This window comes from Nocardioides currus (assembly GCF_003057875.1).
Taxonomy (GTDB): Bacteria; Actinomycetota; Actinomycetes; order Propionibacteriales; family Nocardioidaceae; genus Nocardioides; species Nocardioides currus.
On sequence record NZ_PYXZ01000001.1, the window covers coordinates 735,308 to 791,561 of the forward strand.

Below are 56,254 nucleotides of genomic sequence, written 5' to 3' on the forward strand. Positions count from 1 at the left end.
CGTGGGCGCCCCACTCCTGGAGAGCTCGGCGGCGGCTCGGTCGGCGGCCTCCCCGTCCACGTCGAGGATGGCGATCGCCATGCCCTGCCGGTGGGCGAGGTCGACCACCGCCCGTCCGATCCCGGACGCCCCTCCCGTCACGACGAGCACCTTGTCGGACAGGTCGAAGTCGATCACCGCGCATCCTCCCCGCTCAGCATTCCCCTCTGCAGGAGATCCCAGAAGCTCTCGGCGATCGTGCGGGAGTCGAGCGACCCGGACGGGTCGTACCACTGGTAGGTCCAGTTGGCCATCCCGAAGATGGCCATCGTGGTGATGGTCGGGTTGAGGTCGCGGAACTCGCCGGACGCGATCCCGTCCCGCACCATCCGGCCGACGAACTCGAAGTAGGCGGAGCGCTTGTGGTCGATCTCGGCGCGCCGCGACACCGGGAGCTCGCGGTAGTGCTCGAAGAACACCCGCACGTGGCCGTGGTGGGTGTCCATCAGCGACAAGATGTCGGCGACGTGCTCCTGGATCGCCTCCCCGGGTCGCAGCCCGGCGGCCTGGTGGGCCTCGTGCTGCGCGATGAGCAGGTCGATGAACTCCTCGTGGATCGACGACAGGATCTCGTCCTTGCTCCGGAAGTAGTGGTACAACGTCGGCTTGGCCATCTCCATCGCCCGCGCGATCGAGTCCATGCTCGTGCTGCCGTAGCCGACCTCGTCGAAGAGGGCGGCGGCCTTGGAGATGATCTCCTGCCGCCGCAGGTCTGCCGGCGTGACCTCGACGGCCGTCATCGGCCCACCACCGGCACGACCGGTTGCACGTGAGTACGGATGGCTCCTCCTCCAGATCCCAGACCACAATCTCCGACCGTCCAGTCGGTTGGCCATACCGTAAGGCTCGTGTCAACCGGGGTCAACGACTCTCCGCAACTCCTTGACCTCGTCGAGTGACGCGCATTACAGTCCGGCGGCATCCCAACCGCCCGGTCGGTAGATGATTCATCTCGGGCCGACGCACCTTGGGCGATCCCTCAGTCGAAAGGCACGGACATGACCACGCACTCGACCCGGCGACACCGCGCTCGCCTCGTCACCATGACCTCACTGGTCGCGACGGCCGCACTCGCCCTGGCCGCCTGTGGCGGCGACTCAGGCGGCTCCGGAGGGTCGGACGACATCGTCGTCGGCGCGATGGTCGCCATGACGGGCCCCAACTCCAGCGAGGGCCAGACCAACATCAACGGCCAGCTGGCTCGATTCAACCAGGTCAACGAGGAGGGCGGAATCGACGGCCACGAGATCGTCCTCGAGATCGGCGACGACCAGCTCGATCCCGCGAAGGCCCCGGGCGTTGCACGCCAGCTGGTCGAGAGCGACGAGGTCCTCGCGATCCTCGGCGCCGGGTCGGCCGACTCCTACGCGGTCCTGCCTTACCTGGCGCAGAAGAAGGTGCTGGCCATCCCCGGCGGCGGTGCGACCTCCCTCATCACCGAGTCCCCGACGTCGTACCGCCAGGTGATCCCGGGCTACGACCTGCTGGCAGCAGCGTCGGTCAGGTACGCGGTCGAGGAGCTCGGCGCCGAGCGCGTCGCGATCGCCTACACCCCCGACGCCGTGGGCGAACCGACCCGTGACGGGGCCGAGGCGATGCTCGCGCAGTACGACCTGGAGCCGGTGGCCGAAGTCGAGTTCAGCGCCACGGCGACCAACGCCAGCTCGCAGGCCGCCAAGCTGAAGGCCGCCGACGCGGACTTCGTCGTCCTCATCCACACCCCTGCCGTCTCGACCGTGATGATCAAGGCCGCCGAGCAGATCGGGTTCAAGCCGACGTGGCTGTCGGCCTTCCCGCTGGCGCAGACGGCCGTGCCCGAGATCATGGGCAACGTCCTCGACGGACGCATCTTCTTCTCGACGCACAAGCCGATGCCCGACAGCGAGGACGCCGCGGACTTCAAGAAGTACTGCGACCAGATCGACGGGTGCGACTACACCAACGGCACCACGATGACCGGCTACCTGGCGGCGGACGCGTTCGTCGAGGCGGTCACCGCGGCGGTCGAGGCCAACGACGGCGAGGTCCCGAGCCCCGAGCAGGTCCTGGCCGCGACCGACGGCCTGAGCATCGACACCCCCGTGAACAAGGGGATCACGTGGACCTCGGACCAGTTCACGGGCGCGACCCAGGCCCAGATGATGGGGCTCAAGAACGGCGTGTACTCCTCCGTCGAGGACTTCCAGCCCCTGCCCGACCTGGGCTGAGGCGCGTCGGCGCCCGTTCCGGCCACCAGGACTCCGGAGCGGGCGCCGGCCATTGACGCGCACTACTTCGGCACTTACGCTCGCAATTCCCGACCGACTAGACGGTCGATCATAGACCCACCACCCTCGATCACTGGAGGCCCTCGTGACCTACTCCGGACCCGCACTTCGCTTCGGCGCCTTCCTCGGGCCGTACCACAAGCTGCCGCTCAACCCGACGCTCGCCATCGAGCGCGACCTCCAGCTCGTGGAGCACCTCGACCAGCTCGGCTTCCACGAGGCCTGGATCGGGGAGCACCACTCCGGCGGTGTCGAGACGGTGGCTTCGCCCGAGCTGTTCATCGCCGCTGCCGCCGAGCGCACCAAGCACATCAGGCTCGGCACCGGCGTCGCGTCCCTGCCGTACCACCAGCCGTTCATGCTCGCCGATCGCCTCGTGCAGCTCGACCACATGACCCGCGGGCGGATGATGTTCGGCGCCGGGCCCGGCCAGCTGCTCAAGGACGCCCGGATGATGGGGATCGACCCTGCGACCCAGCGGGACCGCATGGAGGAGGCCCTCAAGGTCATGCTCCGGCTCTTCGCCGGCGAGACCGTGACCCATCGCGCCGACTGGTTCACCCTCGAGGAGGCCGTGCTCCAGATGAGGCCCTACTCCGACTTCGAGGTCGCCGTCACCGGGGCCGTGTCCCCGTCCGGCCCGAAGCTCGCCGGTCGCCTGGGCACCAGCCTGTTGTCGCTGGCCGCGACGGACCCGGCGGGCATCGAGCGGCTCGCCGGACACTGGGACATCGTCGAGAGCGAGGCCGCCGCGCACGGTCACACGGTCGACCGCTCCACCTGGCGCCTCATGGGGCCGATGTTCATCGCGGAGACCGAGGAGCAGGCCATCAAGGACGTCGAGCACGGCATGCGGTGGCTGCTGGACTACCTCGCCCACATCACGCCGACGGCGCTCGGCTCCTACACCGACGTCCGCGAGCTGGTGAAGGTCGTCAACGACTCCGGCCGCGGAGTCGTCGGCACTCCCGAGATGGCGATCGAGCAGCTCCTGCGCCTCCACGAGAAGTCGGGTGGCTTCGGCACCTACCTCTTCCAGGCGTCGGACTACGCGAACTGGCCGGCCACCAAGCGCAGCTACGAGCTGTTCGCCGAGCAGGTCATCCCGTACTTCACCGGCCAGCTCGACCCGATGATGACCAGCTACCAGCAGGTGATCGACAGCGGCACGGAGGGCGCCGAGACGACCGCGCGCTCGCAGGCCGCCTCGGCCGAGAAGTACCAGGCGGAGAAGCAGCAGGCCGAGAAGGCCCACTCCGGCGTCTGACGAACCGGCGGGGCCCGTGGGAGGACGGGCCCCGCCGGTTCCACCTCGGCCCCCTCGTCCACATCTCCAGGAGGATTCATGAGTGACCTCGCAGGCCGCGTCGCGGTCGTGACCGGCGCCGGTGGCGGCATCGGGTCGGCAACGGCCCACGTCCTGGCCGCGGCGGGCGCCTCCGTGATGGTGGCCGACATCGCCGCCGACGCAGGCACGGCCACGGTCGACTCGATCAACGCCGCCGGCGGGTCGGCATCGTTCGCCCCCTTCGACGCGACGGACGCGGAGTCGGTGTCGCAGCTGATGGACCACGCCGTGTCGACCTACGGCCGGCTCGACCTCGTGCACAACAACGCGGCTGCCACGCACCTCTACGACGTCGATCGCGACCTCGAAGACCTCGAGCCCGGGGCGTGGGACGAGATCATGACGATCAACGCGCGCGGCGTGATGCTCGGCTGCCGCTTCGCGATCCCCCACCTCGTCCGGTCCGGCGGCGGAGCCATCGTCAACATGTCCTCGACGCGGGCGGCACTCGGCGCCGCGGACCTCGCCGCCTACGGCGCCTCGAAGGCCGCGGTCGACTCGCTCACCCGCTACGTCGCCACACAGTTCGGCTCCGCCGGGGTCCGGTGCAACGCCATCCAGCCCGGCTACATCGAGACCGCCCAGTCCCGCGCGCTGCACGGGGGCGGCGACGGACCCTCACCGCTGATGCGCCACATCCCGTCGGCGCGCCCCGGTCGGCCCGAGGACATCGCCCACCTCGTCCGGTTCCTCGCCTCCGACGACGGCGCCTACATCAACGGTCAGTCGATCAGGGTCGACGGCGGCATGCTGTCGCACCAGCCGTTCACCACCTTCGAGCAGCCATGACCAGCCCGTCGACGGGGTTCCTCGCGCGACCGGACGGGCCCCGCATCGCCTTCGACGACGTCGGGTCCGGTGCTCCTGCGATCCTGCTGAGCCACGGCCTCTTCATGAACAGGTCCATGTTCGAGCCGCAGGTCACCCACTTCCGCGACCGGCACCGTTGCATCGCGTGGGACGAGCGGTCGCACGGCGACACCGAGTGGACCGGGCCGTACTCCCTGTGGGACTCCGCTCGCGACCAGCTCGCCCTCATGGACCACCTCGACATCGACCGAGCCGTCCTCGTCGGCATGAGCCAGGGCGGACTGCTGTCACTGCGGACCGCCCTGCTGGCGCCGGAGCGCGTCCTCGGTCTCGTGATGCTCTCGAGCCAGGCCGGCACCATCAACCCGGAGTCCGGCGCCGCCTTCACGACGATGGCGGACACCTGGCAGGGCGGGCCGTCCCAGGACACCCTGGCGGCGATCGGCGGGAAGATCCTGGGCCCCGGCGTCGACGAGGACGTCTGGTTCGCCCATTGGCGAGGCATGCCCGCCCAGCACGTGCGGGACGCGGTCTCCGCCCTCACCAGCCGCGACGACCTCACCGACCGCCTCGGCGAGATCGCCTGTCCAACGCTCGTCGTCCACGGCAGCGCGGACGCCTCCACCGGGCTCGACCGCGCGCGGGCCGTGCACGACGGCGTTCCCGACAGCCGGGGGATGGTCGTCGTACCCGACGCTCCCCACGCGGCCAACCTCACCGACCCGCAGGCCGTGAACTCGGCCATCGACTCGTTCCTGGCACAGCTGTGACGACGGAGGGCCCATGAAGATCGAGATCGACCTCGGACGGCGGAGCGTGGAGGTGCTCGACCCCGAGGACTTCACGGACCTCCGCGCGCAGGCCACGGCCGCCGCCCCGGTCCCGGCGGAGGTCGACCTGGTCCTGAGAGCAGCGGGAGCAGGCAGGGCGGACGACACGCACGCGCACCTGTCACTCGCGTGGCTCGAGGGGGCGGCCGACGTCCACAGCCGCGGGACCGGCGACTCCTTCGCCCGCATGATCGCCTTCGCGACCGAGCACGGCTGGGTCGACCCGGCTGCGTCGACCGTTCGCGCACATCTCGTCTGGTCGCCCCCGGTGGGCTGACCCCACGCACCTGACGAACCCGACCCGGGCCGACCACGACCACAGACCACGACCACAGAGGCTGCCAGTGAACACCGACGTCCCCTTCGACTCCGCCACCTACCGACAAGTGCTCGGCCACTTCCCCACGGGCGTGGCGGCGATCACCGCCATCACGACCGACGGCACCCCGACCGGCATGGCGGTGGGGTCCTTCACCTCCGTCTCGCTGGACCCTCCCCTGGTGGCGTTCCTGCCCGACAAGTCGTCGACGACGTTCCCCCTGATCCGGGAGAGCGGACGCTTCTGCGTCAACTTCCTCACGCACGAGCAGGAATGGATGTGCCGCACCTTCGCTACCAAGGGGGCCGACAAGTTCGCCGGGGTCACCTGGCGCCCGGCGAGCACCACCGGCTCGCCGGTCATCGATGACGCGCTCGGCTGGATCGACTGCGAGATCGGCGACATCCACGACGCCGGCGACCACTACATCGTCATCGGCGAGGTCAAGGACCTCGGTGTCTCCGGTCGGTCGATGCCGCTCGTCTTCTTCCAAGGGGGATTCGGGCACTTCTCGTCCCTGACCCTCTCGTCCGCCTTCGACACGCAGCTCCTGCGCGAGCTCAAGTTCGCCGAGGTCGCGCGCCCGTACGTCGAGGGGCTGGTCGAGGACCTCGACGTCGAATGCCTCGCGATGGTGCGGCAGGGCGAGGAGATGCTGACCCTCGCCAGCTGGGGCGGGAGCCGCGAACGACAGGTGCCGAGCCGCGTCGGGCAGCGCCAGCCGCTGCTGCCTCCGATGGGGGCCCTCCTCGTGGCGTGGAACGGACGTGAGACCATCGACTCCTGGCTGGACCTGGCGCGCGACGACGAGGAGGAGAAGGCCGTCCTGCGCTCCATCCTCGACCGGGTCCGGGACCGCGGCTGGTCCCTCGGTCTCGACTCGCCCGCCCAGCGGAGCTTCGCCGAGGCCGTGGCCAGGGTCGCGCCCGAGGGGCCGACCCCCGACCAGCGCCGCGAGATGGTGCGGATCGCCCAGACCATCATGACGATCGACTCCGAGCCCGAACGACTCCGACCGGGACACCTCAACAACGTCCGCAGCATCAGCGCTCCCGTGTTCGGGCCCAATGGCGGCGTCGAGATGATGCTCACGCTCTTCGGCTTCCGCGACATGACGACCGAGGAGATACACCAGCAGCGTGACCGCCTGCTCGCGACCGCCGACCAGGTGATCGCCGCGATCGGCGGCCGTCGGCCCGCCCCGGTGGCAGTCCGATGAGCCGGGGCGACGCCGACTGGCTTGGCCTCGACGGCACCACGGTCGTGATCACCGGCGCCGCCGGCGGCATCGGGGTGCGCCTGGCCGAGAGCTTCGTCGCGGTCGGAGCCTCGGTCGCGCTGCTGGACCGGGCGCAGGACGACGTGGACGCGCTCGCCGATCGACTCCGGTCGGGCGGGGCTCACGCCGTGGGCGTGGCGTGCGACGTCTCCGACGAGGCGTCGGTGGCCGCGTCCGCGGCCGAGGTGCTCGAGCGCATCGGACCCGCAGGCGTGCTGGTCAACAACGCTGCCGTGCTGCAGAGCGGACTGGCCACCACCATCCCCCTCGACGAGTGGAACTGGTTGCTCGGGATCAACCTCACCGGATACATGCTCTGCGCGCGGGAGTTCACCCAGCAGATGAAGTCGCTGGGTGGTGGGGCGCTGGTGCACACCGCATCGATCGGTGGACACATGCCGCAGGGATACGCCGGCGCCTACAGCGTCGCCAAGGCCGGCGTCCGGATGCTGTCGCAGGTGCTGGCGATCGAGCTGGGCGAGTTCGGGATCCGCAGCAACGTCGTCAGCCCGGCGATGCTCGTCACCCCCCTCAGCGAGGCGTTCTACCAGGACCCTGCGATGCGGGCAGCACGCGAGTCGATGGCGCCGATCGGCAGGATCGGCACCCCCCAGGACATCGCCGATGCCGCCGTCTGGCTGGCCAGCAGCCGCGCCGGCTACGTGAGCGGCGAGGAGATCCTGGTGGACGGGGCGCTGAGCAAGAACCAGCTCGCGACGTTGCCGCGGCCGGGATTCGACAAGGGCGACGCATTGGAGCGCGGCAGATGACGACCACGCTCGACCGCTTCCGGCTCGACGGGAGGACGGCGGTCGTCACGGGCGCAAGCTCCGGCCTCGGTGCAGGCTTCGCCAGGGCTTTGGCCCAGTCAGGCGCCAACATCGTGATCGGTGCGCGCCGCTGCGACCAGCTCCGAGTGACCGCCCGGGCGGTGGAGGAGGCGGGGGGCACGGTCCTGTGGCAGCACCTGGACGTGGCAGACCCGGGCTCGTGCGGCTCGCTGGCGTCTGCCGCGATGGACCGCTTCGGCTCGGTCGACGTGCTGGTCAACAACGCCGGCGTCGGCAGCGCCGTCCCAGCCCTGCGTGAGACTGCTGAGCAGTTCACGGCGGTCATGGACGTCAACCTCATGGGCAGCTACTGGATGGCACAGGCCTGCGCGCGTGTCATGAGGCCGGGCTCGAGCATCGTCAACATCGCCAGCGTGCTCGGGATCATCCCGTCCTACGCACCACAGGCGGCCTATGCCTCCAGCAAGGCCGGGGTCATCGGGCTGACGCGCGACCTCGCCCAGCAGTGGAGCCAGCGGAGGGGGATCCGCGTCAACGCGCTCGCGCCCGGCTACTTCGAGAGCGAGCTGACGGCGTCGGTCCCCCGCGACGACCTCCACCGCTTCATCGAGCGGCGAGGGATCATCCACCGCCTCGGCGAGCAGCACGAGCTCGACGCGGCCCTGCTGTTCCTGGCCAGCGACGCATCGTCCTACATCACCGGCATCACGCTGCCGGTCGATGGAGGAATGTCCACCCACTGACCCACGGAGAACCCATGCCCCACCTGTTCAGCGACCTCGCCATCCGGGGTACGAGGTTCAAGAACCGCATCGTCACCTCGCCGATGTGGCAGTACCGCGGAGCCGACGGCCACGTGACGGACTGGCACGTGATGCACCTCGGCAGGTTCGCCGAGGGGGGCGCCGGACTCGTCTTCCAGGAGGCGACCACGGTCGACGGTCTCGCGCGCGGCACCGAGGGCGACCTGGGGATCTGGGACGACGCGCACGTCCCCGGCCTGCGTCGCGTCGTCGACGTCATCCACGAGTCCGGGGCCCTGGCCGGGATCCAGCTGGGACACCCCGGTAGGAAGGCGCGCTCACCCCGCCCCTGGGAGCCGCCGTCGGCCCTGGGACCGGCGGACGACGATCCCGAGTGGCAGCTCCTGGCGCCCAGCGCGTCCCCCGACCACGACGACCGGCTCCCCTGGCGTGTCATGACGCTCGCCGACATCGAACGGGTCCGCCGCTGCTGGCGCGACGCCGTCGAGCGAGCCGACGCCGCGGGCTACGACGTGCTGGAGATCCATGGGGCGCACGGATACCTGCTGCACACATTTCTCTCCCCCGCCTCGAACACTCGCACCGACGACTACGGCGGCTCCTTCGACGCCCGGACCCGGCTCCTTCGCGAGGTGGTCGGCGATGCTCGAGCCGCGTGGCCCGACCACAAGCCGCTGTTCGTCCGCCTGTCCTGTGTCGACGGAGCGGGCTGGACGATCGACGACACGCTCAGGCTCGCGCGCGTCCTGGCCGACCTCGGTGTGGACGTCATCGACTGCTCCACCGGTGGCATCACGGGCTCCTCGCTCGACACGGGAGCACCGCCGTCCTACGGCTACCAGGTGCCGTACGCCGCAGCGATCCGTGAGGCCACGTCGATGCGCACCATGGCGGTCGGGCTGATCGTGCACCCGCGGCAGGCCGACCACATCGTCGGCTCCGGGCAAGCCGATCTCGTCGCGCTGGGCCGGGAGATGCTCTTAAACCCCAACTGGCCGATGGACGCAGCGCAGAAGCTCGGCGCGGACACCGGCTTCTCCTTCCACGGTCCTCACCTCTCGTACTGGCTGGCCCGCCGTCGGAGGTCGGTGGACGACCTGTTGCCGTCCACGTTCGGCGACCTCGACGACTGGCGCTGACGTGCGGCTCGACGCCCGTCGGATGCATCGGCACAGACGGTTGACACCGTGTGACGCGCGCCATACGGTTTCTCCCACCCGACCAGACGGTCGGGTCATCCCCACCACATCTCCCAGCACTGGAGAGTCATGGACCTGTTCCTGACCTGCATCGTCACCGGAGTGACGTTCGGCCTGATCTACGCCCTCGCCGGCGTCGGCCTCGTGACGATCTTCCGGACGTCCGGATACGTGAGCTTCGCCCAGGGCGACATCGCCGCGGTCGCGCTCTACATCGGCATCGCCGCCTACACCGCCGATGTCCCCTACCCGCTCATGGCACTGATCGTCGTCGGGGCAGCCGGTCTCATCGGCGGTCTCATCGGCGGCCTCATCGTGATCCCCCTCGAGCGACACGGGCTGCTGACGGCCGCGCTCGCGACCATCGGCGTCGGCCTGACGATCCAGGGCATCGAGAACGTCACCATCAACCCCGAACCGCGCGCCTTCCCCTCCGCGGGCAGCCGAGCGGCGTTCGACGTCGGGCCGGTGACCCTGAGCGTCGCGGACGTGACCGCCGCCGTGGTGTGCATCGGCCTCTTCATCGCGCTCGCCCTCTTCTTCCGGCTCTCGCGCACCGGTACGGCGATGCGTGCGGCCAACGACAACGCCGAGGCCGCGCGCCACATCGGGTTGAGCGCCTACCGGCTCAAGGGCCTGAGCTGGGTCCTGGGCGGCGCCCTTGCCGGCGTCTGTGGCTTGTTCGTCGCCCCCGCCTACTCCCTGAGCCCGACCAGCGTGAACGCCCTGCTCGTGTTCGGCTTCGCCACGGTCGTGCTCGGCGGCTTCGACAGCGTCCTCGGCGCACTGCTGTCCGGGCTCATCATCGGCATCTCGACCAACCTGATCGCCGCCTACGTCGCTCCGGGCGCCGTCAACTTCGGCATGTACGTCCTGCTTCTCGGCATGCTCCTCGTCCGCCCCTACGGCCTGCTCGGCCAGCGACCGCTCGAAAGGGTCTGACCATGGCGACCATCGTCTCCGAGCCCGACCACGCTCCCGCTCCCGACCGCGCCGTGCGCCTGCGCACGTCCGTCTTCACCGGGCGCGGTGCCCTCCTGCTCCCCCGCCACGTCACGCTGGTCGCCTTCGCGGTCGCGGTCCTGGTCATCGGGCTCACCGGGTCGGCGTCGACGCGCTACGGACTGATCCTGGCGACCGTCTACGCGATCGCGATCGTCGGGAACAACGCCATCGCCTCGACGCTCAACGAGATCAACCTGAGCACGACGGCCTTCCTCGCGCTCGGGTCGTACATCACGGCCAACGCCCTCGAGCGCGACCAGAACATCGTCGTGTCCCTGGTCCTCGCCGTGGTCGGGTGCGCGGTCGTCGGCTTCCTCGTGGCCATCCCCACCAGTCGACTGGGAGGCATCCAGACCGCACTCGTCACCTTCGCCCTCGCCTACTCGGTGCTCGACCTCGCCTCCTACCTCAAGGACATCACCGGCGGGGACAACGGCAAGTTCGTCTTCGTCGACACGACCATCGGCGACTCGGTCATCAGCGGATCCGAACCGGCCATGCTGATCGTCGCCGTGGCGTCGATGGTCCTGGTCGGGCTTGTCCACCTCAGGACACTGAACAGCCGCGCCGGTCGTATCGCCATCAGCGTGGGCGAGTCCGAGCAGGCCGCCGCGGTGTTCGGGATCCGCACCCGGCTGGTCAAGGTCCTGGTGTGGACCTACGCGTCGGCGATCTTCGGCTTCGCGGGCTTCCTGCTCGCGCTGACGGTCGGCTTCGTCGCCTCCTCGCAGTGGACGATCATGATCGCGATCCTCGTCTTCGTCGGCGGGCTGATCGGCGGGACACGGAGCGTCACGGGCGCGTGGATCGGCGGCATCGTCGTCGCCGGCATGCCGCTGTGGCTCCAGAACTTCATCCCGGCGAGCTCGACCACGATCGCGTTCGGCCTCGTCCTCCTCGTGGCCCTCCTCGCCGGAGGCAAGGGCCTGTCCGAGCTCGGGGAGCGACTCGCCATCAACGTGTACCTCCGACGGGAAGGCACCAAGTGAACGCACACGTGGAGACCGAGCCGGTCACGGCCCCACCACGCACCGACAGCTCCGGCGGCCTGGTGGCACAGGGCGTAACGATGCGCTTCGGCGGCAACACGGCTCTCGACGAGGTCGGCCTGACGTTGCCTCGCGGCGAGTGGACCGGACTGATCGGTCCCAACGGGTCCGGCAAGACGACCATGCTGAACGTGCTCAGCGGCATCTACGTGCCGCAGGCCGGGCGAACGACCCTCGACGGTGTGGGCATCGGCTCACTGAGACCCGGTCCGCGGAGCCGGCTGGGAGTCGTCCGGACGTTCCAGCACCCGCAGCTCGCGGAGAGCCTCACCATGTGGGAGAACGTCCTCCTCGGGGTCGACCTGCGTCGCAGTCGCGACCGGCGGGGCCGGGTCGCATCGGCCGAGGACCCCGTGGCGGTGGCGCGAAAGGTCGTGGACATCTTCGGGTTCACCGCGTACGCCGACCACGTCCCGTCCCAGGCGCCCTACGGCGTCCGGAAGATCGCCGAGATCGCCCGGGCCGTGGTCGCCTCGCCCAAGGTGCTGCTGCTCGACGAGCCCGCCGCAGGACTGAGCAGGGAGGAGCGTCGCGAGCTCATCGCCGCGCTGGCCGTCATCCGTGATGCGCGCCCCGACATGGCCGTGTGCCTGGTGGAGCACGACATCCGGCTCGTGGCCTCCGTGTGCCCCACCATCCAGGTCCTCAACTTCGGCAAGGTGCTCGCCTCGGGCACCTCGAGCGAGGTGCTCAAGGACCAGTCCGTCATCGAGGCCTACCTGGGGAAGTCCGCCGCCCGGCTCAACGAAGGGACCACAACGTGACCACGTTGTCCGTGATCGACCTCCAGGGCGGCTACCGCGAGTCGGTCCCGGTGTTCTCGGAGGTGGGCTTCGAGCTCGACCGCGGTGCGATCGGCGTGATCGGTCGCAACGGGGCCGGCAAGACCTGCCTCGCCCAGACCCTGTCCGGCGCCCTGACCACCACGAACGGTTCCATCCTGCTCGGCGGACGCGCCGTCGAGCACCTGTCGCCCCGGGCCCGCGTGAGCGCGGGGATCTCGCTCGTGCCGGAGGGCCGGCTCATCTTCGGCCAGCTGACCGTCCGCGAGAACCTCGAGGTGGCGGTCCACGCGGCCGGGCGAGGGGAGAAGCGGATCGCCGCGATGGAGGAGCAGTTCCCCATCCTGGGTCACAAGCGCTCGATGCGCGGCGCATCGCTCAGCGGCGGTGAGCAGCAGCTGCTCGCCATCGCGCGTGCCCTCGTGCAGGAGCCGACGGTCGTCATCCTCGACGAGCCCTCGCTGGGTCTGTCCCCGATCGCGGTGGACAACCTCACCGTCGCCCTGCGCCAGGTCCTCGACGAGGGCGAGGTCGCGATGGTCCTCATGGAGCAGAACGGCGAGCTCCTGACCGGCCTGTGCCACTCGGTCCTGCTGATGGACCAGGGGGCGATCACCGGGACCCTCGACATGGGCGATCCTGCCGACCAGGACAAGCTGTTCGAGAGCTACCTCGGGGTGTGAGGGCAGGAGTCGCCACCGCAGGCGCACGACGGGGTCCGCGGGTCGTCGTCGGGCCCGGCGCCCTGGGCCGCCTCGGAGACGAGCTCGAGCGCGTCGGCACGCACCGGCCCTTGGTCGTCTGCGGCCGGTCGACCGCGCGCGACACCGCCCTGATGGACGCCCTCGGGGCTGCCTTGCGCGGACGGGCCGTCGAGCTGGTGGATCACGTCCGACCCGACGTGCCCCTGGAGTCCGTGGAGCGGGTTGCGGACGCCGTCGTCAGCTCCGGTGCCGATGCGTTGGTGGCTGTCGGCGGAGGCGGAGCCATCACGACCGCTCGGGCCGCGAACATCGTGGCGCACGAGCGGTCCGGGCTCCTCGACCTGTCGACGCACATCGACGACGAGGGTCGTGTCACCAGCCCGCGCCTCACCGGGCGTCGGCTCCCCCAGGTCGTCGTCGCGACGACGCCCACGACGGCGGCGCCGAAGGCCGGCGCAGCGGTGACGGTGGACGGCCGTCGTCACGCGTTGTACGACCCGCGCACCCGGGCCGCCAGCGTGGTCGTCGACAGCACCGTCACCACGGGTGTGCCTCGTGACACAAGAACGGCCGCCGTGCTGAACGCCTACGTGATGGCTGTCGAAGGATGGATGTCCCCCCTGCACCACCCGCTGGTCGACGTCACGTTGAGAGGCGCCGTCGCCGAGCTGGCCGAGGCGCTCGCAGCGGCGCTGCGCGGCGAGCCGGGCACCGACGATCGACCGGTGATCGCCGCGGTCGCCGTGGGGGAGGCGACCGACGTGACCGGCGGTGGGATGACCGCGGCGCTCTCCCACACCATCGGTCCCCTCGTCGACGTACCCAACGGGATCCTCGACGCCTTGCTGCTGCCCCACGTCGTCGCGGCCTCCGGTCCCGCCCAACGCGACCGGCTCGACGACCTGAGCAGCACGCTGGGGGCGGACGTGCTCGACGTCGTGCGTCACGCCCTCACGACGGGGTCGAGGTCGACACGCCTGCGCGACGTCGGCCTGCCGGCCGACTCCGTCGCGGAGGTGGCCCGACGCGCCCTGGACGACGTCTCGGCCTGGACGGACCGCCATCCCGATCCCGGGGCCCACGCGCATCGCATCCTCGCCGCTGCGTGGTGAACGGCCGCACCCGACGGCGGCGTTAGGGTGGCGCGAGGCACGCGGACACCGTGCGTGGCGAGTCGGAGGAGACAGCAAGTGAATGAGCCCGCACGGCGCGGTCCCAAGTCCGCGGCGCCGCAGAAGCGCGCGGAGATCGTGGCGATCACGGCGAAGATGCTCAACGAGGAGCAAGGCGACCACGTCGTCAACATGAATGACATCGCGCAGGCCGCTGGCATCGCGAAGCCGACGCTCTACCACTACTTCAAGAGCAAGGAGGAGATCATCTTCTCCATCCACATGACGCTCTTCGAGCTCATGCGGGACCAGCTGGAGGAGCGCCTCGCGACGGAGTCGCAGCCGGAGGACCAGCTGCGCGGCGTATTCCGCGACATCTTCGCCCAGCTCCACAGCCACCCCGGCCACACGCGGGTCTTCCGGGAGTACTTCCGCCGACTCAGCCCCGAACGACAGAAGATCGTGCGTGAGCAGGAGGGCGAGTACGAGCGGTCCGTGCGCAAGATCCTCACGGACGGCGTGGAGCAAGGGGTGTTCAAGGACCTCGACCCGACGCTGGCGTCACTGGCACTGTTCGGCATGGCGTACTGGGCCTACGAGTGGTACAACCCGGACGGCCGGATCCCGGCGCAGGACCTCGCGGACCAGTTCTACACCTACTTCGTCTCCGGCATCGGCGCCCGCTAGGTGTAGTTCCCCGTGACGTTGTGAATGCGGTCGGCTGGGACGAGGCCTTCGATGCCGGTGTGGGGTCGGTGGTGATTGTAGAAGTGGAGCCAGTCGGCGTAGGTCGCGGCGCGTGCGGCGTCTGAGAGGTAGATCGCGGCGTAGGCCCACTCGGCGGCGAGGGTGCGGTTGAAGCGTTCGACCTTGCCGTTGGTCTGGGGGCGGTAGGGCCGGGTGCGGCGGTGCTTCACCTCCTCGCCGAGCGCGGCAGCGAAGGCGTGGGAGCGGTAGCAGGCGCCGTTGTCGGTCATCACGGCCTGCACGCTGATCCCGGCGTCGGCGAAGAACGCCTTGGCGCGCAGCCAGAACCCGGCGGCGGTCTCCTTGCGCTCGTCGGGCAGTTGTTCGGAGTAGGCCAGCCGGGAGTGGTCGTCGACGGCGTGGTGGAGGTACACGTAGCCGCGTGATGCGGGTGCCCCGGCACGGGCCGCACGGTCCGAGACCGACCCGGAGCGACGATCCTGGGCTGATCCGCGGCCGAAGGCCCGCCACCCGCCGCCGTCGGGGATCTTGCCGAGCTTCTTGATGTCGACGTGGACCAGGTCGCCAGGCTTGTCAGCTTCGTAGCGCACCGGTTTGGGCCGTCGGACGGGCAGACCGGTGGCCTGGTCGAGGTGGGCCAACAGCGGCATCGCGTAGCGGGCCAGCACCCGTCCGACCGTGGAACGCGGGACACCGAGGTGGAACGCGATGCGGTGCGGCCCCCAACGCCGGGTGTGGCGCAGCTTCACGATCCGGTGCTCAAGACTCAGGCTGCAGCGCCGCGGCGAGGTCTTGGGACGTGAGGGCCGGTCGGTCATCGGCTCACCTCGGCGGTAGCGGTTGGCCCACTTCGACACCGTGGCCGGCGAGACCTGGAACCGTTCAGCTGCACGCTGCACCGTCCAGTGCTGCTCGACGACCGCCACGGCCAGGCGGCGACGCCCTTCAGGTGTCAGCGGGGCATTAGCGTGGGTCATGAGGACCTCCAGTAGGCGGGTTGGTGTGGTAACCCCCTCCGTACTGGAGGTCCTCGCTATCCGTCTACCGTCCGGCGTTCACAACCTCTGTGGGAACTACAGCTAGGCGGACCTCCGCACGCGCCGCCCTCAGAGCATCTCGGAGCGACGCAGCTTCCCCGTCACGGTCCGGGGCAGGCGGTCGGCACGCACGGTCCACATCCGCGGGACCTTGAAGCCCGCGAGCTCGTGCTCGGCGTGGCGGCGCAGCGCCTCCCGGTCCAGCGTGGCCGGGTGGTCGCAGACGACGAATGCGTGCCCGACCTCGCCGAGCCGGCGATCGGGGACACCGATGACAGCCACCTCGATCACGCCCGGGAACGCCGCGATCACTCGCTCGACCTCGGCGGGATAGACGTTGAGCCCCCCGCTCACGATCATCTCCTTCGAGCGGCCCGAGACGTGGACGATGCCGGCGTCGTCGAGGTAGCCCCGGTCCCCCGTGTGCAGCCAGCCGTCGACGACGGCGGAGGTGCCGTCGAGGTAGGCGATCGACGTGGCGGGAGATCGGATCACGATCTCGCCGTGCTCCCCGACGGCCGCGTCTCCCCCGCCCGGTCGTGCGACCCGGATGTTCGCCGCCACTGTGCTCCACCCTGCGGCGCCGCCGCGGTCCACGACGTCGTCAGCGGGCAGGTGCAGCGCGACGCTCGGGAACTCCGAGACGCCGTAGCCGTGCCGGACGTCGACCGCCGGCAGCAGTCGCTGGAGCTCGCCGATCTCGGCGGGCGTGACCGGCTCTCCCCCGGAGAGGACGAGCCGGAGCGAGGTGAGGTCGTGGCGTTCGTGGACGCGTGACTCGAGGATCATCCGCAGCACCGACGGGGCGAACATGCCGGTCGTGACGTGGTGGCGTTCGACCAGGTCGGCGAGGTCGTCGGCGTCGAAGCCTCCCGTCGGCTTCAGCACGACCGTCCCTCGCCGCCAGATCGTGCCCAGGGTCAGGCAGTGCAGCCCGGCCGCCCAGCTGAGCGACGGAACGACCACGTGGGTGTCAGCTGAGGTGATCTCGAAGTCGACGACCTGGGCGAGGGTGTTGACCAGGACCGTGGCGTGCGTGTGCACGGCGCCCTTGGGGAACCCGGTCGTCCCCGAGGTGTACTGGAGCAGCGCCGTCTCCGAGCTCTCGACGACGGCTGCAGGAGCGTCGGCCTCGTCGACGACGAGGTCGTCGTACGCCACCGTCGTCCCGCCGCCGACCACGCCCTCCGGGTCACCGACGACGACGAGGAACTCCGGGCCCGCGCTCGTCGCCACCCCCGCGAGCAGGGACGTCTCGGTCACGAGCCAACGCGCGGCGGAGTCCGCGACGATGTGGGCGACCTCCCCTGGGCGGAGCAGGTAGTTGACCGGGACCAGGACGCCACCCATGTGAGCGGCGGCGAAGATCATCTCGAGGTACTCGACACGGTTCTTGAGGTAGAGGGCGATCACGTCGCCACGACGGAAGCCGCGTCGGTGCAGGCCGGTCGCCAGCCGCAGGACGCGGTCGGTCAGCTCGGCGTACGTCAGCCGCCGCTCCCCGGCTATCAGCGCCATGCGCGCTGGGTCGCGAGCACCGGCCGAGGGCGGGCGGAGCAGGATGTCGGCCAGGCCAAACAGGCTCACGGGGCACCGCCCGCAGTCGCCACGGGCCGTCGGACGAGGTCGGACGAGGTCGGACGATCCACCTCGGGCGTCTTCGCGGAGCGGCGCCCCGCGCGAACGTACCGGCTCATGCGGCCATTATCGGCCCCGCACCAACCGAGCGGTCGACCGCTTGCCCATTGGCGCACCCGGTGCTCAGAACGTCAGGACGTACCTGCCGCGCAATCCGCCCGTCTCGAGACGCCGGTGGGCCTCCGCCGCCTCATCGGACGGCAGGACGCCGGCGACACGCGGCGTCAGCACACCACGTTCCACCGCGTCGCGGACACGGTCCAGCCGGCCCGGCACGTGATACTCCTCGCGCACGGCCGACGCGTCGAAGGTGATGCCGCGCGTGGGCAGGCCGCGCCACCTCCGTACGGCTAGGTAGACCCCGCCGTCGCGCACCGCCCCGAGCGCCAGCTCGTGCAGGAGAGCAGCGTCGACGACGGCGTCCACACCAGCGGGCACCGCCTGCCTGACGGCATCCGCGACGTCATCTCCACGCCCGACGACGAGGTCTGCCCCGAGTCCCCGCACCAAGTCGACGTCGTGGGGCGACGCATCCGCCACGACCCACATCCGACGATCCTTCGCGAGCTGGATGACGTAGCCGCCCAGCTGCCCCGCGGCCCCGGTGATCGCGAGTGATCTCACGCCGCGGCGTTCGAGCTTCTCCACGATCTGCAGCGCGGTGAGGCCGTTCATCGGGAGCGTGGCTGCCGCGTGAAGGTCCAGTCCGCGCGGGACCGCGGCCACGGCGTCCGCCGGCGCGACAAGGCTCTCGACGTACGAACCGCCGTGCGAGGTCAACGGGTGCGCGAAGGCCATGACGCGGTCCCCGATGACCCACTGGCCCACGTGCTCGCCGACCTGGTCGACCACGCCCGCGGCATCCATGCCGGGGACGTGGGGCGCGGTGGCACCGTCGGTCGGGATCGCGCCCGCGCGCAACAGCGTGTCGACCGGGTTGACGGACGCCGCGCGCACCCTGATGCGCACCTCGCCGGGTCCGGCGTCGGGCGTGGGCAGCTCGTGTACACCGAGCTCCTCGGGCCCGCCGGGCCGCGTGATTCCGACAACTTTCACAAGACCCAGCCTCTCGCGTCTGACATCATTCGACCGTACGGTCGGTCGACAATCTTGAGGAGCGAGATGACGGAGTGTGCCGATGCCGAGGTCGAGGAGAACCGGCGGACCGGTCGGACCCCTCATCAGCTGACCTTCGCGATCCTGGCGGCGGGGGTCGCCTCGTTCTCCCTGAACCAGTCGCTGACCGTCCCCGTCCTGCCCCTCATCGCGGTCGAGCTCGACACCTCGCAGTCCGCCGCCACCTGGGTGATCACCGCCTACCTGCTGTCGTCGTCGGTCTTCACCCCGGTGCTGGGGCGCCTCGGTGACGCCGTGGGCAAGGACCGGGTCCTCGTGCTGGCCCTGGCCTGCCTCGCGACCGGATCCCTGGTCGCCGCCGTCGCGCCGAGCATCGAGGTCATGATCGGCGGTCGCGTGCTGACGGGGGTCGGCGGCGGCGTCCTGCCCCTGGCGTTCGGCATCATCCGCGACGAGTTTGCGCCCGAGCGCGTCGCCGCCGCAGCGGGCTTCGTCTCCTCGCTGCTGGGTGTCGGGTTCGGTGTCGGGCTCGTGCTGGCCGGCCCGATCGTCCACACCCTCGGCTTCCGCGGCCTGTTCTGGACCCCCTTCGCCGTCACCGCGGTCGCCACGATGGCGGCAGCCGCACTCGTCCCACCCTCTCCGGTGCGCGTCCCGGGACGAATCCCCCTCGCGCCGGCGATCTTGCTGGGCTCCTGGCTCCTGGCGTTGCTCGTCGCGATGAGTCGAGCCCCTCGGTGGGGATGGACGTCCCCGGCCGTGGTGGTCCTGCTACTGCTGGCGGGTGTGCTGGCGGCGTGCTGGATCGCTCTGGAGCTTCGCCAACCGGTGCCCCTCATCGACATGCAGATGATGCGACTCCGGGGCGTGTGGACCACCAACCTCGTGGCGCTCCTCGTGGGGTTCAGCATGTACGCCTTCTATGGGTTCCTGCCGCAGCTCATGCAGACCCCGGCCTCCACCGGCTACGGGCTCGGTGCCACCACGTCCGAGTCAGGCTTCCTGATCCTGCCCAACGCGGTCGCTACTTTCGTGTGCGGGATCGTCGCGGCGCCCCTGGCTGCACGTATCGGGGCGAAGACGGTCGTGGTCGCAGGTGGCCTGCTCGGCGCCACAGGCATGTCCACCCTGCTAGCGCTCCACGACCTACCGTGGCACTTCGTCGTGGTGAACAGCGTCGCCGGCCTGGGCATCGGGTTGGTGTTCGCCAGTCTGGCCCCGCTGATCCTGTCGACGGTCCCCGCGGAACAGTCCGGGGTCGCCAACGGCATGAACGCCAACATCCGCACGATCGGCGGCGCCATCGGTGCCGCCGTCATGTCGACGGTGGTGACAGCACAGCTCGCCGCCGACGGGCTCCCGCAGGAGACCAGCTACATGCGCGGGTTCGCGATCCTGTCGGTGGTCATGTTCGCCGCAGCCCTGGCCGGGACGACGATCCCTGCGCATCGGCGTCGTGCCGCGTGACCACGTCCTGAGATTGACTCCGGCCCCGGCCCGCATGGCTGCGGACCGGGGCCGGTGTCGTGGTGGAGCCGCCTGTCAGAATCGAACTGACGACCTAGTCATTACGAGTGACTCGCTCTACCGACTGAGCTAAGGCGGCGCGCTGCCCGGCGCGATCGAGACCAGCCGGGCAACTGCGCAAGGATAACGCGCCGGCGGCCGGCCCGAGAAATCGCGTCAGCAGCCGTCGCGGAGCAGGCCGGGTCGACGTCCTTTCGTGATCTCCATGAGGACGATCTCGGCGTCGCCCGAGGGGCGGCCGTCGGCGGCGTCGGCGTCCAGCCCGAAGCCGAGCCAGCGACGCTGGACGCGCAGGAAGTAGCCCCACTGGCCGTAGTCGTTGGTGCGCGGCCCGAGCAGGCGATCGCCGTACGCCGCCCTCAGGTCGTCGAGCGTGCTGCCGACCCGGATCCCCTTCGCGGTCCGGACGCGGTCGTCGAAGGCCCCGATCATCGCCACCTGTCCGGCGGTCTCGTCGTAGCCGGGGTAGACGTCGATCGAGCGGCGCCACGCCTTGACCGGCCAGATCTCCCGCGTCCCGCAGGACGTCTTCACGTCGAGCGCGAAGTAGCCGGACTCGGCGGCCGACTCCAGGGTGTCGCCGATGCGCACGGTGTCGAAGCGGCCGGGCGCGATGACGGCGACGACGTCCTCGGGCGACCCCTCCCGGGCCGAGGTCGGTGCGGGCAGCGCGGCCACCAGCGTGGCGGCGAGGGCAGCGGTCAGCGCGAGCACGAGCTTCTTCATGATGGTCCCCCGGTGATCAGCAGTCGGTCGGGTTGTCGGGCACGTCGCCGTCGAGGAGGTAGGACTCGATGGCGGTGTCGATGCACTCGTTGCCCGAGTTGTAGGCGGTGTGGCCGTCGCCGTCGCGGCGCAGCAGCACGCCGGAGTCGAGCTGGGCGGCCAGCGCCTCGGCCCACTTCATCGGTGTGGCGGGGTCGCGGGTGGTGCCGACGACCAGGATCGGAGCGGCGCCCTTGCCGTCGATCTCGATCGGCTTCTCGGTCGTCGTGGACAGCGAGCCACGGCACGAGGTGAGGGACCACGCGAAGATCGAGCCGAAGGTGGGCGACGCCTCCTCGAAGGCGGGCAGCTCGGACGCCACCTGGTCGAAGTCGATCGAGGACGGGTCGTCGAGGCAGTTGATGGCGAAGATCGCCTCGGAGCTGTTGTCGACGTATCCCTGCGGGCCGCGCGAGGAGTAGGTGTCGGCGAGGTCCATCAACGCCGAGCCGCTGCCGTCCAGCGCCGAGCGGAGCGCGGCGCTGAGCAGGAACCAGTAGTCGCGGTTGTAGAGCGGGGTGACGATGCCGTAGAAGGCGTTGCCGACCTGGAGCTCGCGGTCGCCGGCCGGCAGCGGGGAGCCGTCGACCTCGCCGAGCAGGTCGCTGATGGTGGCCATGCCCTCGTCGACGGAGTCGCCGAGGAAGCAGTTGTCGGTGGTGTCGAGGCAGTTCTGGACGTAGGAGCGCAGCGCCGTCTCGAAGCCGGCCGCCTGCTCGAGGCCGAGCTGGCGGTTGTCGAGCGAGACGTCCACGGCGCCGTCGAGGACGAGGCGGCCGACGCGCCTCGGGAACAGCTCGGCGTACGTCGCCCCGAGCTTGGTGCCGTAGGAGGCACCGAGGTAGGTCAGCGTCTTCTGCCCCAGCGCGGCGCGCAGCACGTCCATGTCACGGGCGGCCTCGATGGTGGAGACGTGGTCGACCAGGTCGCCGCTGAGCTCGGCGCACCCGCGGCCGAAGCCGGTGGTCATCTCGGCGTACTCCTGCTCCTCCTCGGGCGTGTCCGGGTTGGGGTCGGAGGAGAGGTAGACGTCGAGCTGGTCGTCGCTGAGGCAGTCGACGGGCGCGGACTCACCGGTGCCGCGCGGGTCGAAGCCGACGATGTCGAACGCCCGGAGCAGCGGCTCGCGGAACACGCGGCTGGCGGCCGCGGCGTAGTCGGTGCCGGGGGCGCCCGGGCCGCCGGGGTTGACCACCAGCGCGCCCTGGCTCTCGTCGCGCGCGGGCACCTTGAGCAGCGCCAGCTCGATCGTCTCGCCGTCCGGCTCGGCGTAGTCCAGGGGCACCTCGAGCTGCGCGCACTCGGCGTCGTCGTTGCACGACTCCCAGTCGAGCGACTGGGCGTAGAACGATTCGAGGCCCGGCTCGGGCGCGGCCGTGGTGTCGGCGTCGGGCTCCGGGCGCGGCGACGACGACGACGACGACGACGAGCGTGACGGCTCGCTGCTCGACGTGTCGTCGTCGTTGTCGTCGAACGCCGTGACGACGGCCCAGAACGTCGAGGCCAGCAACGCCACGACCACCAGCACGACCAGGACCTTCTTCATCGGCCCGCTCCCCCCGGCAGCCGCAGCGCCAGCATCATCGACTCGAGCGCCAGGAGTGGCGGCACGTTGAACTCCAGCATCTGCTCGCGGGCGGCGAAGATCGCGTCGATCATCCGCAGCAGCTCCTCCGGGGTCGTACGCCGCGCGACCTCCGCGACCTCGGCCCGCATCTCCTCGTTGACGAGCGCGCCGGGCGCGCCGACGGAGAAGGCGATGGCGTCGCGGTAGACCGAGGTCAGGTCCATCAGGCAGCGGTCGGCGACGTCGAGGACGCGGCGCTTGGCCCGCGTCTTCTGGTCCTTCTCCAACGCACCGAGCGCCGGGGCGTACTCCCGAGGGCGACGACCGCGCTCGACCACGCCGTACGCCGCGTCGAGGTCCTGCTTCTCACGCGCGTCGAGGTCGGAGGTGATCGCCTCGGCCTCCTCCTTCGCGATCTCGCTGACGTTGGTGGCGGCCTGCATGCACGAGCCGACGGAGGTCAGGCGGGCCGGGAGCTGCACGACCTGGCGGCGCCGCAGCCTGGTCTGCTCGTCACGGGCCAGCGCCCGTGCGCGCCCGATGTGGCCCTGACTGGCGCGCGCCGCAGCGGCCGCGAGCTCGGGACCGACCTCGAGGGTGCGGACGAGGAAGGCCGCGACGTCGTCGGCCGGCGGGGTCGTCAGCGTGACCAGCCGGCAGCGCGAGCGGATCGTGGGCAGCACGTCCTCCACGGTCGGCGCACACAGCAGCCAGACGGTGCGGGCGGTGGGCTCCTCGATCGCCTTGAGCAGCGCGTTGCACGCCTGCTCGGTGAGGCGGTCGGAGTCCTCGACGATCATGATCTGCCACCGGTCGCCGGCCGGCGCGAGACCGGCCCGGCGCACGAGGTCGCGGACCTCGTCGACACCGATGGAGAGCTTCTCGGTGCGCACGACCCGGACGTCGGCGTGGCTGCCCGACATCACGGTGTGGCAGGACTTGCAGTGCCCGCAGCCGGTGCCGGTCTCGCACTGGAGGGCGGCCGCGAAGGCGATCGCGGCGTTGGAACGGCCCGACCCGGGAGGGCCGGTGAACAGCCAGGCGTGCGTCATGCCGTCACCGCCGGCCGCCCGCATGAGGCCGGCGATCACCGGCCGCTGGCCGACGAGGTCGTCCCACACGCTCACGGCAGCAGCCCCTCGACCCGGGTGCGGATGGCCGCCGCGATCTCGTCCCGGTCGGCGCGGGCGTCGAGCACGAGGTAGTGCTCGGGGTCGGCGGCCGCCAGGTCGAGGAAGCCCTGCCGCACCCGCTGGTGGAACTCCAGCGACTCCCCCTCGATCCGGTCGCGCTCGGCGAAGCGGTCGAGCCCGGCGGACGGCTCGAGGTCGAGCAGGACGGTCAGGTTGGGGCGGAGGTCGGCGGTCGCCCAGCGGTTGACCTGCTCCACCTCGGCGACCACCAGGTCGCGGCCGGCGCCCTGGTAGGCCAGCGCGGAGTCGACGTAGCGGTCGGTGATCACGACCTCCCCGCGCGCCAGCGCCGGCAGGACGACGGTGTCGACGTGCTCGGCCTTGTCGGCGGCGTACAGCAACGCCTCGGTGCGGTGCGAGAGCTCACCCGTCGAGGGGCTGAGGACGATCTGGCGCAGGGCCTGGCCGACCTCGGTGTCGCCGGGCTCGAAGGTGAGGACGACCGTGCGGCCGGCCGACTCGAGGGTGTCCTTGAGCAGCCGCGACTGGGTCGACTTGCCCGCCCCCTCGCCGCCCTCGAAGCAGACGAACAGTCCGCTGGCGGCGTACACCCTCCCCTCGCTCACGCGCACACCCTACGGGCGGGCGGGGACACTAGACTCGCTCCCCGGGCCGAGGGGGGACCATGAGCATCACGGACGACCAGCTGGCTGACGCCACGACCGCCGTCGCGCGGTCGCGCCGCATCGTGCGCCTCGCCGCCGCGACCCTCGCCCTCGGGTGGCTCGCCATGGTGGTGTGCCTGCTGGTCCTCGCCGCGCGGGAGTCGTCGTACGACCGACTCGAAGCGGGCATCCGGTCCGGCGACATCACCCAGGTGCACGCCCACGGCACCGACTACACCGGCGACCTCACCGGTTGGGAGACGGCGTCGGTCACGTGGCGCGACGACCTGGTCCTGCGTACGGCGACCATCACCCACGCCTCGGACGAGCAGGCGGCCCGGGACGCCCGCCGCAACGACGCACCACTCCCCGTGGTCGTCGGCTCCCTCGCCGACCACCTCGCCACGCTCGACCCCGACCTCGCCGTCACCGCAGCGGGGCCGAGGTATCCCTCGTCGACCATCCTCGGCTGGCAGGCGTCGGGCTGGTTCGTCCCGGCCTACGCCGTCCTGCTCATCGGCACCCTCGGCCTGATCGCCGGGCCGCGTCCGTGGCGCGCGACCCGCTGGGCGTGGGCGTGGCTGGTGCTGCTCGCGCCGGTCGTCGGCATCCCGGCCTACTTCCTCCTCGGCGGCCCGCTCGGCCTGTTCCGACCCCGCGAGCCCCACCGCGTCACGCTGACCGGCGGGTGGGCGTTCCTGCTCGCGCTCCTCCTGGGCGGCTCGAGCGCGGCCTGATCAGGCGTCGCGGTTCTCCGACTTCCAGACGCGGAAGCCCTCCTCGGTGTTGCCCCGGCGCCAGTAGCCAGAGATGGAGACCTGGTCGCGATCCAGTCCGCGCTCCTTCAGCAGATGGGGCCGCACGCCCTTCATGACCTCCTCGGCCTCCCCGTGCACGAACGCGTGCACCCGACCCTCGGGCCACGACAGGGCGCGTACGGCGGACACGAGCTGCGCGGGCGATCCGTCACGGTGCAGGAATCTCACCTCGACGCCGGCCGGCGCCTCCAGCGACGGCTCGTCGGCCGGTCCGTCGACGAGCACGATCGCGCTGCCGACAGCGTCCGCGGGGAGGTCGGCCAGGGCTGCGGCGATCGCGGGCACGGCGGCCTCGTCGCCGACCAGCAGGTGCCAGTCGGCGCCGGCGTCGGGACGGTAGGCGCCGCCGGGGCCGTTGACGGACAGGGTGTCGCCCGGCTGCGCCCGCGACGCCCATGGACCCGCCACGCCCTCGTCGCCGTGGACCACGAAGTCGATGGCCAACGTCCTGGCCTCGAGGTCGGGGAAGAGCGCGGTGTAGGTGCGCACCGCACCGGCGTCGGGGAACTGGAGCTTGACGTAGCGGTCGGTGAAGACGCTGTCGGTGAAGGCGGAGAGGTCGTCGCTGCTGAACCACACGCGCGTCAGGGTCGGGGTGATCGACTCGGTGCGGGTGACGGTGAGATCGGTGGGCACACGTAGACCGTACGACCCGGGTCAGCCCGCGGCGTCGATGCGGTCCACGACGTGCTCGGCGATGGCCAGGCTGGAGGTCGCGGCCGGCGAGGGGGCGTTGCGGACGGTGGTGATGCCGTCCTCGTGGCCGATGCGGAAGTCCTCGACCAGCGATCCGTCGCGGTCGACGGCCTGTGCGCGGACGCCCGCACCTAGGCGCACCACGTCGTCGGGGCCGATCGCCGGGACGTAGCGGCTGGCGGTGCGCATGTAGGCGGTGACCGAGAGGCTGCCGCGCATCTCGGTGACGCCGGTGCGCCAGTGCTGGCGCGCCATCCGCCAGGTGCCGGGCCACGTCGCCATGCTCCTGACGTCGGACCAGCGGGCGTCGGTGCGCCGATAGCCCTCGCGCGCGAGACCCAGCACGGCGTTGGGGCCGACCTCGAGCCCGCCGCCGACGCGGCGGGTGAAGTGCACGCCCAGGAACGGGTAGCGCGGGTCGGGGACGGGATAGATCATCCCGCGCACCAGGTCGTCCTTGGGCGCGCGGACGCTCATGTACTCCCCACGGAAGGGCACGATCCGCGGCCCGTCGACGCCGTCGGCCATCCGGGAGACCCGGTCGGCATGCAGGCCGGCGCAGACGACGAGCTGCTGGAACCGCATCGGGCCGCGGCTGGTCGTCACGTCGATGCCGCCCACGCCGCGGCGGATGTCGGTCACCTCGGTCGAGGTCAGCACCTCGCCTCCGGCGGCCTCGATGTCCAGGCCGTACGCCGCCGCGACGGCGACGTAGTCGGTGATCGCGGTCGCCGGGGAGTGCAGCGCGACCAGCCCGGCGGCGGCCGGCTCGACGTCGGTCAGGTCGGAACCCTCGACCCGCCGCAGCCCGGGCACCCCGTTGGCCGCGGCCGTCGTCGCGAGCGCCTCGAAGCGACCGAGCTCGGAGGCGTCCACCGCGACGACGAGCTTGCCGCACTCGTCGTACGGCAACGCCTTCTCGGCGCAGAACTCTTTCAGGAGCAGGCGGCCGCGGGTGCACAGCTCGGCCTTGAGGCTGCCGGGCTTGTAGTAGATCCCGGCGTGCACGACCCCGGAGTTGTGGCCGGTCTGGTGGGCGCCGAGCCGGTCCTCCTTCTCGAGCACCACGACCTTGGTGCCGGGTCGCCGGCGGACGATCTCGCGCGCCACCGCCAGCCCGACGATGCCCCCGCCGACCACACCGACGGTGTCAGCGGAGGCACCCACCTCAGGCCTTCTTCGCAGCCGTCTTCGTGGCGGCCTTCTTCGCGGCCGGCGCCTTCTTGGTGGTGGCCTTCTTGGCGGTGGCCTTCTTGGCGGTCGTCTTCTTGGTCGGCGCCTTCTTCGTCGCCTTCTTGGCGCCCTTCTTGGCCGTCTTCTTCGCCGGGCCCTTGTCGCGCCGCTCCTGGAGCAGCTCGGCCGCACGCTCGATGGTGATCGACTCGACCGTGTCGTCCTTGCGCAGGGTGGCGTTGTACTCGCCGTCGGTGACGTACTCGCCGAAGCGTCCCGCCTTGACGACGACCGGCTGCCCGGAGACCGGGTCGGGACCGAGCTCCTTGAGCGGGGCCGTGGCGGCGCCGCGACCGCGCTGCTTGGGCTGGGCGTAGATCGCCAGCGCCTGGTCGAGGGTGATGTCGAAGATCTGGTCCTCGTGCGTGAGCGAGCGGGAGTCGGTGCCGCGCTTGAGGTAGGGGCCGTAGCGGCCGTTCTGGGCGGTGATCTCCTCGCCGTCCTCGCCGGCGCCGACGACGCGGGGCAGGGAGAGCAGCTTGACGGCCTCCTCGAGCGAGACCGTGTCGAGCGACATCGACTTGAACAGCGAGCCGGTGCGCGGCTTGGCCGACTTGGGAGCGTCCTCCGGCAGCACCTCGGTGACGTAGGGACCGAAGCGGCCGTTCTTGGCGACGACCTCGAGCCCGGTGTCGGGGTGGATGCCGAGCACCGCCTCCTCGCCGGCGGGGTTGGCGAGCAGCTCCTTGGCCTTCGCCACGGTCAGCTCGTCGGGCGGCAGGTCGTCGGGGACGTTGGCGCGCACGGGAGCGGCGTCGCCGTCACCGTCGGTCGGGCCCTCGACGTACGGGCCGTAGCGGCCGACGCGCAGGTCGATGCCCTCGCCGATCGGGAACGTCGCGAGCTCCTTGGCGTCGATGTCGCCGAGCTCGTTGACCAGCGTGTGCAGGCCCTCGATCTCGCCGCCGCCGAAGTAGAACTCCGCCAGCTCGCTCTTGCGGTCGCGGCGACCGCCGGCGATGTCGTCGAGCACGTCCTCCATGCGGGCGGTGAACTCGTAGGAGATCTGCCGCGGGAAGTGCTCCTCGAGCAGCCGCACGACCGAGAAGGCCAGCCACGCCGGGACCAGCGCCGAGCCCTTCTTGTAGACGTAGCCGCGGTTGACGATGGTGCCCATGATCGAGGCGTACGTCGAGGGGCGGCCGATCTCGCGCTCCTCGAGCTCCTTGATCAGCGTGGGCTCGGTGTAGCGCGCCGGCGGCTTGGTCTCGTGCCCGGCGGCCTGGATCGAGGCGGCCGACACCGGCTCGCCCTCGGTCAGGTCGGGCAGGCGGGTCTCCTGGTCGTCGCGCGCACCGGAGTCGTCGGTGCCCTCGACGTAGGCCTTGAGGAAGCCGTGGAAGGTGATGACGCGACCACTCGCGGAGAAGACGGCGTCCTCGCCGGTCGAGGCGGCGCCGCCGATGCGGATCGAGACCGACTGCCCGGTCGCGTCCTTCATCTGGGAGGCGACGGTGCGCATCCAGATCAGCTCGTAGAGCCGGAACTGGTCACCGGTCAGGCCGGTCTGCGCCGGGGTGCGGAACGAGTCCCCGGCCGGGCGGATCGCCTCGTGCGCCTCCTGCGCGTTCTTCACCTTGGAGGTGTAGGTGCGGGGGGCGTCGGGGAGGTACTCCGCGCCGTAGAGCTCGCGCACCTGGTCGCGGGCGGCACCGATCGCCGTACCGGACAAGGTGGTGGAGTCGGTGCGCATGTAGGTGATGTAGCCGCCCTCGTAGAGGCGCTGGGCCACCGACATCGTCACGCTGGAGCTCATGCCGAGCTTGCGGCCGGCCTCCTGCTGCAGCGTCGTGGTGCGGAAGGGGGCGTACGGCGAGCGGCGGTAGGGCTTCGACTCGACCGACCGGACGTCGTACGTCGTGTCCTGCAGCGCCCCGGCGAGGGCCTCGGCCCGCGCGCGGTCGAGGTGGACGATGCCGTCCTTCTTGATCACGCCGTCCTGGCCGAAGTCGCTGCCGCGGGCCACCCGGGCGCCGTCGATGGAGTGCAGCTTGGCGGGGAACATCCGCTGCTCGTGCGAGCTGCCGGCGTCGAAGGTGCCCTCGAGGTCCCAGTAGGACGCGACCTTGAACTTCATCCGCTCGCGCTCGCGGTCGACCACGAGCCGGGTCGCGACGGACTGCACACGACCGGCGGAGAGGCCGGACATGACCTTGCGCCACAGGACGGGCGAGACCTCGTAGCCGTAGAGGCGGTCGAGGATGCGCCGCGTCTCCTGGGCCTCGACGAGGTCCATGTCGAGCTCGCGGGGGGCGTCGGCGGCGGCGAGGATCGCGGACTTGGTGATCTCGTGGAAGACCATCCGCTTGACCGGGATGTTCTTGGGGGCGAGCTCGTCGAGGAGGTGCCAGGCGATGGCCTCCCCCTCGCGGTCCTCGTCGGTGGCGAGGTAGAGCTCGTCGGCGTCCTTGAGCAGCTTCTTCAGCTTGGCGATGTGGCTCTTCTTGTCGCGCGGCACGACGTAGTGGGGCTCGAAGCCGTTGTCGACGTCGACGGCGAGCCGGCCCCAGGGCTTGTCCTTGATCTTGGCCGGGGTGTCGGCGGCGTTGTTGGGCAGGTCGCGGATGTGACCGATGGACGACTCGACGACATACCCGCTGCCGAGGTAGCCGCCGATCATCTGCGCCTTCTTGGGCGACTCGACGATGACGAGCTTGTGTGCCACGTGTTGGTTCTCCTGCTTCCTGATCGCGGTGATGCGCGGCAACCGTAGCGCTCCCCCGTGACATTTGGCCGGGAGGAGGCCGCCGGCGGTCCTGCAACCCGCGGTTCGCGGGCGCTCGGGGCGGTCTCACCCGAGTGCGGCCATGACCCCGTTGGTCATGGCCGCGCCGGCTGGACGAGGCGAGTGTTGGTCTCGCCCAGCCGCATCCCGAAGGAGCAGACCATGACGATCCGTGCCTACGCCATCGCCCACCTCCGCGACGTCGACCTCGGCGAGGCGATCATCGACTACCTGTCCCGCATCGACGCCACCCTCGCCCCGTTCGGCGGGCGGTTCCTGGTCCACGGCGGAGACGTCGCCGGCGTGGAGGGTGACTGGGGCGGAGACGTCATCATCATCGAGTTCCCCGACCGGGAGTCGGCCCGGGGGTGGTACGACTCACCGGCCTACCAGGCGATCCTGCCGTTGCGCACGGAGCACTCGGACGGCGTTGCGGCGATCGTCTCCGGAGTGCCCACCGGCTACCGGGCCGTCGACGGCCTCGCCGCCCTGCTCGCCACCTCGACCTGACCGGCGCCCTGACGACGGCCGGCTCAGGTCGTGAGGAAGCCCTCGTCGACCAGCTCGCGCACGACCGGGAGGTACGTCGCGCGCAGCTGGTCGGCAGGGGTGTCCGTGAGCCGGGCGAGGGCGTCGAGGATCTGCCCGACGGACAGGTCACCGTCGCTCGCGCCGACCAGGGCTGCCTCGACGGTGTCGACCTGGCGGGCCCGCCGGAAGCCGCGCTGCTGTCGGAGCACGATCGTGGACGGGTCCTCGGCACCGGGCGCCCCCTGCGTCTCCTGCATGACGTCGGGTCGGGCGGTGAGGTGCGAGTCCACGTCGACGGGGGTGCGGGTCGCGGAGAAGTGGTCGGCGATCGCGGGGCCGATGGGCTGCTCGACGTCGTAGCGCCACTCCTCGAGCCGGTGCCGACCCGAGCCGCCGGCCCGGAGGTTGATCCAGCCGAACCCGACACCCTCGATGCCCTGCTCGTCGAACCACGACGCCCACGTGTCGTAGCGCTGCGGGTAGGCCACGGTGCCGTGCACGCCCTCGTCCTTGAGCCACATCTCGACGTACTCGCTGGGGTCGATCACCTCCCGCTGGACCACCAGCGCATCGCAGTCGTCGGTGAGCCAGGAGCCGAGCCGGTCGTCCCAGTCGGTCCCCCGCAGGATCGACCAGTTGGCCAGGACCTGGCACAGCCCACCGTCGACGAGGTGCGCCGGTGCCGCCCGGACGATGTCCTCCACGACGCGGTCGCCGGGCAGCCCCGAGTCGCGGTAGACCAGCCGCTCGCCGGTCGCGGGGCTGATGACGAACGGGGGGTTGGTCGCGATCAGGTCGAAGCGCTCCCCCGCCACGGGCTCGAAGAACGAGCCGTCGCGCACGTCCACCTCGACGCCGTTGAGGGCGGCGTTGAAGCGGGTCATCCACAGGGCGCGCCGGTTGACGTCGGTGGCCACGACGTCCGCGGCGTGCGTCGCGAGGTGCAGGGCCTGGACGCCGCAGCCGGTCCCGAGGTCGAGGGCCCTGCCGACCTCCTCGCGCACGGTCAGCTGGGCCAGGCTGGTCGATGCGCTGGAGATCCCCAGCACGTGGTCGGCGCCGACCTTGGTGGGTGCCCCGTCGAGGCCGGGGGTCAGGTCGGAGACGACCCACAGGTCCACGTCGTCACCGGAGTAGGGCCGGCAGTCCATGCGGGCCGCGACCTCGCCGACGCTCTGCTCGAGCAGCCCGGCGTTGCAGAGACGGTCGACCAGGCCGGGCAGGGCCCGCTCCGCGTCGGTCTGCGTGGCGGGGGTCTGGAGCAGGAACAGCCCGGTCAGCGTGCTGAGGGCGGAGCCGTCCGCCGTGCGGCGTACGCCCGGGATGGTCTCGTTGCGGCCCAGCGCGCGATGGGCGGTCTCGCCCAGCAGCCCGGCGACGGCGTCGTAGGTGAAGTCGGCGGCGACCAGGGCCGCGCGCAGGTCGACGGCGAGAGTCGTGCTGGGGTCGGTCATGGCGCCAGTCTTCCAGCGGGTGGCCTACCCTCGTCGCGCAGGCGTCCCGATCCCACGGGGGTTCGGTCCGGACGTTGACCTGCTTCCACGAAGGATCTCGATGAAGCTCATCTCCCGCCTCGTCGCCCTCGCCGTGACGGCCACCGCCGTCGTCGCGAGCGCCTCGCCCGCCCTCGCCGTCGGCGAGTCCACGGTCTCGACCACCACGGCCTACGTCGGCGACAACTGCATCGACCAGCCGGTCAACTACTCCGTCGCCCTGCCCGCCGACGTGAAGAACTGGGCCCTCAAGATCAAGGCGATCTACCCCGACGGCGTGACCGAGGGCGTCGGCCAGATCGTCGGCACCTTCGAGGGATCGCCGCTCACCGGCACGACCACCGTCCAGATCTGCGGCCGGGTCGAGCCCAAGGGCACCTGGACCCTCGTCCCGACCATCACCAGCTGGACCGACGCGGCGGGCAAGAGCTACTACGACATCCCCGGCACCCCGTCCACCTTCCAGGTCGTCGGCCAGGCCAAGTCCTCGGCCTCGCTCAAGGCGAAGACCAAGGGGAAGAAGGTCACGGCCACGAGCAAGCTGGTCGTCACGACCGACGGCACCTCCGCCCCGATCGCCGGCCAGCCGGTCGCCTTCCAGAAGAAGGCCGGCAAGAAGTGGAAGACCATCAAGTCGGTCACCACGTCGAGCAGCGGCACGGCGAAGGTGAAGTTCAAGGTGAAGCGGAAGACCACCATCCGTGCCTACTTCGCGGGCGCCGGCGAGATCCTCGTCGGCGGCTCCGGCCCGGCCATCCCGGCGGCGACGTCGAAGACGGTCAAGGTCGGCTGACCCAGCAGGACTCGGACGAGGGGCGGTGCCGGTCGGCACCGCCCCTCGTCGCGTCCGGCCTCAGTCCCGCTCGTGGTAGCCGGTGACCGGCTCGCCCGCACGGACCTCCTCGAGCTGGCCGCGGTAGAGACCGTGCCGGAGCTCGAGCTCGTAGCCGTCGTACTGCGGCATCCCCATCGCCCGGGCCACGGCGAGCTCGGCCTCCACGTCGTAGGGCACGCGGACGTAGGCGACCGACCAGGGCGCCGGGTCGGGTGAGTCGAGCTCGCCCTCGAGGATGCAGTAGAGCGGGGTCGGGTCGCCCATGCAGTTGCCGACGCTGCCGGTGTTGAACGACGTGCGGCCCTCGAGCTGGCACTCGTAGAACGGGTCGTGGGTGTCGCCGTAGCCGACGAGGTCGGGGACGGGGCCGTCACCGGTCGCGGCCGTGTTGGTGAACAGCGCCTCGAACTCCGCCTGCGTGCGGACGTAGCGCACCCGCCGGTGGACCGTCTCCTCGCTGGCGTGGAAGAGCCGGACCCGGCGCCCGCTGAGCCAGAAGTCGTGGTTGAAGGGCAGCCCTCGCAACCACGCACCCTGCCCCGGACCGAGCTGGTCGAGCCACCACGCGAGCGCCTCGGAGTGGAACTCGCGGTCGGGGTCGGGCAGGAAATCGTCCCAGTTGCCGAGCAGGTTGACCTCGCAGCGCTCGCGGCACAGGTCGACCACCTCGCGTCCGCGCGGACCCTTGCCGACGTAGTCGCCGAGGTTGAAGATCCGGGTGATCCCGCGCCGGTCGATGTCGGCGAGCACCGCCTCGAGGGCCGTCAGGTTGCCGTGCACGTCCGAGACGAGGGCGATCCGCTCCATGCCGTCACCCTGTCACGGGGGCGCGTCGCCGTACGCCGCGGTGCGGGCGGGAACGACGACGGCCCGCCGGATCACCGGCGGGCCGTCGTTCGTGACTGGTGCTGCGTGGGTCAGGTGGTGCTGTTTCGAGCAGTGCTGCGTCAGGCGGTGGTCGTCGCGGTCGTGGCGGGCTCGTCGCCCATCGTGACCTCACGCTGCTTGGAGACGTAGATCGCGGCGACGATGACCGCGACCGCGACCAGCGCGATGATGATGCGCAGGACGTCGTTCTGGTCCTCCCCGACGCTCAGCGACACGACGGCGCTCGCGATGAGGAGCGAGACCAGGTTCATCACCTTGATCAGCGGGTTGATGGCCGGGCCGGCGGTGTCCTTGAACGGGTCGCCGACCGTGTCGCCGATGACCGTGGCCTCGTGGGCCAGCGAGCCCTTGCCGCCGTGGTTGCCGTCCTCGACCAGCTTCTTGGCGTTGTCCCACGCGCCACCGGCGTTGGCCAGGAAGACGGCCATCAGGGTGCCGGTGCCGATGGCGCCGGCCAGGAAGCCCGCCAGGGTGGTCACGCCGAGGCCGAAGCCGACGGCGACCGGGGCCAGGACGGCCAGGATGCCCGGCGTCACGAGCTCGCGCAGCGAGTCCTTGGTGACGATGTCGACGACCTTGCCGTACTCCGGGCGACCCGTGCCCTCCATGATCCCGGGGATGTCGCGGAACTGGCGACGGACCTCGTAGACCACGGCACCGGCAGCGCGCGCGACGGCGTTGATCGCGAGCCCGGAGAACAGGAACACGACGCAGGCGCCGAGCAGCACGCCCACCAGCACGGCCGGGTCGAAGACGTCGAACTGGAGGAACTCGTCCTCGGTCGGGTTGGCGTCCACGAGGGCCTCGAAGACCGAGGTCGCGTAGGACCCGAACAGCGCCGTCGCGGCCAGCACCGCCGTGGCGATGGCGATGCCCTTCGTGATGGCCTTGGTGGTGTTGCCGACCGCGTCGAGCTCGGTGAGGATCTGCGCGCCCTGCTCGCTGACGTCGCCCGACATCTCCGCGATGCCCTGGGCGTTGTCGGAGACGGGTCCGAAGGTGTCCATCGCCACGATGACGCCGACCGTGGTCAGCAGGCCGCAGCCGGCCAGCGCGACGGCGAACAGCGAGACCGTGAGGGCGGCACCACCGAGCAGGTAGGCGCCGAACACGGCGGCACCGATGACCAGCGTCGTGTAGACGGCCGACTCGAAGCCCACCGAGAGCCCGGCGAGGACCACGGTCGCCGCGCCGGTGAGCGAGGACTTGCCGACGTCCTTGACGGGCCGGTACTCCGTGCCGGTGTAGTAACCCGTGAGCGCGAGGATGCCCGCGGACATGACGATGCCGATGACCACCGCGGACGCCGCGATGAACCGGGGGTCGCCATCGGCGTTGACCAGCGCGTCGGTGATGTTGGTGAACTCGGAGAAGCTGCTCGGCAGGTAGACGTAGGCCAGCACCACGCTCGCCACGGCCGCGATGGCCGAGGAGAGGTAGAAGGACCGGTTGATCGTCCGCAGGCCGTTCTCGCCGACCTTGGGCTTGGTCAGGTAGACGCCGGCGACGGCGGTGAGCGCACCGATGGCCGGGATCAGCAGCGGGAAGACCAGGCCCTTGTCGCCGAAGGCCTGCGAGCCGAGGATCAGCGCGGCGACGAGCGTCACCGCGTAGGACTCGAAGAGGTCGGCCGCCATGCCGGCGCAGTCACCGACGTTGTCGCCCACGTTGTCCGCGATGGTGGCAGCGTTGCGGGGGTCGTCCTCCGGGATGTTCTGCTCGACCTTGCCCACCAGGTCGGCGCCGACGTCGGCCGCCTTGGTGAAGATGCCGCCGCCGACGCGCATGAACATGGCGAGCAGGGCGGCACCGAAGCCGAAGCCCTCGAGGACGTCGGGAGCGGAGTCCTGGAAGAAGAGCACGACGAGGCTGGCGCCGAGCAGGCCGAGCCCGACGGTCAGCATGCCGACCATCGCGCCGGTGCGCAGGCCGATCGTCATCGCCGGCTCGCGGCCGACGCTCTCGGCGGCGGCCGCGACGCGGAGGTTGGCGCGCACGGCCAGGTTCATGCCGAGGTAGCCGACGGCGGAGGAGAAGCCGGCACCGACGATGAAGAACACCGAGCGGAAGATCCGCACCGTGGCGTCGTCGGCCGGCAGCACCAGCAACGCGAAGAACGCGATCACCGCAAAGATGCCGAGCGTGCGGAACTGCCGTGTCAGGTAGGCGTTGGCGCCCTCCTGGACGGCTAGGGCGATGGTCTTCATGTTGTCGGTGCCTTCGCCGGCGGCCAACACCTGCTTGCGGAACACCACCGCCATCGCGAGCGCGCCGAGCGCGATCGCGAGGACGATGATGACCAGAAGAGTGTTGGTGCCCGTGAGCTCTGGCTCCACGACAGCGGGAACGATCCCGGTCATGTGCGTCCTCCTGGGAGTGGTGCGTCAAGTACGAACGCGCGGGAGTCTACGCACCTGTGACCCGGCTCACGCGGAGGGCTGTGGCAGGGATCACATCGCGTCCCGCCCGTCGGGGTGGGCCCGCCGCTGCCGGGGTCCGGGCGCGGTCGTACGCCGCGACGCCGGGCGGCGCCGAGGGCGGGTGATCGAGGCGGGCCGGCCCGAGGTCAGCTGGCGACCGACGGGTCGAGGGAGTCGTGGATCACGAACACCTTCGCCAGGCCGGTGATGCGGAAGATCTTGAGGAGGCGCTCCTGCGAGCAGACCAGCTCGAGCGAGCCGTCGTGGGCGCGGACCTTCTTCAGGCCGCCGACCAGGACACCCAGACCGGTCGAGTCGAGGAACTCCACGGCCTCGAGGTCGATCACGATGTTGTAGGACCCCGCACCGACGAGCTCGGTGATCTGGTCGCGCAGCTTGGGCGCGGTGTAGACGTCGATCTCGCCGCCCACCGCGACGATGGCACGGCCATCCTCCTCGCGGGTCGCAAGGGTCAGATCCACGACTGCTCCAGGTTGGGAAGATCTCCATCCGAAGCAGGACGCCCCGAATGCTGCCGGGTGTCATCAAACCATGAGACCCCACCTCCACGCAGGAAGACCCGTGACCGAGGTGGACGAGGACCGCCGCCGGAGGCGATGTCGGTCCCGTTTGCGACACTGCGCAGCGTGGACACCGGCGATCGACCTGCGCACCGGCAGGTCGACCAGGTGGTCGCCCGGCTGACCGCCGTGCCGGGTCGCGAGGGCCGCCTCCGACACCTCGAGGTGGTGCCGCCGAGGCCCGCCGTGACGGCGCCCTGGCCCGACTGGGTGGCGTCCGACGTCCGCGCCGCCTTCGAGCGCGCTGGCGTCGCGACGCCGTGGCAGCACCAGGCGGTGGCGGCCGAGGCGGCCCACCACGGACAGCACGTCGTGCTCGCCACCGGCACCGCCTCCGGCAAGTCGCTGGCCTACCAGCTGCCCGCCCTGAGCGCGATCCGCGTGGGGCGGGGGTCGCGCAACGAGCGGGGCGCGGGCGTGCTCTACCTCGCGCCGACCAAGGCCCTCGCCAACGACCAGCTCAGCAACATCGCCGCCCTCGGCCTCGACGTGCGCGCGGCCACCCACGACGGCGACAGCACGCGCGAGCAGCGGGACTGGACCCGCGACTTCGGGGAGTACGTCCTGACCAACCCCGACATGCTGCACCGCTCCCTGCTCCCCCGGCACGCCCAGTGGTCGTCCTTCTTCGGCTCGCTGCGCTACGTCGTCGTCGACGAGTGCCACCACTACCGCGGGGTCTTCGGGGCCCACGTCGCCCACGTCCTGCGCCGGCTCCGCCGGATCTGCGCGATGTACGGCGCCACGCCGACCTTCGTCCTCGCCTCGGCCACGGTCGCCGAGCCCGAGGTCGCGGCCGGCCGGTTGACCGGGCTCGACGTGCTGGCCGTGACGGCCGACCACTCCCCGCGAGGTCAGGTCTCGCTGCTGCTGTGGGAGCCGCCGTTCACCTCCTATGCGGGGGAGAACGGCGCCCCCGTGCGTCGTGCCGCCTCGTCGGAGGCGGCCGACCTGCTCGCCGACCTCGTGGCCGAGGACATCCGCACGCTCGCCTTCGTCCGTTCCCGTCGCGGCGCCGAGCAGGTGGCCGCGACGGCGGCCGAGCTCCTCGCCGAGGTCGACCCGTCGCTGCCGGGGCGTGTCGCGGCGTACCGCGGGGGCTACCTGCCCGAGGAACGTCGCGAGCTCGAGGCGGCGCTGCGTCGCGGCGAGCTGACAGGTCTGGCGGCAACCAACGCGCTCGAGCTCGGCATCGACATCAGCGGCCTGGACGCGGTGCTGGTCGCCGGGTTCCCCGGCACCCGGGCCGCGCTGTGGCAGCAGGTCGGCAGGGCCGGGCGCGGCGCCCAGGACGCGCTGGGCGTGCTGGTGGCCGGCGCCGACCCGCTGGACACCTACCTCGTCAACCACCCCGACTCGTTGCTGGGACGGCCGGTCGAGGCCACGGTCTTCGACCCCACCAACCCCTACGTCCTCGGTCCGCACCTCTGCGCGGCGGCACAGGAGCGTCCCCTCACCGAGGACGACCTGCCGCTGTTCGGCGACGGCGCGCGCCAGGTGGTCGACCAGCTCACCGAGGCGGGCCTGCTCCGCAAGCGCCCGCGCGGGTGGTTCTGGACCGACCGGCGGCGGGCGAGCGACCTCGCGGACATCCGGTCGAGCGGCGGCGCGCAGGTGCAGCTGATCGAGGCCGACACGGGCCGGGTCATCGGCACCGTCGACGCATCGAGCTCGCACGGGACCGCCCACGCCGGCGCCGTCTACGTCCACCGCGGTGACTCCTGGCTGGTCGAGTCGCTCGACCTCGACGAGCACGTGGCTGTCATGCACCGTGCCGACCTCCCCTACTCGACGTCCGCGCGCGAGATCACCGACATCTCGATCGTGGCGGAGCGCGAGCACCGGGTCTGGCAGGACTGTCGACTCGCCCTCGGGGAGGTGGATGTCTCCCACCAGGTCGTCTCGTTCCTGAAGCGCCGCCAGCCGAGCGGCGAGGTGATCGGGGAGGAGCTGCTCGACCTGCCCGAGCGCTCGCTGCGCACGACGGCCGTGTGGTGGACGGTCCCGGCCCACGTGCTGGCGGAGAGCGGGCTGGCGGCCGCCGACCTGCCGGGATCGGCGCACGCGGCCGAGCACTGCTCCATCGGGCTCCTTCCTCTCTTCGCGACCTGCGACCGGTGGGACATCGGCGGCGTCTCCACGGCCCTGCACGCCGACACCGGGGAGCTGACGGTGTTCGTGTACGACGGCCACCCGGGAGGCGCCGGCTTCGCCGAGCGCGGGTTCCGGGCGGCGTACGCCTGGCTCACCGCGACCCGGGAGGCGATCGCGACCTGCGAGTGCCTGTCGGGCTGCCCGTCGTGCATCCAGTCGCCGAAGTGCGGCAACCAGAACAACCCGCTCGACAAGCCCGGCGCGATCGCGCTGCTCGACCTGCTCCTCGCAGGCGCACGCGCCGAGTAGCCTGCGACCATGGTCATCCTCGGACTCCTCCTCATCATCCTCGGCGCGATCGCCGTCCTGTCGGCGGTGTTCGTCAGCGAGCCGGGCACCGGGGGCGAGCTCCTCGGCTTCGACGTCACGACGATCCAGAGCTTCCTGATCGGGGTCGCGGCCGGCGCCGCGATCCTGTGGGGGTTCTCGATCCTCAAGTGGGGCACCAAGCGCGGGATCGCCCAGCGCAAGGAGCGCAAGGAGCTCAACAAGCTCAGCGAGCGGCTCGACCGGGCGGAGTCGGAGCGTCGCGCCGAAACCCCGGACGAGAACCTCTGAGCCGACTCACCCGGCCGCGGGTCCTGCGCGCGCCTGGGCCGTGACGTCGTAGCGACGTCCGAGCAGCGTCGGGCCCGGAGCGGTCACGCCGACGGTCACGATCGCCCCGGCGGGCTCGCAGCTCGTGAGCATCGACCCGTTGGCCGTCGCGATGCCGTCCGCCGCCGCGCAGGCATCGGCGCCGGTGACGGCCGCTGTCGCCCCGGCCAGGGCGGCGAGGTCGGCGGCCGCCTGAGCACTGCGCTGGGTGGCCACGATCGCGGCCACGCCGGCCAGCCCCAGACCGACGAACATCAGCACGCCGGTGACAGCGAGCACGACCAGCGTCGCGGCGCCCCTCTCGTCGGCGCGAGTCACGACTCCTCCAGGAGCGCCACGGCACGTGAACGGACCGTGACGCCGGGCAGGAAGTCGAAGAGCCCGCCCGGACCCTCGATCCGAGCAGACGCCGTGACCGCGACCTGTCGGCCCTCGAGGACCACCTCGATGCCCGCGCCCTCGGGCGCGATCTGCGCGCCGACCGCTGTCGCCTCGGACTCCGAGTCGCCACGGGCGACAGCCCGGGCCGACTCACGTGCCGCGTCGACCACCCTGATCTGCGCGGAGGCGGCGGCCAGCAACCAGGCCAGACCGACGGTCACGGCCAGCACCAGCGGCAGCCCGAGCGCGAGCTCGGCGGTCACGGCTCCCCGCTCACCGTTCCCGCCCCGCGGCCGCCGCCGGTGCGTGATCACTTGATCCCCAGCAGGCCCAGCACGTGGTCGAACAGCGTCTTGAGCAGCTGGTCTCCAAAGCCGCCACTGAGCAGCTTGTAGAGCAGTCCCGCGAAGCCGGCGCCGGCCGCCGTACCGACGGCGTACTCCGCGGTCGTGATCCCCCGTTCCTCGGCGACCCGCCCCCGCACGCTGCCGCGCTCCAGCTCGATGTCCGCCATGTCGTTCCCCTTCGTCGTGGCCCACCCGGTGCGGGCCGTCGGCTCGACTCTGCGACGACCCACCCCCACCGCGCCGCCCCCCGCCCGGCGGCCTGTGGACGACGCATCCCTGGCCGGCCCTGTGCGCCGATTGCGACCCGGACACGCCGCGGCCCACGCGTGCCCGAGCGTCGGCGCCCGCTCGCCGGCGGTGCGCCAGCGACCTTCGAGCCGACGGGAATGTGGCTCACCCACCGCCACCGGGCGAGTCGCCGAGAACCCCGGAGGAAGAGGTGCGCCAGCCACCTTCGAGCCGCCCGGAATGTGGCTCACCCACCGCCACCGGGCGAGTCGCCGAGAACCCCGGAGGAAGAGGTGCGCCAGCCACCTTCGAGCCGCCCGGAATGTGGCTCATCCACCGCCGCCCGGCGAGCCGCGAAGAAGCCCGGAAAGAGCGGTGCGCCAGCCACCTTCGAGCCGCCCGGAATGTGGCTCACCCACCGCAACCCGACGAGTCGCGAGGAAGCCCGGAGGGAGAGGTGCGCCAGCCACCTTCGAGCCGCCCGGAATGTGGCTCACCCACCACAACCCGACGAGTCGCGAGCGGGGTAGACCGGCCGTCTTCCCCTCACGGAGTCAGGCTGGTCAGCAGGCCGGCCACGGTCGGGACGATCCCGATGAGCAGGAACGCGGGGAGCAGGCACAGGCCGAGGGGTACGGCGGCCTTCACCCCGACGGCGCGGGCTCGGTCCTCGACCTCGGCCAGCGCGGCCCGTTCGAGGTCGTCGGCGAGCCGCTCGACGGCGTCGGCCACCGAGCTGCCGCTGGACTCGGCACGGGCGAGCGTGCGACCCAGGCTGGCGAGCGCCTCGTCGTCGGCGAGCGTGCTCCACACCAGGAGCGGGTCGACGCCCATCCGCAGCCGGGCCAGGGCCGAGCCGAGCCGCTCGGCCGTGGGGCCCGGACAGGCGGCAGCCACGGCGGCGAGCGCAGCGGCTGGCGCGGCACCCGACCGCAGGGCGCTGGAGAGCAGGTCGACCACGTGTGGGAGCTCGCGTGCGACGTCCTCGCGCTCGCGACGACGCGCGGTCGGCTCCGAGCGTGCCAGGGCGACCCACGCGCCAACGACGGCGACGGGCGCGGCGACCAGGCCCGGTGGCCCGCCCACGACCAACCCGGTGCCGACGCCGGCCAGCAGGCACAGCACCGGGCGCCACCGACCGACCGCGGCCGTGCCGACCACACCCTCGGGCTCGGCCACGCGCGGGCGCGGTCGCGGCGGGAGGAGAAGGAGCACGGCCGCTCCGGCCGCACACGCGGCCAGCAGCATCATCGGGGGTCGGCCCGGTCGGCGATGGCCTCGATCCACCACAGCCCGGCGATCCCGAAGCCCAGCCCCGCGACGAGGCACGCCCACCCGACCGGCGTCTCGAGCAGGAACCTCCACGGGTCCCCGCCGGCACCGGATCCCATGCCCAGCGCGACGACGGGGAGGGCGGCCACGAGTCGCGCCGTCGCGCGTGCCGACGCGAGCTCCGAGGTGACGACCCGCTGCGTCTGGCGCTGGGCCCGGATGCGGGCGCTGACCCTGGCGATGGCGTGGGCGAGCCCGGTGCCCGAGTGGTGGGCCACCTGCCAGGCGGCCGCGACGACCCGCAGGTCCCCGGCCCCGGGCGTCGTGGCCGCGCGGCGCAGTGCCGCCGGCACGTCCGTGCCCATCGCCCAGGCGTCGTGCACCGGCACCAGCCCCGACCAGCGTCGCGCTGCCTCGGCGAGCGCGAACCCGGGAGGCCGCCCGGCCGCGAGCTCGGCCGCCATCACATCGCAGGCGTCGAGCACCCCGAGCGCGGTCGCCGCGCGCGTCCGGCGATCGCGCCGGCGCAGCCAGATGGCCCGGCCACCCGCACCGGCCAGCGCGACGGCACACGCCACGACCACCAGACGGGCCGGCAGCCCTCCGCCGACGACGCCCCACCCGAGGCCCGCCGCGACGGTCAGCAGGACTGGACGCCACCTCCACCGCGCCGCGACCACGCGACCGCTCGGCACGAGCAGCCAGACGGCCAAGCCCGCGAGGGCGGCGGCCACCACGGCCATCAGCCGATCCGTGCGGACAGCCGGGCCGCCGCCGGGCCTCGCGTCGTCCGTCCGTCGGGCGCGAAGGAGACGGCGGCCTCGATCGAGACCGCGCCCGATCCGTCGCGCACGGGGACGCCGACCTGGGTCACGCGGCGGCGTCCGTCGGGGTCGCGCGCGAGGTGGACCACCGCGTCGAGGGCCGACGCCAGCTGGCTGTGCGCCGCGTCGCGCGGCAGCCCGGCGGCGGCCGCGAGTGCCTCGACCCGCGCGGGCACGTCGGCTGCCGAGTTGGCGTGGAGGGTGCCGCAGCCACCCGCGTGCCCGGTGTTCAGCGCAGCCAGCATGACCACGACCTCGGCCCCGCGGACCTCCCCCACGACCAGGCGGTCGGGTCTCATCCGCAGCGCCTGCCGCACCAGGGTGGCGAGCGTGATCTCGCCCGCGCCCTCGATGTTGGGCGGTCGCGCCTCGAGGCCGAGGACGTGCGGGTGGTCGGGGCGCAGCTCACTGGCGTCCTCGACCAGCACCATCCGCTCGGCGGGATCGACGAGCCCGAGGAGTGCGGACAGCAGCGTCGTCTTGCCCGACCCGGTCCCGCCGCTGACCAGGAAGGCCAGCCGCTGCTCGACGATCGCGCGCAGCACCCCGGCGCACTCCGGGCTCACCGAACCCGCGCCGACCAGGTCGTCCACGGAGAACGCTGTGGTGGCCGGGACGCGCAACGAGATGGTCGTGCCGGGCCGGGCGACCGGGGCCAGCACCGCATGGAAACGGGTGCCGTCGGGCAGCCGCACGTCGGCGTAGGGCGTGGCGTCGTCGAGCCGACGCCCACCCGTCGCAGCCAGGCGCTGCGCCAGCCTCCGCACCGCGGCATCGTCGCGGAAACGGACGCCGGTCAGTCGCAGCCCGTCACCGTCGTCGACCCAGACCTCCTCGGCCCCGTTGACCAGCACGTCGGTCACCCCGGGCTGGCGCAGGAGCGGCTCGAGCGGACCGGACCCGAGGACGTCGCGGCGCAGCGCGTCGTGGACGGCCAGCACCGTCGCGTCCCCGACCGGCCGTCCAGCGGCCCGCATCGCCTCCGCCACCCGGTGCGGGGACAGGTCGCCGGGCGAGGCGGCGAGTCGCTCGCGGACGTCGTCGACCAGCCCGACTTCCAGCCCGATCTCCACGCCGACCTCCACTCCGGCCCCGGATGCCGCCATCACGCCGCCTCGGCGAGGAAGGAGGCCACCGCCCGACCCAGCGGCGTACGGCGATGGCGGACCGGACCGAGGCCCAGGTCGACTGCCTCGGCGAGCCCACGCTGCTCGGGCACCTCGAACGCGACCGCCACCCCGGTCGCCGCCTCGAGGTCGCGCCGCGACACGGCGCCGCGCCGGGTCGCCAGCCGGATACGCGACGTGTCGCCCATCGGCTGCACCAGCCGCAGGGTCGACGCGACCCCGTTCACGGTCGCGGGCGTCACCGCCAGCACCAGGTCGCACCGCGCCATCAGCTCGACGGCCACCGCGCCGGACTGCCGGGCCACGTCGAGCACGACGAGCGCGTGACCACGCTGCGCGGCCGCCAGCACGTCGCGCACCGTCGACAGGGTCGGAGCGGTCGCCGGTCCCGCGGACCACGTCAGCACGCCGACCCCGTCACGTCGGGGCACCGCCTCCCGCAACGACCGCGACCCGAGCCGGCCGGTCGAGGTCGCGAGGTCGTCCCACCGCACGCCCGGCTCTTCGTCGAGCCCGAGCAGCCGGTCGAGGCCGGGCCCGACGGGGTCGGTGTCGACCACGAGGGCGGGCGCGGTCCAGCCGCCCACCTGCCCCAGCGCGCAGGCGAGGGTGGACGCCCCGGCACCGCCCGCGCCGCCCAGCACCCCGACCACGAGCCCTCGACCCGGCGCCTCCTCGACGTCGCCCAGCAGCGACCCGAGGTGCGACTCCCCGTCGGGCAGGTCGACGACGGCGTCCGCCCGGAGGTCGAGGGCGTGCCGGAACACCTCGGCGGGCGGGGCGTGCGAGACCACGACCACGCCCGGCCGGGGCGGCGGCGCCACCGCCGCCACCTCCGCGAGCAGGTCGTCGCCGACCAGGACGAGCGGGGCCGCCGACCACGCCGTCAGGGCCGCGACCGGGTCGCCGCGCGTGTCGAGCCGGACCCCGGCCCCGGCGGCGAGGCGGGCGAGGTCCTCGAGGAGGGCGGGGTCGCGGGTGAGGACGAGCGGCTGCATGGGGCGACCCTGACCGACGGGAGGGACAGCCCGCCCGACGACGTCGCCACTCCTGTGGACAGGCGACCACACGCGCGACCTGTGGACGGATTGCGACCCGGGACTCGCTGCCGATGCGGCGTACAGAGGAGGCGCTCGCGCCTACGATGACGGCATGTCAGCACCGGAGGCGCGCCGTACCGCCGCCTTCTTCGACCTCGACAAGACGATCATCGCCACGTCGAGCACGCTGGCGTTCAGCAAGCCCTTCCAGGCCGGCGGGCTGATCAACCGGCGCGCGATGCTGCGCAGCACCTACGCCCAGTTCGTGTTCCTCGTCGGTGGCGCCGACCACGACCAGATGGAGAAGCTGCGCCGCTTCATGTCCGCGATGTGCGCCGGATGGGACGTCGCGACGGTCCGCGAGATCGTCGCCGACACCCTGCACAACGTCGTCGACCCACTGGTCTACGACGAGGCCGTCAGCCTGATCGAGGAGCACCACCTCGCCGGCCGGGACGTCGTGATCGTCTCGACGAGCGGGTCCGAGGTCGTCGAGCCGATCGGCCAGATGCTCGGCGCCGACCTCGTGGTCGCCACGCGGCTCGAGATCGTCGACGGGAAGTACTCCGGCGAGATCGAGTACTACGCCTACGCCGAGGAGAAGGCGCGCGCGATCCGGGAGCTTGCGGAGAGCGCCGGCTACGACCTCGAGCACAGCTACGGCTACAGCGACTCGATCACCGACGTGACCATGCTCGAGACCGTCGGGCACCCGCACGCGGTCAACCCCGACAAGGACCTCCGCAAGGTCGCCGTCGATCGGGGCTGGCCGGTGCTGGTGTTCACGAAACCGGTCGGCCTGCGCAGCCGTGTGCCCTTCCCGCCGGCCCGGCAGACACTCGCCGCGCTGGCCGTCGGAGGCGCGATCGCTGCGGGCGGTGTCCTGTGGGCGAACTCTCGCAAGCGGCGCTTCGAGGGATAGCCGAACACTCAGCAACCCGTCGAGATGTCAAGGCTTGTGACTGGCCACCAACCGGCGTACACATGAGGGCACAACTCAAGAGTTTGCACGTGATTCGGGTACCCACGCGGCGATCTACCCTTCGAAGAGGGCGCGAGTCATCGGGATTCTCCCGGGACAGCAGTTAGATGTTGCACGCCTGATAGCCGAGGTTCACGTGTCAGCGACGGCACCCGATCCCCGTGGTCGGGTGCCGTTCGCGCTGCACCAGGACGTCACTCGGCCGTACGCCGCAGCGGGGACGCCTCAGCACCGGCGACGTACGCCTCGGCGGCGTAGAGCACCCACCCGTGCACGCCGCGCGGGCCGCCGTCGGCGTAGCCGCGCAGGTTGGACTCGTACTCGGCCCGCAGCGCGAGGTGGCCGGCCTCGGGCACGACCAGCGACTTCGCGTCGACGCCGCGGGAGACGAGCACCAGCCGCTCGAGCGCCCGCGCGACGATCCCGTTGTGGGAGGCGAAGGGCGCGGCGGTCGCGACGTCCGCGTGCACGACCCCGGCGACCAGCAGAGCCGGAGCCGAGGTGGCCGCCAGCAGCAGCTCGGAGACCCCACGCAGCCGGTCGGCCGAGGCCGCGTCGCGCGGTCGGCCGAGCGAGTCGTCGGGCACCGAGCCGGCCGCCACGACCGCGTGCAGCCGGGCGATCGCCTGCAGGGGCGCGGTCTTCAGCAACGGCGCGAGCGCCAGCTGGGAGGCCGAGAGCCGCAACGCGTCCTGCGCGATCGCGTCGCCGTCGCCGGCCCGGACCTCGGCCAGCGTGGACGACGAACCCTCGAGCACCGCGCTCGCATGGGCCCCGCGCAGGAGCGACTCGGCGGTCATCTCGGGCGACGTGCGCCGCAGTCCCCGGTCGCGCAGCATCACGTCGATGCCGTCGCGCGCAGCGGCGTACGCCGACGGGACGCCCTCGAGGTCGACGAGCCAGGCAACGGGGTCGGTCACAGTGGAGGACGCTAGTAGCCTCGAGCGGGTGAGTGACGAGCAGCCCGGCCAGACGCCCCTCGGGGACTCCTTCGGCGCCGTGGCGGAGGCCTACGACCGCGGTCGTCCGTCCTACCCGGCCGAGGCGATCGCCTGGCTTCTCGACGGTGACGCCAAGATCGTGCTCGAGCTCGGCGCGGGCACCGGCAAGCTGACGCGCGGGATGGTCGACCAGGGCCACGCGGTCTTCGCGACCGAGAAGGACCCCGCGATGCTGGCGGTCCTGCAGGAGCGGGTGCCCGAGGTCAGCGCCAAGGTCGCCGGCGCCGAGGAGATCCCCGCCAACGACCGCAGCGTCGACGTCGTGATCGCGGCGCAGGCGTTCCACTGGTTCGACCACGAGCGCGCGCTGCCGGAGATCGCGCGGGTGCTGAAGCCGGGCGGGCACCTCGCGGTGGTGTGGAACTTCTTCGACATGCGCATCCCGTGGGTGCGCAAGCTGGTCGAGGTGATGGGCGAGCGCAGCGCCACCTCGAGCTCGCAGGATGTGCTCGAGGGCACCGACCTCTTCGGCGAGGTGGAGGCCACGACGTTCAGCTTCTGGCAGGACGTCACCCGCGACACCCTCGTCGACATCGTCGCCTCCCGCTCGTACGTCGCCTCGCTGCCCGACGACCAACGGGAGGCCAAGCTCGACGCCGTCCGTGCGCTCTACGACGACTACGGCCGCGGCCACGACGGCATGCAGTTGCCCTACACCGTCGAGTGCTTCCGCGCGAAGGTCGTCGACCAGAGCGACTCCGCAACCGAAGTGCCGGCCGATGCATCACACGAGCAGCCGATCGTCTCCGACGGCACCGACACCGACATGCTGCTGATCGACTTCAAGTAGGCAGCATTCCTCCAGGGGGACCTGCCATGCGCCGTACGGCGACACTCACCGCACTTCTGTTGGGGGCCGCGCTCCTCGTGCCGACCGGCTCGGCCACCGCCGCCGGCGAGACCTGCCGCGGCGAGGCCGCCACGATCGTGGGCACCGGAGCTCCTGTCGTCGGCACCGACGGACGCGACGTGATCGTGACCGGCACCTCGACCACTGTCTCCTCCGGCGCCGGGGACGACCTGATCTGCGTGGCGCTGTCGATCGCCGGCGGCAACATCCTCCAGGTCGACGCCGGACCCGGCAACGACCTCGTCGACAGCACCGGCATGCCGGACAACTACTACCTCGACGCCGTTCTGGGCGACGGTGCCGACACCTTCGTGGGTGGACCAGAGGCCGAGAGCGTGATCGCCGGCGTCGCCGGCGAGTCCTATCTCTCTGCGCCAGGCGAGTCGGAGCGAGACGTGATCGACACCGGCGACGGAGCGGACACCATCACCTCCGGCGGGCCGGGCCTGCCGAACCCCGACGTGGTGCGCGCGGGCGGCGACAACGACCTCGTCGTCTGGGCGGGCGTCATGGCCGCAGACGGAGTGCTGGACGCGGGCGAGGGCCACGATCTGCTCCTGCCCCGTGCCTCAGGGGCGACCTTCGACGTGGACCTCGCCACCCGAACGATCGGGCGCGACGGTGTGCCCGAAGCGGTCTTCGACGCCTTTGAACGCGTGAGCATCAGCCCGGAGCCGGGCCTCGGGGCGATCGACATCTCCGGGAGCGCCGGCAACGACATCGTCGACGTCCGCGCGGCAGCCGTCGTGCATGCAGATCTCGACGGCGGCGACGACTCCCTGACGCTGTCGGCGACGCCGGTCGGGACCGACCTCGACCTCGGAACCGGACTGGACGGGGTGTCCGTGCGGTCTCTCGATGGCTCGGTGGACCTCGACCTCGCCGACCAGACGCTCGCCATCGACGGCTCCGCTGGGGCACGCCTGGTCGGTGTCGAGAGCGCCTACGCCTCCGCGCTCGAGGTGCGGATGGTGGGCAGCTCGGGAGACAACCCACTCCTGGCCATCGGCTGTCGGGTCTCGATCGACGGCCGGGGTGGCAGCGACCAGATCACGCACGGAACTTCGACTTCGACGCGGACCAGGGCTACGACTGCACGAGCGCGAAGGTCACCTTGCGCGGCGGTGCCGGCGCCGACGAGATCCGCGGCGGCAAGCAGGCCGACCGGATCTACGGCGGCGGTGGCGACGACCGCATCACGACCGGCCCTGCCGTCGACCGGGGGACCAACCGGGCCTGGGGAGGAGGCGGCAACGACCGCATCGACGGCGGCAGCGCCACTGACCGGCTGATGGGCGGAAACGGTCGCGACACGCTGATCGGGGACAAGCGCCACGACACCCTGATCGGCGGCCGCGGGCGTGATCGCGTCGACGGCGGCAAGGGAGGTGACCGCTGCGCCGCCGAGGTCGAGAGGTCCTGCGAGCGCTGAGGTCGTGGTCGATCGCAGTCATCGGATGACTGCGATCGACCACGACCCTCTCGCGCCGTACGGCTCCGGACGACGACACGCGGCTACCCTCCCCCCATGTGGCGCTGGCGGCGGACCCACCTCGGCACCGAGGCCGACCGGGCGACGTTCCGCACGCTGCACACCGCCTCGCTCGCCGCGCCGGCGCTGCGCGAGGGGCTGACGAACGCCAGCGCCGAGCGCAGCCTGCGTCACCTGCGCGCCCTGCTCGGCACCCCGGCCGCCGCACTGACCGACACCAGCGGGGTGCTCGCGTGGGACGGCCTCGGCCACCACCACACGGCCGAGACCGCCCAGGTCGTCGCCGACCTGCCCGAGGGCGCGCCCACCCGGATCACCGAGGCGCACTGCAAGGACAAGGGCTGCGCGGTCCGGCAGCTGGTGATCGCCCCGCTCGTCGTCGAGGAGGTGCTGGTCGGGACGCTCGTCGTCGGCGCCCCACTCGCCACCGGTGGCCTGGTCCGGGCCGCCAACGAGGTGGCGGCCTGGGTCTCGGGGCAGCTCGAGCTGGCGAGCCTGGACGACTCCCGGACCGCACTGATGGAGGCCGAGGTCCGCGCCCTGCGCGCCCAGATCAGCCCGCACTTCATCTACAACTCGCTCGGCGCGATCGCCAGCTTCGTCCGCACCGATCCCGACCGGGCGCGCGAGCTGCTGCTGGAGTTCGCCGACTTCACCCGCTACTCCTTCCGCAGCCACGGCGACTACACCACGCTGTCGGAGGAGCTGCGCTCCGTCGAGCGCTACCTCCTGCTGGAGCAGGCGCGCTTCGGCGACCGGCTGAAGGTGACGCTGCGGATCGCGCCGGAGGTGCTGCCCGTCGCCGTACCCTTCCTGTGCATCCAGCCCCTCGTCGAGAACGCCGTGCGCCACGGGCTCGAGGCCAGCGCCGACAAGGAGGACGGGGTCGGCCACCTCTCGATCACCGCGCGCGACCTCGACCAGGAGTGCGTGATCGAGGTCGAGGACGACGGCGCGGGCGAGGACCCCGAGCGGGTACGGCGCGCGCTGGCCGGGGACACGTCGATGGACTCGGTCGGGCTGGGCAACGTCGACGCGCGGCTGCGCAACGCGTACGGCGACGACTACGGTCTGGTCGTCGAGACCGCGCCCGGCGCCGGCACCAAGGTGATCGTGCGGGTGCCCAAGTTCGCCCCCGGAGTGCAGCTGTGAGCCTGAACGTCCTCGTCATCGACGACGAGCGGCCCGCGCTCGACGAGCTGGTGTTCCTGCTGGAGCGCGACCCGCGCATCGCCGCCATCACGGGCTGCGACTCCGCGACCGACGCCCTGCGGCTGCTGCAGGACGCGAGCGTCGACGCGGTCTTCCTCGACATCCAGATGCCCGGCCTGACCGGCCTCGACCTGGCGCAGGTGCTCTCGCGGTTCAAGGCGCCGCCGCCGATCGTGTTCGTCACCGCGCACGACGAGCACGCCGTCGAGGCCTTCGACCTGCACGCCGTCGACTACGTCCTCAAGCCGGTGCGCGAGGAGCGTCTCGCCGAGGCCGTGCGCCGCATCGTCGCGTCCACCTCGCCCACCCCGAGCGGCGACACCCAGATCCCGGTCGAGCGCGGCGGTGTCACCCGCTTCATCGCCCGCAGCGACGTCACGCACGTCGAGGCGCAGGGCGACTACGCGCGACTGCACACCCTGCACGACTCCCACCTCGTGCGTACGCCGCTGTCGACCCTGGCCGAGGAGTGGGCCGGCGCTGGCTTCGTCCGGATCCACCGCTCGTTGCTCGTGGCGCTGGCCCACGTCTCCGAGCTGCGGGTCGACTCCGGCCGGGCGAGCGTGGTGGTCGGCGGCCGCGAGCTGCCCGTCAGCCGCCGGCACACCCGCGAGCTGCGCGAGCTCCTGACCAGACGCCCGTCATGAACGAGCGCGTCCGGGTCACCGGTCCGGCGAGGCGGCGAGCCACCACGGGCGACCGCTCGGGCACCCGCGAGATCGACGCCGGCACCGAGCTGGGGCGCGTCTACATGCAGTCGCTCCTCCGCGAGCAGCTGCGGCTCGCGCTGGGCATCCTCGGACTGCTCGTCGTGACCGTCGGGATGCTCCCGCTCGTCTTCCACCTGCTGCCCGGGCTCGCGGAGGTGCGGGTCGGCCCGCTGCCGCTGTCGTGGCTGCTGCTCGGGGTGGTCGTCTACCCGTGGCTGATCGTGCTCGGCTGGTTCTACATCCGCCGCTCGGAGGCCAACGAGCGCGACTTCGCGTCCCTGGTCGAGGAGGTAGAGAGGTGAGCACCGACGTCGTCCCCGGCTTCGTCGCCGTCGTGCTCGTCACCGTCGCCACCCTCGCGATCGGCACCTGGGGACTGCGGTTCTCCCGCACGACCAGTGACTTCTTCGTCGCCTCGCGCAGCGTGCGCCCGGGCCTCAACGCCAGCGCCATCGGCGGGGAGTACCTCTCCGCCGCCTCCTTCCTCGGCGTCGCCGGCCTCGTGCTCACCTTCGGCGCCGACATGCTCTGGTACCCGGTCGGCTGGACCGCCGGCTACCTCGTGCTGCTGGTCCTCGTCGCCGCCCCGCTCCGCCGCAGCGGCGCCTACACGCTGCCCGACTTCGCCGAGGCGCGGCTGGGCTCGCGTGGCGTCCGGGCGATGTGCTCGGTGCTGGTGGTGGCCATCGGCTGGCTCTACCTGCTGCCCCAGTTCCAGGGCGCCGGCCTCACGCTGCGGGCCGCGATCGGCGCCCCGGCGTGGGTCGGCCCGCTCGTCGTCGCCGCGGTGGTGCTGATCAACGTCGGCTCCGGCGGCATGCGCAGCATCACGTTCGTCCAGGCGTTCCAGTACTGGCTGAAGCTCACCGCCCTGCTGCTCCCCGCCTGCGTGCTGCTCGCGGTCTGGGCAGGCGACGGCGCCCCCGACCCGACGATCGGCGCGGGTGCCGGCGCCGACTTCTGGTCGCTGCCGCTCGGCGAGGGCGGAGGACAGGGCCTCTACGTCACGTACTCGCTGATCGTGGCCACGTTCCTCGGCACGATGGGCCTGCCGCACGTGGTCGTGCGGTTCTACACCAACCCCGACGGGCGCGCGGCGCGCCGTACGACCCTCGTCGTGCTCGCCCTGCTCGGGCTCTTCTACCTGCTGCCTCCGGTGTACGGCGCCCTCGGCCGCATCTACGCCGCCGACCTCGCGGCGGCGGGGTCGGACACGCTGGTGCTCGAGCTGCCGCGGCTGATGGTCGACGGGCCGCTCGGCGAGGTGCTCACCGGCCTGGTGACCGCAGGCGCGTTCGCCGCCTTCCTGTCCACCTCGTCGGGACTGTCGATCGCGGTGGCGGGCGTGCTGTCGCAGGACGTCACCGGCCGGAGGTACGGCGCGCGCCGCCTGTCCGGGGTGTCCGCGTTCCGGGCCGGCGCGGTGCTCGCGGTCGTGGTGCCGGCGTTCGTGTCGATCGCCGCCCCCGACGTCGGTGTCGCGCGCACGGTCGGGCTCGCCTTCGCGGTGGCTGCCTCGACGTTCTGCCCGCTGCTCCTGCTCGGCATCTGGTGGCGCGGCCTCACGGCGGCCGGGGCCGTGGCCGGGCTGCTCGTCGGCGGCCTCGGCTCGGGCCTGGCCGTCGGCTGGACGCTGGTCAGCTCGGACACCACGGGGTGGGTCGCCGTGCTCCTCGGCCAGCCCGCGGCGTGGAGCGTGCCCGCCGCCCTGGCCGCGATGGTGCTCGTGAGCCGCGCGACCCGCGGGCAGGTGCCCGCGCACGCCGGCCGGTTCATGGTGCGGCTGCACACCCCGGAGGCGGTCCAGCTCGAGCGGTGAGGCTCAGCCGCGCAGTCCGTCGGCCAGCTCCGTCAGCGCCCGGTCGAGCGTGACCCGCGGCTCCCAGCCCCAGCCCCGCGCGCGGTCGGTCGCGATCTGCCCGGTCCACGCGGGCTCGTCGTCCCACGTGGCCTCGACGCCGACGGCCGGCGCCACGGTGCCGAGGTAGTCGCGCTGCGTCGCCGGCTCGCCGGCGGCGTTGACCGGGGTGCAGCCACCGGCCACCGGTCCGCGCTCGACGTCGTCGCCCGCCGCGATCCGGCCCGTCGCGACGTCGGCGACCAGCGCCGCCAGGTCCTCGACGTGCACCCAGGCGAACGTGCCGTCCGCGACGGCGTGGCGCTGGCCCTCGTCGCTCGCGACCTGCGCGGGTCGCAGCACGTTCCACACGGAGGCCTCGCTGCGGCCGAGGATCGCGGGCGGGCGCACGAGCACCCGGGTGGTGCCGGACAGCTCGGCGAGCGCCGCGTCGATGTCGCGCTTCACCACGGCGTAGTCGCCGGCGTCGTCGGCGACGAGCGTGCCCTCCTCGGACACGTCGCCGATCCCCGGGCTGCGGTCGTAGACGGCGGCCGTCGACACGTGCACGTGCCGTTCCGCTCCCGCGTCCTTGGCCGCCCCGGCGATGACGAGGGTGCCGTCCACGCCCACCCGTCGCTGGCTCTCGCGGTCGTCGCCCATCGGGTGCACGGTCGTGACGAGCGCGTCCGAGCCACTGGTCACCTCCGACGCGAAGGCCGGGTCGGCGAAGTCACCGACCCGCTCCTCCACGCCGGGCAGCTGCGGCGCGGTGCCCGGTCGCCGTACGACCGCACGAACGGTGGCGCCCCGCTCGCTCAGGGCGGCGACGACGTGGCTGCCGACGAGGCCGTTGGCCCCGGTGACGACGACGGTGGACGGGGTGTCGGGAGTGCTCATCGCTCCACCATGACAGGTCGCGACAACGACCGTTCGTCGCGTCAGATCGACCGCTCACCGACGCGGCGCGGCCATCCGGCGACATACCCCATCGTCGCTCTCGCGCCGTGGCGGGAGCCGGTGCGAGCGTGACGGCCATCACACCCCGGATGGAGGGACACCCCCGTGAGCATCGAATCCAACGAACGGGCCGCGACCCACGACCCGGTCTACGACCGGCTCCACGCGACGCCCGAGTTCGCCGAGCTGCGTCAGCGCTACCGCAGCTTCGTCTTCCCCGCGACCATCGCCTTCCTGGTCTGGTACGCCCTGTTCGTCGTCATGTCCATGTGGGCGGGCGACTTCATGGGCACCAAGGTCGTCGGCAACATCAACGTCGCCCTGATCTTCGGCCTGCTGCAGTTCGTGACCACCTTCGCCCTCGCCTGGGTCTACGCGCGATACTCCAACGCCAAGCTCGACCCGTTGGCCCAGGAGCTCGACGCGCAGTACGTCGCCAGCCAGGCCGAGACCAAGGGAGGCAAGAGCTGATGGAAGGCCACCAGATCCTCACGACGACGCTGTTCCTCAGCGTCGTCGCCCTGACCATCGGCATCACGATCTGGGCGAGCCGCAACTCGTCCGGGGCGGCCGACCACTACGCCGGCGGGCGCAACTTCTCCGGCTTCCAGAACGGTCTCGCCATCGGTGGCGACTACATGTCGGCCGCCTCGTTCCTCGGCATCTCCGGGGCCATCGCCCTGTCGGGCTACGACGGCTTCCTCTACTCGATCGGCTTCCTCGTCGCCTGGCTGGTCGCGCTGCTCCTCGTCGCCGAGGTCCTGCGCAACTCCGGTCGCTACACGATGGCCGACCAGCTCGCCTACCGGATGAAGCAACGCCCGGTCCGTACGGCGGCCGCCACCTCGACGGTCGTCGTCTCGATCTTCTACCTGCTCGCGCAGATGGTCGGTGCCGGTGCGCTGGTCGCGCTGCTGCTCGGCGTCTCGAGCGAGGGTGTGAAGAACCTGACGATCTTCTTCGTCGGCGCGCTGATGATCTTCTACGTCACCGTCGGCGGCATGAAGGGAACCACCTGGGTGCAGATCGTCAAGGCCGTGCTGCTGATGGCCGGCTCGGCGCTGATCGTGGTGCTGGTGCTCGCGAAGTTCGGCTTCAACCTCTCCGACCTCCTCGGCACCGCCGCCGCCAACAGCGGCAAGGGCGGCGCCTTCCTGGAGCCGGGCCTGAAGTACGGCGTCACCACGACCTCGAAGCTCGACTTCATCTCGCTGGGCCTCGCGCTCGTCCTCGGCACCGCCGGCCTGCCGCACATCCTGATCCGCTTCTACACGACCCCGACGTCGCGGGACGCGCGCAAGTCGGTGTTGTGGGCGATCGGACTGATCGGCACGTTCTACCTCTTCACGCTGGTGCTCGGCTTCGGTGCCGCGGCCCTGCTCGACAAGGACTCCTACGCCGAGGTGGCCGCGTCCGGCGGCAACCTCGCCTCACCGCTGCTGGCCGAGGCCGTGGGTGGTGGACCCGACTCGACCGGTGGCGCCGTGCTGCTGGCCGTGATCGCCGCCGTCGCCTTCGCCACCATCCTCGCGGTGGTCGCCGGCCTGACGCTGACCTCCAGCGTCTCGGTGGCGCACGACCTCTACAACAGCGTGTGGAAGCGGGGTACGGCGAGCGAGGCCCAGGAGCTCAAGGTCTCGCGCTACGCGGCGGCCGGCATCGGCCTGGTCGCCATCCTGCTGGCCATCCCGGCGCAGAAGCTCAACATCGCGTTCCTGGTGGCCCTCGCCTTCGCCATCGCGGCCAGCGCCAACCTGCCGTCGATCATCTACAACATGTTCTGGCGCCGGTTCAACACCCGCGGGGCCGTGTGGAGCATCTACGGCGGCCTGATCGCCTCGGTCGGTCTGGTGGTCTTCAGCCCGGTCGTGTCCGGCAAGGGCGTCGACCCGGTGTCCGGCAAGAACCTCTCGCTGCTGCCCACGAGCATCGACATCTCGTGGTTCCCGCTCGAGAACCCCGGCCTCGTCTCGATCCCGATCGCCTTCTTCCTGGGATGGCTGGGCTCGGTGACCTCGAAGGAGCCCGACGCCGAGGCCCGCTACACCGAGCTCGAGGTGCGCGCCCTCACCGGCGCCGGCGCCGAGGCCGCCTCGCAGCACTAGGCCCGGCTCCGACCCGCAGCACCGACCCGGCGGTTCGTCGTCCACGGGGGGCGACGGGCCGCCGGGTCGCACCACGCCCCGGCCCGCCGATCGCTCGCAACCATGTTGCAACGACGGCGGACCACACTAGGTTGAAATTCTTGGTCCCGAACTGGAGTGGAGTCATGTCCGAAACCCTGTCGAACCTGTCCCGTGAAGAGCGTCGCTTCGAGCCTCCGGCCGACCTGGCGGCCAACGCCAACCTGAAGGAGGAGGCCTACGACCGCGCGGCCTCCGACCGCGAGGCCTTCTGGGCGGAGGCCGCCGAGCGGCTCGACTGGGGCCAGAAGTGGGACCAGGTCCTCGACTGGTCCAACCCGCCGTTCGCGAAGTGGTTCGTCGGCGGCACCATCAACGCCGCGGTCAACTGCGTCGACCGCCACGTCACGGCCGGCAACGGTGACAAGGTCGCGATCCACTGGGTCGGCGAGCCGGAGGACGACACCCGCGACATCACCTAC

Annotated in this window: 57 protein-coding genes, 1 tRNA gene and 1 pseudogene (2 of these 59 cut by a window edge); 32 read left to right on the forward strand and 27 right to left on the reverse strand. The window is 71.6% G+C overall.

Annotated elements, in window-relative coordinates; genetic code table 11:
* Positions 1-177, reverse strand: the 5' end (the start) of a protein-coding gene (locus C7S10_RS03530) for an SDR family NAD(P)-dependent oxidoreductase (RefSeq protein ID WP_108342981.1). The gene continues 609 nt to the left of window position 1, outside the view; the window shows 177 of its 786 coding nt (coding positions 1-177); it begins with the start codon at positions 175-177; its stop codon lies off the left edge, out of view.
* Complete coding sequence (locus C7S10_RS03535) at positions 174-779, reverse strand: TetR/AcrR family transcriptional regulator (RefSeq protein ID WP_165807034.1); 606 nt, start codon at positions 777-779, stop codon at positions 174-176. Before C7S10_RS03535 ends, C7S10_RS03530 begins: the two co-directional genes overlap by 4 nt.
* Before the next feature lie 303 nt (positions 780-1,082).
* On the opposite strand from C7S10_RS03535, the gene C7S10_RS03540 reads away from it, so the two are divergent.
* The 15 genes from C7S10_RS03540 to C7S10_RS03610 all read left to right on the forward strand — a co-directional run bounded on the left by C7S10_RS03540 (position 1,083) and on the right by C7S10_RS03610 (position 14,985).
* Complete coding sequence (locus C7S10_RS03540; protein WP_165807035.1) at positions 1,083-2,246, forward strand: ABC transporter substrate-binding protein; 1,164 nt, start codon at positions 1,083-1,085, stop codon at positions 2,244-2,246.
* A 145-nt stretch (positions 2,247-2,391) separates the two neighbouring features.
* Positions 2,392-3,573, forward strand: coding sequence for an LLM class flavin-dependent oxidoreductase (locus C7S10_RS03545; RefSeq protein WP_108342984.1), 1,182 nt, complete (start codon positions 2,392-2,394; stop codon positions 3,571-3,573).
* 78 nt (positions 3,574-3,651) lie between these two features.
* Positions 3,652-4,443, forward strand: coding sequence for an SDR family NAD(P)-dependent oxidoreductase (locus C7S10_RS03550; RefSeq protein ID WP_108342985.1), 792 nt, complete (start codon positions 3,652-3,654; stop codon positions 4,441-4,443).
* Positions 4,440-5,234 carry an alpha/beta fold hydrolase gene (locus C7S10_RS03555; protein WP_108342986.1) on the forward strand — a complete coding sequence of 265 codons (795 nt, stop codon included), beginning with the start codon at positions 4,440-4,442 and terminating at the stop codon, positions 5,232-5,234. Before C7S10_RS03550 ends, C7S10_RS03555 begins: the two co-directional genes overlap by 4 nt.
* 13 nt (positions 5,235-5,247) lie before the next feature.
* The gene (locus C7S10_RS03560) at positions 5,248-5,571 is read left to right on the forward strand and encodes a hypothetical protein (protein ID WP_108342987.1); all 324 of its coding nucleotides are present in this window, start codon (positions 5,248-5,250) and stop codon (positions 5,569-5,571) included.
* Positions 5,572-5,638: 67 nt separating this feature from the next.
* On the forward strand, positions 5,639-6,832 hold the full coding sequence (locus tag C7S10_RS03565) for a flavin reductase (RefSeq protein WP_207769210.1): 1,194 nt from the start codon (positions 5,639-5,641) through the stop codon (positions 6,830-6,832).
* Positions 6,829-7,662, forward strand: coding sequence for an SDR family NAD(P)-dependent oxidoreductase (locus tag C7S10_RS03570; protein ID WP_108342989.1), 834 nt, complete (start codon positions 6,829-6,831; stop codon positions 7,660-7,662). Before C7S10_RS03565 ends, C7S10_RS03570 begins: the two co-directional genes overlap by 4 nt.
* Positions 7,659-8,426, forward strand: coding sequence for an SDR family NAD(P)-dependent oxidoreductase (locus C7S10_RS03575; RefSeq protein WP_108342990.1), 768 nt, complete (start codon positions 7,659-7,661; stop codon positions 8,424-8,426). The genes C7S10_RS03570 and C7S10_RS03575 overlap by 4 nt, the downstream gene beginning before the upstream one ends.
* 14 nt (positions 8,427-8,440) lie before the next feature.
* Positions 8,441-9,586: an NADH:flavin oxidoreductase/NADH oxidase gene (locus C7S10_RS03580; protein ID WP_108342991.1), complete on the forward strand. Its 1,146-nt coding sequence runs from the start codon at positions 8,441-8,443 to the stop codon at positions 9,584-9,586.
* Positions 9,587-9,715: 129 nt separating this feature from the next.
* Positions 9,716-10,588 carry a branched-chain amino acid ABC transporter permease gene (locus tag C7S10_RS03585; RefSeq protein ID WP_108342992.1) on the forward strand — a complete coding sequence of 291 codons (873 nt, stop codon included), beginning with the start codon at positions 9,716-9,718 and terminating at the stop codon, positions 10,586-10,588.
* 2 nt (positions 10,589-10,590) lie between these two features.
* Positions 10,591-11,640, forward strand: a complete 1,050-nt coding sequence (locus C7S10_RS03590) for a branched-chain amino acid ABC transporter permease (protein WP_108342993.1) — start codon at positions 10,591-10,593, stop codon at positions 11,638-11,640.
* Positions 11,637-12,464, forward strand: a complete 828-nt coding sequence (locus C7S10_RS03595) for an ABC transporter ATP-binding protein (RefSeq protein ID WP_207769211.1) — start codon at positions 11,637-11,639, stop codon at positions 12,462-12,464. Before C7S10_RS03590 ends, C7S10_RS03595 begins: the two co-directional genes overlap by 4 nt.
* Positions 12,461-13,165 (forward strand): ABC transporter ATP-binding protein, encoded by a 705-nt coding sequence (locus C7S10_RS03600; protein ID WP_165807036.1) that lies wholly within the window; start codon positions 12,461-12,463, stop codon positions 13,163-13,165. Before C7S10_RS03595 ends, C7S10_RS03600 begins: the two co-directional genes overlap by 4 nt.
* Positions 13,162-14,298 (forward strand): iron-containing alcohol dehydrogenase, encoded by a 1,137-nt coding sequence (locus C7S10_RS03605; RefSeq protein WP_165807037.1) that lies wholly within the window; start codon positions 13,162-13,164, stop codon positions 14,296-14,298. The genes C7S10_RS03600 and C7S10_RS03605 overlap by 4 nt, the downstream gene beginning before the upstream one ends.
* Before the next feature lie 78 nt (positions 14,299-14,376).
* Positions 14,377-14,985 carry a TetR/AcrR family transcriptional regulator gene (locus C7S10_RS03610; RefSeq protein WP_108342996.1) on the forward strand — a complete coding sequence of 203 codons (609 nt, stop codon included), beginning with the start codon at positions 14,377-14,379 and terminating at the stop codon, positions 14,983-14,985.
* Here C7S10_RS03610 and C7S10_RS03615 read toward each other — a convergent pair.
* From C7S10_RS03615 to C7S10_RS03625, 3 genes are all read right to left on the reverse strand, one after another.
* Positions 14,982-15,983, reverse strand: a complete 1,002-nt coding sequence (locus tag C7S10_RS03615; protein WP_108342997.1) for an IS481 family transposase — start codon at positions 15,981-15,983, stop codon at positions 14,982-14,984. The two genes, C7S10_RS03610 and C7S10_RS03615, sit on opposite strands and share 4 nt — an antisense overlap.
* A 129-nt stretch (positions 15,984-16,112) precedes the next feature.
* Positions 16,113-17,630, reverse strand: a complete 1,518-nt coding sequence (locus C7S10_RS03620; protein ID WP_279303151.1) for a class I adenylate-forming enzyme family protein — start codon at positions 17,628-17,630, stop codon at positions 16,113-16,115.
* 174 nt (positions 17,631-17,804) lie between these two features.
* A complete protein-coding gene (locus tag C7S10_RS03625; RefSeq protein WP_108342999.1) occupies positions 17,805-18,737 on the reverse strand; it encodes an NADP-dependent oxidoreductase in 933 nt (310 codons plus the stop codon).
* A gap of 66 nt (positions 18,738-18,803) precedes the next feature.
* Between C7S10_RS03625 and C7S10_RS03630 the strand changes: the two genes are divergently transcribed.
* Complete coding sequence (locus tag C7S10_RS03630; RefSeq protein WP_108343000.1) at positions 18,804-20,225, forward strand: MFS transporter; 1,422 nt, start codon at positions 18,804-18,806, stop codon at positions 20,223-20,225.
* A 63-nt stretch (positions 20,226-20,288) separates the two neighbouring features.
* Here the strand turns inward: C7S10_RS03630 and C7S10_RS03635 are convergent.
* From C7S10_RS03635 to tmk, 5 genes are all read right to left on the reverse strand, one after another.
* Positions 20,289-20,364 (reverse strand) — tRNA-Thr (locus tag C7S10_RS03635).
* A 77-nt stretch (positions 20,365-20,441) separates the two neighbouring features.
* Positions 20,442-21,011, reverse strand: a complete 570-nt coding sequence (locus C7S10_RS03640; RefSeq protein ID WP_108343001.1) for a hypothetical protein — start codon at positions 21,009-21,011, stop codon at positions 20,442-20,444.
* A gap of 16 nt (positions 21,012-21,027) precedes the next feature.
* Complete coding sequence (locus C7S10_RS03645) at positions 21,028-22,596, reverse strand: alpha/beta hydrolase (RefSeq protein ID WP_108343002.1); 1,569 nt, start codon at positions 22,594-22,596, stop codon at positions 21,028-21,030.
* Positions 22,593-23,744, reverse strand: a complete 1,152-nt coding sequence (locus C7S10_RS03650; protein ID WP_108343003.1) for a DNA polymerase III subunit delta' — start codon at positions 23,742-23,744, stop codon at positions 22,593-22,595. The genes C7S10_RS03645 and C7S10_RS03650 overlap by 4 nt, the downstream gene beginning before the upstream one ends.
* The gene (gene tmk, locus C7S10_RS03655) at positions 23,741-24,376 is read right to left on the reverse strand and encodes a dTMP kinase (protein WP_108343308.1); all 636 of its coding nucleotides are present in this window, start codon (positions 24,374-24,376) and stop codon (positions 23,741-23,743) included. The genes C7S10_RS03650 and tmk overlap by 4 nt, the downstream gene beginning before the upstream one ends.
* Positions 24,377-24,435: 59 nt before the next feature.
* On the opposite strand from tmk, the gene C7S10_RS03660 reads away from it, so the two are divergent.
* Positions 24,436-25,152: a PLD nuclease N-terminal domain-containing protein gene (locus C7S10_RS03660; protein ID WP_108343004.1), complete on the forward strand. Its 717-nt coding sequence runs from the start codon at positions 24,436-24,438 to the stop codon at positions 25,150-25,152.
* Here the strand turns inward: C7S10_RS03660 and C7S10_RS03665 are convergent, their stop codons facing one another.
* From C7S10_RS03665 to topA, 3 genes are read right to left on the reverse strand one after another with little or no spacing between them, the layout of a single operon-like run.
* Positions 25,153-25,869: a siderophore-interacting protein gene (locus C7S10_RS03665; RefSeq protein WP_108343005.1), complete on the reverse strand. Its 717-nt coding sequence runs from the start codon at positions 25,867-25,869 to the stop codon at positions 25,153-25,155.
* A 21-nt stretch (positions 25,870-25,890) separates the two neighbouring features.
* On the reverse strand, positions 25,891-27,096 hold the full coding sequence (lhgO, locus tag C7S10_RS03670; RefSeq protein ID WP_108343006.1) for an L-2-hydroxyglutarate oxidase: 1,206 nt from the start codon (positions 27,094-27,096) through the stop codon (positions 25,891-25,893).
* 1 nt (position 27,097) lies between these two features.
* A complete protein-coding gene (gene topA / locus C7S10_RS03675; protein ID WP_108343007.1) occupies positions 27,098-29,827 on the reverse strand; it encodes a type I DNA topoisomerase in 2,730 nt (909 codons plus the stop codon).
* 222 nt (positions 29,828-30,049) lie between these two features.
* Between topA and C7S10_RS03680 the strand changes: the two genes are divergently transcribed.
* Positions 30,050-30,397: a DUF1330 domain-containing protein gene (locus C7S10_RS03680; RefSeq protein ID WP_207769212.1), complete on the forward strand. Its 348-nt coding sequence runs from the start codon at positions 30,050-30,052 to the stop codon at positions 30,395-30,397.
* Between the two features lie 23 nt (positions 30,398-30,420).
* Here C7S10_RS03680 and C7S10_RS03685 read toward each other — a convergent pair whose 3' ends face one another.
* On the reverse strand, positions 30,421-31,872 hold the full coding sequence (locus C7S10_RS03685) for a DUF7059 domain-containing protein (RefSeq protein ID WP_108343008.1): 1,452 nt from the start codon (positions 31,870-31,872) through the stop codon (positions 30,421-30,423).
* A 100-nt stretch (positions 31,873-31,972) separates the two neighbouring features.
* On the opposite strand from C7S10_RS03685, the gene C7S10_RS03690 reads away from it, so the two are divergent.
* Positions 31,973-32,704, forward strand: coding sequence for a hypothetical protein (locus tag C7S10_RS03690; protein ID WP_108343009.1), 732 nt, complete (start codon positions 31,973-31,975; stop codon positions 32,702-32,704).
* Between the two features lie 60 nt (positions 32,705-32,764).
* Here C7S10_RS03690 and C7S10_RS03695 read toward each other — a convergent pair whose 3' ends face one another.
* From C7S10_RS03695 to C7S10_RS03705, 3 genes are all read right to left on the reverse strand, one after another.
* A complete protein-coding gene (locus C7S10_RS03695; protein ID WP_108343010.1) occupies positions 32,765-33,553 on the reverse strand; it encodes a metallophosphoesterase family protein in 789 nt (262 codons plus the stop codon).
* Positions 33,554-33,693: 140 nt separating this feature from the next.
* The gene (locus tag C7S10_RS03700) at positions 33,694-35,994 is read right to left on the reverse strand and encodes a sodium-translocating pyrophosphatase (protein ID WP_108343011.1); all 2,301 of its coding nucleotides are present in this window, start codon (positions 35,992-35,994) and stop codon (positions 33,694-33,696) included.
* 206 nt (positions 35,995-36,200) lie between these two features.
* A complete protein-coding gene (locus tag C7S10_RS03705; protein WP_108343012.1) occupies positions 36,201-36,536 on the reverse strand; it encodes an STAS domain-containing protein in 336 nt (111 codons plus the stop codon).
* 165 nt (positions 36,537-36,701) lie between these two features.
* Here C7S10_RS03705 and C7S10_RS03710 point away from each other — a divergent pair, with 165 nt between their 5' ends.
* Complete coding sequence (locus C7S10_RS03710) at positions 36,702-39,038, forward strand: DEAD/DEAH box helicase (RefSeq protein WP_243395177.1); 2,337 nt, start codon at positions 36,702-36,704, stop codon at positions 39,036-39,038.
* 9 nt (positions 39,039-39,047) lie between these two features.
* Positions 39,048-39,347, forward strand: coding sequence for a hypothetical protein (locus C7S10_RS03715; protein WP_108343014.1), 300 nt, complete (start codon positions 39,048-39,050; stop codon positions 39,345-39,347).
* A gap of 6 nt (positions 39,348-39,353) precedes the next feature.
* Here C7S10_RS03715 and C7S10_RS03720 read toward each other — a convergent pair whose 3' ends face one another.
* From C7S10_RS03720 to ssd, 7 genes are all read right to left on the reverse strand, one after another.
* Positions 39,354-39,704 carry an Rv3654c family TadE-like protein gene (locus C7S10_RS03720; protein WP_108343015.1) on the reverse strand — a complete coding sequence of 117 codons (351 nt, stop codon included), beginning with the start codon at positions 39,702-39,704 and terminating at the stop codon, positions 39,354-39,356.
* Complete coding sequence (locus C7S10_RS03725) at positions 39,701-40,030, reverse strand: TadE family type IV pilus minor pilin (protein WP_243395178.1); 330 nt, start codon at positions 40,028-40,030, stop codon at positions 39,701-39,703. Before C7S10_RS03725 ends, C7S10_RS03720 begins: the two co-directional genes overlap by 4 nt.
* Before the next feature lie 47 nt (positions 40,031-40,077).
* Positions 40,078-40,281, reverse strand: a complete 204-nt coding sequence (locus C7S10_RS03730) for a DUF4244 domain-containing protein (RefSeq protein ID WP_108343017.1) — start codon at positions 40,279-40,281, stop codon at positions 40,078-40,080.
* Between the two features lie 607 nt (positions 40,282-40,888).
* Positions 40,889-41,557 (reverse strand): type II secretion system F family protein, encoded by a 669-nt coding sequence (locus C7S10_RS03735; RefSeq protein WP_243395179.1) that lies wholly within the window; start codon positions 41,555-41,557, stop codon positions 40,889-40,891.
* 32 nt (positions 41,558-41,589) lie between these two features.
* Positions 41,590-42,357, reverse strand: a complete 768-nt coding sequence (locus tag C7S10_RS03740) for a type II secretion system F family protein (protein ID WP_108343019.1) — start codon at positions 42,355-42,357, stop codon at positions 41,590-41,592.
* Complete coding sequence (locus C7S10_RS03745; RefSeq protein ID WP_108343020.1) at positions 42,357-43,544, reverse strand: TadA family conjugal transfer-associated ATPase; 1,188 nt, start codon at positions 43,542-43,544, stop codon at positions 42,357-42,359. The genes C7S10_RS03740 and C7S10_RS03745 overlap by 1 nt, the downstream gene beginning before the upstream one ends.
* Positions 43,544-44,563 carry a septum site-determining protein Ssd gene (gene ssd / locus C7S10_RS03750; protein WP_108343021.1) on the reverse strand — a complete coding sequence of 340 codons (1,020 nt, stop codon included), beginning with the start codon at positions 44,561-44,563 and terminating at the stop codon, positions 43,544-43,546. Before ssd ends, C7S10_RS03745 begins: the two co-directional genes overlap by 1 nt.
* Before the next feature lie 154 nt (positions 44,564-44,717).
* Here ssd and C7S10_RS03755 point away from each other — a divergent pair, with 154 nt between their 5' ends.
* A complete protein-coding gene (locus C7S10_RS03755) occupies positions 44,718-45,527 on the forward strand; it encodes an HAD family hydrolase (RefSeq protein WP_108343022.1) in 810 nt (269 codons plus the stop codon).
* A gap of 254 nt (positions 45,528-45,781) precedes the next feature.
* On the opposite strand, the gene C7S10_RS03760 is transcribed toward C7S10_RS03755, so the two are convergent.
* Positions 45,782-46,507, reverse strand: a complete 726-nt coding sequence (locus C7S10_RS03760; protein ID WP_108343023.1) for a Fic family protein — start codon at positions 46,505-46,507, stop codon at positions 45,782-45,784.
* A 28-nt stretch (positions 46,508-46,535) separates the two neighbouring features.
* Between C7S10_RS03760 and C7S10_RS03765 the strand changes: the two genes are divergently transcribed.
* Positions 46,536-47,378, forward strand: coding sequence for a class I SAM-dependent methyltransferase (locus C7S10_RS03765; protein ID WP_243395180.1), 843 nt, complete (start codon positions 46,536-46,538; stop codon positions 47,376-47,378).
* A 629-nt stretch (positions 47,379-48,007) separates the two neighbouring features.
* Here the strand turns inward: C7S10_RS03765 and C7S10_RS23130 are convergent.
* A complete protein-coding gene (locus tag C7S10_RS23130) occupies positions 48,008-48,496 on the reverse strand; it encodes a hypothetical protein (RefSeq protein ID WP_108343025.1) in 489 nt (162 codons plus the stop codon).
* Between the two features lie 56 nt (positions 48,497-48,552).
* On the opposite strand from C7S10_RS23130, the pseudogene C7S10_RS23135 reads away from it, so the two are divergent.
* The 6 genes and pseudogenes from C7S10_RS23135 to C7S10_RS03795 form a co-directional block, all read left to right on the forward strand.
* Positions 48,553-48,711 (forward strand): annotated as a pseudogene (locus C7S10_RS23135) (hypothetical protein); the annotation flags it as partial.
* A gap of 18 nt (positions 48,712-48,729) precedes the next feature.
* The gene (locus C7S10_RS22115) at positions 48,730-48,870 is read left to right on the forward strand and encodes a hypothetical protein (RefSeq protein WP_165807001.1); all 141 of its coding nucleotides are present in this window, start codon (positions 48,730-48,732) and stop codon (positions 48,868-48,870) included.
* 96 nt (positions 48,871-48,966) lie between these two features.
* Entirely contained in the window at positions 48,967-50,082 is a 1,116-nt protein-coding gene (locus C7S10_RS03780) for a sensor histidine kinase (protein WP_108343027.1), read from the forward strand.
* Positions 50,079-50,789 (forward strand): LytR/AlgR family response regulator transcription factor, encoded by a 711-nt coding sequence (locus tag C7S10_RS03785; protein ID WP_108343028.1) that lies wholly within the window; start codon positions 50,079-50,081, stop codon positions 50,787-50,789. Before C7S10_RS03780 ends, C7S10_RS03785 begins: the two co-directional genes overlap by 4 nt.
* Complete coding sequence (locus C7S10_RS03790; RefSeq protein WP_108343029.1) at positions 50,786-51,154, forward strand: hypothetical protein; 369 nt, start codon at positions 50,786-50,788, stop codon at positions 51,152-51,154. The genes C7S10_RS03785 and C7S10_RS03790 overlap by 4 nt, the downstream gene beginning before the upstream one ends.
* Positions 51,151-52,671, forward strand: coding sequence for a sodium/solute symporter (locus C7S10_RS03795; protein WP_108343030.1), 1,521 nt, complete (start codon positions 51,151-51,153; stop codon positions 52,669-52,671). The genes C7S10_RS03790 and C7S10_RS03795 overlap by 4 nt, the downstream gene beginning before the upstream one ends.
* 3 nt (positions 52,672-52,674) lie before the next feature.
* On the opposite strand, the gene C7S10_RS03800 is transcribed toward C7S10_RS03795, so the two are convergent.
* A complete protein-coding gene (locus C7S10_RS03800; RefSeq protein ID WP_108343031.1) occupies positions 52,675-53,589 on the reverse strand; it encodes an NAD-dependent epimerase/dehydratase family protein in 915 nt (304 codons plus the stop codon).
* 165 nt (positions 53,590-53,754) lie between these two features.
* Here C7S10_RS03800 and C7S10_RS03805 point away from each other — a divergent pair, with 165 nt between their 5' ends.
* The 3 genes from C7S10_RS03805 to acs all read left to right on the forward strand — a co-directional run.
* Complete coding sequence (locus C7S10_RS03805; protein WP_108343032.1) at positions 53,755-54,120, forward strand: DUF485 domain-containing protein; 366 nt, start codon at positions 53,755-53,757, stop codon at positions 54,118-54,120.
* Entirely contained in the window at positions 54,120-55,754 is a 1,635-nt protein-coding gene (locus tag C7S10_RS03810) for a solute symporter family protein (RefSeq protein ID WP_108343033.1), read from the forward strand. Before C7S10_RS03805 ends, C7S10_RS03810 begins: the two co-directional genes overlap by 1 nt.
* Positions 55,755-55,918: 164 nt before the next feature.
* On the forward strand, positions 55,919-56,254 hold the 5' portion of the coding sequence (gene acs, locus C7S10_RS03815; RefSeq protein WP_108343034.1) for an acetate--CoA ligase. The gene runs 1,611 nt beyond the window's last position; only the first 336 of its 1,947 coding nucleotides appear in the window; the start codon lies at positions 55,919-55,921; its stop codon lies off the right edge, out of view.

What these genes read in the sequence shown, in the direction of transcription:
- C7S10_RS03570 (WP_108342989.1), top strand. Translation starts at nt 6,829, where the DNA reads ATGAGCCGGGGCGACGCCGACTGGCTTGGCCTCGACGGCACCACGGTC.
- C7S10_RS03540 (WP_165807035.1), top strand. Translation starts at nt 1,083, where the DNA reads ATGACCTCACTGGTCGCGACGGCCGCACTCGCCCTGGCCGCCTGTGGC.
- C7S10_RS03780 (WP_108343027.1), top strand. Translation starts at nt 48,967, where the DNA reads ATGTGGCGCTGGCGGCGGACCCACCTCGGCACCGAGGCCGACCGGGCG.
- C7S10_RS03685 (WP_108343008.1), bottom strand. Translation starts at nt 31,872, where the DNA reads ATGACCGACCCCAGCACGACTCTCGCCGTCGACCTGCGCGCGGCCCTG.
- C7S10_RS03745 (WP_108343020.1), bottom strand. Translation starts at nt 43,544, where the DNA reads ATGGCGGCATCCGGGGCCGGAGTGGAGGTCGGCGTGGAGATCGGGCTG.
- C7S10_RS03630 (WP_108343000.1), top strand. Translation starts at nt 18,804, where the DNA reads ATGACGGAGTGTGCCGATGCCGAGGTCGAGGAGAACCGGCGGACCGGT.
- C7S10_RS03800 (WP_108343031.1), bottom strand. Translation starts at nt 53,589, where the DNA reads ATGAGCACTCCCGACACCCCGTCCACCGTCGTCGTCACCGGGGCCAAC.
- C7S10_RS03555 (WP_108342986.1), top strand. Translation starts at nt 4,440, where the DNA reads ATGACCAGCCCGTCGACGGGGTTCCTCGCGCGACCGGACGGGCCCCGC.
- C7S10_RS03575 (WP_108342990.1), top strand. Translation starts at nt 7,659, where the DNA reads ATGACGACCACGCTCGACCGCTTCCGGCTCGACGGGAGGACGGCGGTC.
- C7S10_RS03615 (WP_108342997.1), bottom strand. Translation starts at nt 15,983, where the DNA reads ATGACCCACGCTAATGCCCCGCTGACACCTGAAGGGCGTCGCCGCCTG.
- C7S10_RS03580 (WP_108342991.1), top strand. Translation starts at nt 8,441, where the DNA reads ATGCCCCACCTGTTCAGCGACCTCGCCATCCGGGGTACGAGGTTCAAG.
- C7S10_RS03590 (WP_108342993.1), top strand. Translation starts at nt 10,591, where the DNA reads ATGGCGACCATCGTCTCCGAGCCCGACCACGCTCCCGCTCCCGACCGC.
- C7S10_RS03690 (WP_108343009.1), top strand. Translation starts at nt 31,973, where the DNA reads ATGAAGCTCATCTCCCGCCTCGTCGCCCTCGCCGTGACGGCCACCGCC.
- ssd (WP_108343021.1), bottom strand. Translation starts at nt 44,563, where the DNA reads ATGCAGCCGCTCGTCCTCACCCGCGACCCCGCCCTCCTCGAGGACCTC.
- C7S10_RS03585 (WP_108342992.1), top strand. Translation starts at nt 9,716, where the DNA reads ATGGACCTGTTCCTGACCTGCATCGTCACCGGAGTGACGTTCGGCCTG.
- C7S10_RS03645 (WP_108343002.1), bottom strand. Translation starts at nt 22,596, where the DNA reads ATGAAGAAGGTCCTGGTCGTGCTGGTGGTCGTGGCGTTGCTGGCCTCG.
- C7S10_RS03810 (WP_108343033.1), top strand. Translation starts at nt 54,120, where the DNA reads ATGGAAGGCCACCAGATCCTCACGACGACGCTGTTCCTCAGCGTCGTC.
- C7S10_RS03740 (WP_108343019.1), bottom strand. Translation starts at nt 42,357, where the DNA reads ATGGCCGTGGTGGCCGCCGCCCTCGCGGGCTTGGCCGTCTGGCTGCTC.
- C7S10_RS03640 (WP_108343001.1), bottom strand. Translation starts at nt 21,011, where the DNA reads ATGAAGAAGCTCGTGCTCGCGCTGACCGCTGCCCTCGCCGCCACGCTG.
- C7S10_RS03755 (WP_108343022.1), top strand. Translation starts at nt 44,718, where the DNA reads ATGTCAGCACCGGAGGCGCGCCGTACCGCCGCCTTCTTCGACCTCGAC.
- C7S10_RS03660 (WP_108343004.1), top strand. Translation starts at nt 24,436, where the DNA reads ATGAGCATCACGGACGACCAGCTGGCTGACGCCACGACCGCCGTCGCG.
- C7S10_RS03680 (WP_207769212.1), top strand. Translation starts at nt 30,050, where the DNA reads ATGACGATCCGTGCCTACGCCATCGCCCACCTCCGCGACGTCGACCTC.
- C7S10_RS03560 (WP_108342987.1), top strand. Translation starts at nt 5,248, where the DNA reads ATGAAGATCGAGATCGACCTCGGACGGCGGAGCGTGGAGGTGCTCGAC.
- C7S10_RS03730 (WP_108343017.1), bottom strand. Translation starts at nt 40,281, where the DNA reads ATGGCGGACATCGAGCTGGAGCGCGGCAGCGTGCGGGGGCGGGTCGCC.
- C7S10_RS03790 (WP_108343029.1), top strand. Translation starts at nt 50,786, where the DNA reads ATGAACGAGCGCGTCCGGGTCACCGGTCCGGCGAGGCGGCGAGCCACC.
- C7S10_RS03700 (WP_108343011.1), bottom strand. Translation starts at nt 35,994, where the DNA reads ATGACCGGGATCGTTCCCGCTGTCGTGGAGCCAGAGCTCACGGGCACC.
- C7S10_RS03535 (WP_165807034.1), bottom strand. Translation starts at nt 779, where the DNA reads ATGACGGCCGTCGAGGTCACGCCGGCAGACCTGCGGCGGCAGGAGATC.
- C7S10_RS22115 (WP_165807001.1), top strand. Translation starts at nt 48,730, where the DNA reads ATGGGCGGAAACGGTCGCGACACGCTGATCGGGGACAAGCGCCACGAC.
- C7S10_RS03550 (WP_108342985.1), top strand. Translation starts at nt 3,652, where the DNA reads ATGAGTGACCTCGCAGGCCGCGTCGCGGTCGTGACCGGCGCCGGTGGC.
- C7S10_RS03715 (WP_108343014.1), top strand. Translation starts at nt 39,048, where the DNA reads ATGGTCATCCTCGGACTCCTCCTCATCATCCTCGGCGCGATCGCCGTC.
- C7S10_RS03695 (WP_108343010.1), bottom strand. Translation starts at nt 33,553, where the DNA reads ATGGAGCGGATCGCCCTCGTCTCGGACGTGCACGGCAACCTGACGGCC.